This is a genomic window from Mesorhizobium sp. M1217, from assembly GCF_040318275.1.
Taxonomy (GTDB): domain Bacteria; phylum Pseudomonadota; class Alphaproteobacteria; order Rhizobiales; family Rhizobiaceae; genus Mesorhizobium.
Genome location: NZ_JAMYMA010000034.1, coordinates 1 through 40,931 on the forward strand (window position 1 = coordinate 1; position 40,931 = coordinate 40,931).

Here is a 40,931-nt window from a genome sequence, read left to right on the forward strand (position 1 = left end):
AAACAAGACGTCAAATCCCCCGCAAACAAGCGAACAACCGCCGCAACCCCGCCGCCGCAAGCTTTTGCTCATGACTGCGCAACAGGTCCACAAGGGGAGAAGGGGGAAAGGGCAGCTAAATCAAGCGGCGTGGCAGGCCTGGAAGCTTGTCTTCAGCCGCTCGGCGTCGAGTTCGCGGCCGATGAACACCAGCCGGCTCTCGTGCTTCTCGCCGTCCCTCCAGGCGCGTTGGTGGTCGCCTTCGATGATCATGTGCACGCCCTGGATGACATAGCGCTCGTCATCGCCTTTCAGCGCGATGATACCTTTCAGCCGCAGGATGTTCGGGCCTTCCATTTGGGTGACCTTCTCGATCCACGGGAAGAACTTTTTCGGGTCCATCTCGCCGCCGCGCAGCGACACCGACTGCACCGTCACATCATGGATGTCGGAAGGGTGCGCGTAATGATGGTCATGCCCGTCATGATCGTGATGATCATGGCCCTCGTGATCATGGTGATCATGATCATGATGGTCGTGATCGTCATGCGCCTCGAGGAAGTGCGGATCGTTCTCCAGCGCCCGGGACAGGTCGAACGCACCGCGATCGAGCACCTCGGACAGCGCCACGCCGGCGCGTGTGGTGCGATGGATGCGTGCCGCCGGGTTGATGGCGCGGATCGTCGCCTCCACCTTGCTCAGCTCTTCGGGGGTGACCAGGTCGGTCTTGTTGAGCACGACGACATCGGCAAAGGCGATCTGGTCCTCGGCCTCGCGGGAATCCTTGAGGCGCAGCGGCAGGTGCTTGGCGTCGACCAGCGCCACCACCGCATCGAGCCTGGTCTTGGAACGCACGTCGTCGTCCATGAAGAAGGTTTGCGCTACCGGCACGGGATCGGCGAGGCCTGTGGTCTCGACGACGATGGCGTCGAAGCGGCCGGGCCTGCGCATCAGACCTTCGACGACGCGGATCAGGTCGCCGCGCACGGTGCAGCAGATGCAGCCATTGTTCATCTCGTAGATTTCCTCGTCGGATTCCACGATCAACTCGTTGTCGATGCCGATCTCGCCGAACTCATTGACGATGACGGCGTAGCGCTTGCCATGGTTTTCCGAAAGGATGCGGTTGAGCAGTGTCGTCTTGCCGGCGCCGAGATAGCCGGTAAGGACGGTAACGGGGATCTGCGTCTGTGCGTCGCTCATATTGTGCCTCGAATAGGGATTGTCGGCTCCATATAGGATGTGTGCTCGGCTTTTGCACGAGGCAAACCGATGGGCCAAAGAGGCCGGTATTGCCGAACTTTCCCCACATTGCCGTACGTTCATTGGCGCGGGCTGGCGGTGGGGCCTAGATAGGGCGAGGGGTTGTTCGCACTGAGGAGGCGCCAGATGTCCGACAAGTCCTTGCCACTAAGCCGGCGGCAGGCTCTCGGTCTTATAGCGGTCACCACCGGCGGCATATTCCTGCCCGCCGGCGCAAGGGCCGGGCAGGTCTCGCCCTATGCCGGGCTTGCCTTGTTCGAAGCCGGTGCCGGCGTCTGCGCCATCACGCCCGCGGTCACCGAAGGACCGTTCTATTTCGACCCGAAGCTCGAACGCGCCGATATCACCGAGGGCAAGAAGGGCGTCGCCCTCAATGTGCGGCTGCAAATCGTCGACGCCGCCTGCCGGCCGCTTCCCGGCGCACGCGTCGATATCTGGCATTGCGACGCCCAGGGCGCCTATTCCGGCTATCCCGGACAGGGCGACGGGCAGGATATCGACACGTCCGGCCAGAGCTTTCTGCGCGGCTGGCAGAGAACCGATGAAAGCGGCATCGCTTCTTTCGCCACCATCTATCCCGGCTGGTATCGCGGCCGCACCACCCACATCCATTTCAAGATCTTCCCCGACGAACGCTCCGCGATGACCGGCCAGATGTTCTTCCCCGACAGCTTGAGCGAGCAGATATTCGCCACCGTCGCGCCCTATGACGATCGCCCCGGCAAACGCGATACATCGAACACGCGGGACGCCATTGCGCGGCAGGCCGGGCCGCCGTCGCAGGCAGCGCTGCGGGAAATGGCGGACGCCTATCAGGCCTTGATGGTGGTCGCGGTGAGGGTTGGTTGAGAACACCTCGTCACGTCGCCATCCAGCCGTCGCGGAAAGTCGTTTGTCATCTAACTGAAATAAACATCTGGCATTAGCCACGGCGAACACCGCGATGCTTGCCGGCAAAGCTATTTTCCGAGCCGGAATGTTTTCGATCGTCATTGCCAATCGGCGGCCTGCTTCTATGCTGTCCGCACCGGTTCGGCCGAGGAGGGAATGAGCATGGCCAAGGCGGACAAGACTGCAACAATGAGCCGGCTGCATTCGGCGGCGCGGCTGGCGCGCACGGCGCTCGCCGCCCGGCTTCTGGCGCATGGCTTCTATGCCGGCCAGGACCAGATCATGCTGGCGCTCGATCGCGAGGACGGGCAGACGCCCGGCAATCTTGCCGGCCGCCTCGGCGTGCGTCCGCCGACCATCACCAAGACCATCAACCGGCTGCAGGCACAGGGTTTTCTGGAAAAGCGCGCCTCCTCCGCCGATGCCCGCCAGGCTCATATTTTCCTCACCGACACCGGCCGCGAAATCATCCACGCCATCGAGAAATCGGTGAAGAAGACCGAAAAGCAGGCATTGAAGGGCCTCGACAAGAAGGATCAGAAATCGCTGTTCAAGCTGCTTGCACGTGTCGAAGCGAATCTTTCGAACGGCGAAATGGTGCTCCCCGATGACGAACTGGATATCGAGGACAAGATCCTTGAATAGGTCACGCGTTCGCCGCTGACGGCCGCCGCGTCAGTGCCGACCAGCGTCCGGGTGTGACGCCGAACGCCTTCTTGAAATGCCGATTGAAATGGCTTTGGTCACTGAAGCCGGCTGCGATGGCGATTTGCGCCAGCGGCTCGTCGGCTTCGATCATCCGACGGGCTCGCTGAAGCCGGCGCATCAACAAGAACCGGTGCGGGCTGGTCGAGAAGGTGGCGCGGAAATGCCGTGACAGGGCATAACGGTCCAACCCGGTGATCGCCTCCAATTCATCCGAACGTACAATCCGCGCGACATTTTCCTCCAGATAGTCGCGCGCCAGACTGGCGGCACGCCACGCAGTTTTCGCTATCGGTTTCGCCGGCTGACCGGCGTGCCGGGCCAGGCTTTGCATCAGCTGCGTCATGAAATCGACGACAAACAGCTCGTCCAATTCCTGATCCAGCGGCCCGAGCGCCGAAAGCAGCGTCGCGCGGAAATCGCGGTCTGTCATCACGGCATCCCCGACAAACGGCAGTGACCCGCCGCCGAGGCAATCGAGCATCAGGGATGGCTCCAAATACAGCATTCTGTATCGCAAGCCGTCTTCGGTGCCGGCGCCGCCATCGTGCATTTCGTCGGGATGAAGGATAATGATCTGGCCAGGCAGGCTCTGATGCGTCGCGCCGCGATAGCGGAAGCTCTGTATGCCATAAAGCGTCACCCCGATTGCATAGGTGTCGTGGCGATGGAGATCGAAGGCGTTGCCGTGGAACCGGGCCTCGATGCGTTCCATGCCGGCAGTACCGGGTGCCGATACGATGCAGTTCTCGGCTGCATCCACGCACAAACGTCCAAGACCCTGAAAGGCTTCCCCGTCTAGACCGTGCGGCATCGCTTCACTCGCAGCCTCGGATTGGCCCCCTTTCGGATTGGAAACTGTCGCATGTTCGATACGAAATTTGCAATCGTGCTCAGGGACGATCTTCCCGTCTGGCAGAAGCTCAACGTCACCGCCTTTCTGACCAGCGGCATCGTCGCGCAGTTTCCCGACCTCATCGGCGAGCCCTACCGTGACCGCGCCGGCAATATCTACAACCCGCTATCGATCCAGCCGGTCATCGTGCTTTCGGCAGACGGCCAGGCGCTCGGAACGATCCAGCGGCGGGCGCTGGAGCGTGGTGTGACGGTTTCGCTCTATGTCGAGGAAATGTTTTCGACTGGGTACGATCTGGCCAACCGTGCCGTCTTTGCCGAATTTGCGCCGGAGGATGCCAAGGTGGTCGGCATCGCGCTTCGCGCCGAAAAGAAGCTCGTCGACAAGATCACCAAGGGTGCCCGCATGCACACCTGACTCTCCGGCCACCAGGAACAAAACTGAGCCTGTCGTCGCCTGTCGGTGTGCCAGCCTCTTTTGGCTTGCCCGCTGGCGACAATTCCCGCATTGGTGAGGGACTGCCTTGCTTCCCGTCCGGCCTGAAATTGAATGCTCCCCCAAGACAAGACGAAAGCGCGACGTCGCCGGCGGCGATCCTGTGCATGCTTTCCGTCTATGTGTTTTTCACCTTCCTCGACACCAGCAGCAAGTACCTTGTGCTGGCTGGCGTCTCGGCGCTGATCGTCGCCTGGACCCGCTTCGCGGTCCATGTCCTGCTTGTCGGCGTCTTTCTGCGCGGATGGCGTGAGCCGTTGCGTTTTCGTCCCGCCAACCTGCCGGCGCATCTCACGCGCGGTCTGCTCCTGTTCGGATCGACTATGTTCAACATTCTGGCGCTGCGGACGCTGCAGCTGGCGGAAACCACCTCGATCTACTTCTTCGGCCCGATGGTGATCACCGCGCTTGCCGGTCCGTTGCTCGGCGAATGGGCCGGCTGGCGGCGCTGGCTGGCGATCATGAGCGGCTTTGTCGGCGTCCTCATCATCACCCGGCCGGGCATCGGGGTTTTTGGCGTCGGCCATCTCTTTGCGCTCGGCTCGATGCTATCGAATAGTTTCTACGTCATCATGACGCGCCGTATGTCGGCGACGGAAACCTCGGAAAGTCTCATCCTGTTTTCGGCGCTGGCGCCGGCCGTGCTGCTGCTGCCGACACTGCCGTTTTCGCTTTCGCTGCCGCAGGATGGCTGGCACTGGTTCATATTGCTGATGCTTGGCGTCTTCGGCGCCATCGGCCATTGGCTTCTTGTGCAGGCCTATCGCCTTGCCACCACCACGGCCCTGGCTCCCTATCCCTATTCGCAGATGATCTGGATGATCATCTCCGGCCTGATCGTCTTCAACCAGTTTCCCGACCGCTGGACGCTGGTCGGTGCCACCGTCATCGTCGCCAGCGGCCTCTACATCGTCCACCGCGAGCACCGGCTTCGCTTGCACAACCGCGCGACGCTGGACGCGGAGGCGGAAGCGCTGGCAAAAAAACTTTGATTTGCTCGGGATCGATGGCATAAGAGCCGGCCTTTAAACAGTTTAAATTGCTTCGGGAGCGCAGGGCGCTGGCACAGAAGATCAAGCTTTCGACCATCGCGGATGCGCTCGGCGTGTCCACGGCCACGGTCTCGCTGGCCTTGCGCGACAGCCCGCTGGTCGCCGGCGGCACCCGCGACCGTATCAAGGAACATGCACGCGCCATCGGCTATATCTACAACCGCCGCGCCGCCAGCCTTCGCACCTCACGCTCGGGCATTGTCGGCGTCGTCGTCCACGACATCATGAACCCGTTCTTTGCCGAGATACTGCGTTCGATCGAGAGCGAACTCGACCGCAGCCGGCAGACCTTCATCCTGTCGAACCACTACGACCAACTCGAGAAACAGCGCACCTTCATCGACACGCTTCTGCAGCTCGGCGCTGACGGCGTCATCATGTCGCCAGCCATCGGCACGCCGCCCGAAGACATAATCATGGCCGAGGAGAACGGTCTCCCGGCAGTGCTGATTGCACGCACCGTCGAAGGTGCCGACGTGCCGGTGTTTCGCGGCGACGATGCCTATGGCACCGGGCTTGCTACCAATCATCTGATCTCGCTTGGCCACAAGCGCATCGCCATGATCGGCGGTACCGACCAGACGTCGACCGGCCGCGACCGTTATCAGGGATATGTCAACGCCATGGAGGCGGCAGGGCTCGAGGTCAGGCCGTCATGGCGTATCGCCGGCCCGCGCACCAAGCAGGCCGGCTTCGAGGCTGCCGGGCAGTTCTTGGCGCTGAAAGACAGGCCTACCGCGGCCTGCTGCTGGAACGACCTCGTCGCCATCGGCCTGATGAACGGCATTGCGCGCGCGGGGCTGGTGCCGGGCATCGACATCTCCGTTACCGGCTATGACGACCTCGAGGAAGCGGCGATCGCGACGCCGGCACTGACCACGGTCTGGAACGGCCAGCGCGAGGTTGGCCGCCGCGCCGCCAGCGCGCTGCTCGACAAACTCAACGGACAGACGGTGCGGCCGTCGCAGGAACTGATCAAGCCGGAACTGCATGTGCGCCAGTCGACCGGCAAACCGGTGGAACGTGCATGACAAAAACCGAACAGCAAGCTGTCGCCATTCTGGTGCCGGGCCAGTTCAACGACCATGCGGTCGGCCGCATCGACGGGGCGTTCAGCCGCGTCCGGATCGAAGGCGCCGATCCGTCGCTGGTCACCGACGACATGCGCCGTACGGTGCGCGGCATAGCCGCCTTCGGCGGCATAAGCGCCGCGTTGATGGACGCGCTGCCAAAGCTCGAGATCATCGCCAATTTCGGCGTCGGCTATGATTCTGTCGATGTCCGCCACGCCGTACAGCGCGGCATCATGGTCACCAACACCCCGGATGTGCTGACCGAAGAGGTCGCCGATACGGCGCTCGGCTTGCTGATCAACACCATCCGCGAACTGCCGCGCGCCGAGGCCTGGCTGCGCGACGGAAGTTGGCTGCGCAAAGGCAACTATCCGCTGAGCCGGCTGACCCTGCGCGGGCGCCATGTCGGTATCTTTGGCATGGGCCGCATCGGCCTCGCCATTGCCCGCCGGCTCGACGCTTTCGGGCTGCCCATCGCCTACCACAACCGGCGCCGCGTCGAAGGCCTGTCCTATGACTATCACCCGACGCTGAAAGGTCTCGCCGAGGCGGTCGACACACTGATCTCGGTGGCGCCCGGCGGGGCCGCGACGGAAAGGGCAGTCAATGCCGAAATCCTCTCGGCTCTTGGGCCGAACGGCGTCTTCGTCAATATCGGCCGGGGCAGCACGGTCGACGAGCCAGCCCTTGCCGCCGCACTTGCCAGCGGCAGCATCGCCGCTGCCGGGCTAGACGTCTTTGCCGACGAGCCGAATGTGCCAGCGGCGTTGCTTGCCGCGCCCAACACCTCGCTTTTGCCACATGTCGGCTCCGCCTCGCAGCACACCCGCCGCGCCATGGCGGACCTATGCGTCGACAATCTGGTCTCGTGGTTTTCGCAGCGCAAGGCACTGACGCCGGTGCCGGAGACGGCAAATGTCAAGGCAAGGCCGTAAGCGGGCTGCCATATCTATTAACTTCAGCTTAACCCTTCGGAATCATTCTGGTCCCTTCCTAGTGTCTGTCCGCCTGACAGCACATGACAGCAAGATGAAGCGCGCCTCCTGATCTCTTCGAACGCGGCGCGCTTGAAATGCGCGGAGAAACAGGATGAAAACGCTTCCTGCATTGATGGCGGTTGCTGTGCTGTTCGGCAGCGTCCAGCTGTTTTATGCCGGTAGCGGTGAAAGCCGTGCAGCCAGTGAGTCACCACCTTCATCCGGCAACTACCGGCTGGTAGCCCATGGTGACGAGGCGTCTTGTGCGGTCAGCCGTGGCGCCGAGATTTCGCAAGGCTTGTCGCTGTTGACGGTCGCCGCGAATTGCCGCCGGGTGTTGCCCGGTGTCGAGCAGGCGAAGTTCTGGCGAGAGCAGAATGACGGCACGGTCACATTCAGCGCCAACGGCACCGATCCAATCGTCATGTTCTCAGTCGCCGATGGCGACGGTTACGAATCCTACGCGCCGGCGCTGCCGCTGCTATCGCTGGCGTCGGCCGGCAACTGACGAGCGCTATTCTGCCGCTGCGCGCGCGCCCGATTTCGCCGCCTGATGCAGACGTACAGCGTCGCCGAAGGCGCGGAAAATCTTTGCCGAGATGTTGTCAGATTCGACCCAGTACTCTGGATGCCACTGCACGCCAACAGCGAAGGCGCGGGCGTCCTTGACCGAAACCGCCTCGACAGTGCCGTCGGCGGCGACCGCTTCGACCTGCAGCTTCGGGCCAAGCCGATCGATGGCCTGGCGATGCACCGAATTGACCAGGATGTCGCCGGCGCCGAAGACCCCGGCCAGGCAGCTGCCGGGTTTTATCGACACGCTCTGGCGGATGGCGAAGCGTTCGTCCTGATTGTCGCTTGCCGGCGCACGATGGTCGAGCGAACCGACGCGTTCCTGGATTTCGGTCGCCAGCGTGCCGCCCAGTGCCACATTCATCTCCTGGATTCCGCGGCAGATGGCGAGCAGCGGTACCCCGCGCTCCACCGCCCGGCGGATCAGTGGCAACGTCGTCGCGTCGCGGGCGGAGTCGTAAGGACCATTGGCTTCGCTGGCGTCACCGCCATAGAGCGAGGGATGAACGTTGGACTTCGAACCGGTGACCATGACGCCGTCGACGGCGGAAAGCAGTTCATCGAAGTCGAGCCGGTCGCCGAAGGACGGTACCAGCAGCGGGAACACGCCTGCACCCGAAAGCGCCGCTTCAAGATATTGCTGTGGCGCGGCATGCCAGATGTAATTGTCGAACTGGCGGACGTCGGTCGATATGGCGACGAGCGGCTCGTGCATTTGGTCCGGATCCCATCGGGTGCAACGAATTATCTGCCTGCAAAATAGGCGATCCGAAGGCGCATTTCCATGGCAAGTTTCGGCGTGTCGCGTAGGCCAGTTAATCGACCTTAGACTATAGTTGCAAGATCTGCCCCAACGCCGTGAATTTCCCCGAAATGCGCCACTCAAACCGGGCTGCCACGCTGGACTCGACTCCTTGCCTGTGTATTGTCGGGCTCGAAGCCGATCCGGGCCCCGAAGCGTCCCGAATGTCGGTCAGTTGATCCAAAAGGGAGGAACTTCATGGATCGTCGTTCGTTCATCCGCAAGGCCGGCACCACCGGTTTCGGCGCCGCGGCCGCTGCCGCGACACTTGCTGCGCCGGCCATCGCCCAGTCCAACCCGAAAGTGACCTGGCGGCTGGCGTCGTCCTTCCCGAAGTCGCTCGATACGATCTATGGTGGCGCCGAAGTGTTTTCCAAGATGCTGTCGGAGGCGACCGACGGCAACTTCCAGGTCCAGGTCTTCGCCGCCGGCGAACTCGTTCCCGGCCTGCAGGCCGCCGACGCCACCACTGCCGGCACCGTCGAGGCCTGCCATACGGTGGCATACTATTACTGGGGCAAGGACCCGACTTGGGCGCTGGGGGCGGCGGTTCCGTTTTCGCTCAACGCGCGCGGCATAAACGCCTGGCACTATCATGGCGGCGGCATCGATCTGTTCAACGAGTTCCTGGCGACGCAGGGTCTGTTCGGGCTGCCGGGCGGCAATACCGGCGTGCAGATGGGCGGCTGGTTCCGCAAGGAGATCAAAACGGTCGCCGACCTTTCCGGCCTCAAGATGCGTATCGGTGGTTTTGCCGGCAAAGTGGTGCAAAGGCTCGGCGTAGTTCCGCAGCAGATCGCCGGTGGCGACATTTATCCGGCGCTGGAAAAAGGCACGATCGACGCCGCCGAATGGGTTGGCCCCTACGACGACGAGAAGCTCGGCTTCTACAAGGTTGCGCCCTATTACTACTATCCCGGCTGGTGGGAAGGTGGACCGACCGTCCATCTGATGTTCAACAAGGCGAAATACGACGAACTTTCGCCGGCTTACAAGTCGCTGGTGCACACTGCCGCCCAAGCGGCCGACGCCAACATGCTGCAGAAATACGACTACCTCAACCCGGCGGCGGTGAAGCGGCTGGTTGCCGGCGGCGCCAAGTTGAGCCCGTTCAGCCAGGAGATCATGGCCGCCTGTTTCGAAAAGGCCAACGAAGTCTATGCCGAGATGGAAGCCTCGAACGCGCCGTTCAAGAAGATCTGGGACTCGATCAAGGCGTTCCGCAAGGAGCATTATCTCTGGGCGCAGGTGGCCGAGTACAATTACGACACCTTCATGATGGTCCAGCAGCGCAACGGCAAGCTCTAGAATATTCTGCGACGCCGAGTGGCTCCACTCGGCGTCGCAGAAAAGGGCTAAAACAAAGCGGATGTCCCGTTTGGTTTGAATGCATTCCGCTCCAGGCGTTTGATGGATCTCGTCAAAGGACCGCGAGCCACGCCCCGCGGTCCTTCCCTGTCAGCCTTCGGACGCACTGACTTCGACCAGTACTCCACCCGGCGCATGGCAATAGAACGTCGTCGACTGGATGCGGCCGCGCATTAGCTGCTGGACCTCGCCCGGTTGCAGGCCGGCATCGGCAAGCCCGGCTCGCTTTGCATGCACAAACTCCGGCTTGCCGACGAAGAAGCCAACGTGAAAGCCGTCCGGATAGCTGGCGGGCTCGCCTTTCCCCGGCTTCATCAGATTGAGGATGAAGCCATCGATGCCACGCAGAACCGCGAAGGCGTCCTTGCCGCGCACGGCGACAAATTCAAAGCCGAAATGGCTGGTGAAGAAGCGGGCAAGGCCGGCAACTTCGGTGGTGACGAGATTTATGTGGTTCAGTTTCATGATGCGTCTCCTGCCACGGGTTGAATGCGGACAGGCTTCGACCGAAGAGCGCAAACCGGCGGGACCGCTACATCCGAAAATCCGGACGTGACCCGACCGGCTCGCGAGTTTCGCCTCGCTTGCCGGCCGCGGGTTCTCCCACAAGTAATGTGGCGAACAGGCTTCCCCGAGCATCGTGCTCAGGACGGGAAGAGCCGGACTACCGAACCGGCAATGTCTTTTTCGGCGTAGTTTCTGTAACCGGTCGCCCCGCCGGTGGCAACTGGCCCGATCGATCAGCCCTGAGGCACTACCAGGACCTTGACCTCACCTGGTGCCGACGGGTTGGCAATGATCGCCACCGCCTCGTCGAGGTCGACTTGTCGCGATATCAGCCGGTCTACCTCGATCGCACCCGAGGCGATGAGATCGGCGGCCCGGCGATGGGTAAAGGGATTGAGGAAGGAGCCCAGGACCTTCAACTCGCGGAACAGCAGGTCGAACGGTTCGAACGCCGCTTTCATGCCTTGCGGCATGACGCCGACGACGACAATTGTGCCGCCCGCCTTGGCCAGCCGCATCGCCTGCTCGACGGTGTCTTTCACGCCGGCGCATTCGAACACCACGTCGACGCCGCCCGGCATCAAACCCGACCGGCCGACGATCGCGTCGGTGATGTCGGAAGCGCTGGGATCGACCGTCGCCGTTGCGCCAAGTTCCTCGGCAAGGGCGCGCCGCGAGGCCTGGCGCGTCGACAGGATGATGGTCGTCGCACCGGCGAGCTTTGCCAGTTGAACGGTGAGCAGGCCGATCACGCCGCCGCCGAGCACGGCAACCGACGAACCTGGTCTGATCGCGGCAAGGTCCACGCCATGCAGGCAGCAGCCGAGCGGCTCGCAGAACGCACCATGCGTCGGCGTCAGATCGCCTGGCAGGACGAAAGCCTGTTTCTGCGGCAGGGCAAGATATTCGGCAAAGCCGCCATCGCGATGGATGCCGATGGCACGCAGATTGCCGCAGAGGTTGACCCGGCCGGCCTGGCAATGCGCGCACCGGCCGCAGGCGATGTTGGGATCGCCGGTGACGCGGTCGCCGACGGCAAAGCCGGATACGGCAGGTCCGATCGCCTCGACGATGCCGGAGAATTCATGGCCGAGAGTCACCGGCGGCGTGCACGGGAATTCGCCATGGAAAAGATGCCGGTCGGTGCCGCAGACGCCGCACGCCTCGATCCGCACCAGCAGCTCGTCCGGTCCGGCAGTCGGTTTCTCGACCTCGCACACGGCGAGGCCGCCCACTCGCTCCAGTCGCACCGCCTTCATGGCTGCCGGGCCTTCGTCAATTGAAACTCGGTGGTTGCGACAGATCGGTTGCCGGTGCCGCCGGTTTCGCGGGCGGCTTTTCGTCGAAGCTTGGCGGCTGCGACAGGTCCTGCGCGCCGGGCGCAGCGGGTGCCGTGCTGCCACCGGCCGGCGGCGTGCCGAGCGGCGACAGGCTGGGCATCTCCGGCACCTTGATGTCGATCGTCGCTGGATCGACGACGGCGCCTTTGTAGTGCATCACCATCTGCGGGAAGGCGATGGTCAGGCCGATCATGATCACCTGGATACAGACGAACGGCACTGCGCCCCAATAGATCTGCCCGGTGGTGACGGGCGCGATCTGTTTGCCGGTGAGCCGGTCGAGATAGGGCACGCGTGCGGCGACCGAGCGCAGATAAAACAGCGCGAAGCCGAACGGTGGATGCATGAAGCTGGTCTGCATGTTAACCCCGAGCAGCACGCCGAACCAGATCAGGTCGATGCCGAGCTTGTCGGCCGCCGGCGCCAAAAGCGGCACGATGATGAAGGCGAGCTCGAAGAAATCGAGGAAGAAGGCGAGCACGAAGACGAGGATGTTGACGCCAATCAGGAAACCGACTTCACCGCCCGGCAGCGACGTCAACAGGTGCTCGACCCAGATGTGGCCATTGACGCCGTAGAAGGTCAGCGAGAACACCCGCGCGCCGATCAGGATGAACAGCACGAAGGACGACAGCCGCGTCGTTGAGGCCAGCGCCTGCTTGACCACGTCGAGCGACAGCCGCCCCTTCATCGCCGCCATCGCCAGCGCGCCGACGGCGCCCATGGCGCCGCCCTCCGTCGGCGTGGCGATGCCGAGGAAAATGGTACCCAGCACCAGGAAGATCAGCGCCAGCGGCGGGATCAGCACGATGATCACCTGCTGTGCCAACCTCGACATCAGGTTGATCTTCAGGCGCTGGTCGATGATCGCCACGACATAGATGAAGATCACGCCGATGGTGGCGCCGAGGATATCGGCATTGCCGCCATGGTTTGGCGCGAGGTAGCGATACGCGGCATAGGAAACCACCACCGCCGCCAGCAGCGCCGCCAGCAGCGACAGCACACCGTGACCGAGCGTGCGGGCCTCCAGCGGCAGTGCCGGCATCGACTTCGGCCGGACGATCGACATGAGCAGGATGTAGAGCATGTAGATGCCGGTCAAAATGAGCCCGGGGATCAGCGCCCCCTTGTACATATCGCCGACCGAGCGGCCGAGCTGGTCGGCCAGCACGATCAGCACCAGTGACGGCGGGATGATCTGGGCGAGCGTGCCCGATGCTGCGATGACGCCGGATGCCAGCCGCCGGTCGTAGCCGTAGCGCAGCATGATCGGCAGCGAAATCAGCCCCATGGCAATGACGGAAGCCGCCACCACGCCGGTCGTCGCGGCCAGCAGCGCGCCGACGAAAATCACGGCATAGGCCAGGCCACCACGAACCGGTCCGAACAACTGGCCGATCGTGTCGAGCAGGTCTTCGGCCATGCCGGATCGTTCGAGCACGATGCCCATGAAGGTGAAGAACGGGATCGCCAGCAGCGTGTCGTTCGACATCACCCGGCTGCCGTAGAAATTGTCCGGCAACGCGTGCAGCAACGGCCAGGCGAGGTTGATCGAGCCGCCCGAATAGGGCGACAGCAGCACGCCGATGAAGAAGAACATCAGGCCGTTGGCGGCAAGCGAGAAGGCGACGGGGTAGCCGATCAGCAGGAAGAAGATCAGCGAGGCGAACATGATCGGCGCCATGTTCTGGGCGATGAACTCGATCACGAGCGCACCTCTTCGACGAGCGCCTTGGCTTCTAGCTCGGCCTGTTCATGCACCGATATGAATGGAGTGGGATCGTCCATATGACCGCGCATGATGGCGATTTTCTTGATGATTTCGGAAATGCCCTGCAGCGCAAGCAGGAAAAAGCCGACCAGCAGGATCGCCTTCGCCGGCCAGATGATCAGCCCGCCGGAATTGTTCGACATCTCGCCGCTGCGATACGACAGCGACACATAGGGAACGAAATAGACCACCATCAATGTCACGAACGGCATCAGGAAGAAGACGTGACCGAAAAGGTCGATCCAGTGCTGCACGCGGCGCGAGAACATGCCGTAGACGATGTCGATGCGGATATGGTCGTTCTGCTTCAGCGTGTAGGCGGCGGCCAGCATGAAGGCGGCGCCGAACAGATACCACTGCAATTCCAGCCAGGCGTTCGAGGACATGTCGAACAGCTTGCGGATGACGGCGTTAGCGGCGCTTACCAGAATTGCGAGCAGGATCAGCCACGATACCCATTTGCCGATGAATTCGTTCAAACGGTCAATGGTTCTGGAAAGAGCGAGAAGCCCTGCCATGCATTCCTCCCTTGTGTCAGAGCGCGGCGGTTCCCTGTCCGTTGCGCCGCTGTGGACCAACGGTATGCAGTGCGTGGTTCGGCGGGTCAACACGGGCCTGCCCGCATAAACACAGTTGTGAGGTGACGACCGGCAAAAAAGCTGCCGCGTCCTTTGCATGTCCAAGGACATGCGGCTCTTTCACCAACCAAAGTCGGGTGCGGCTCAGGCGATCTTCTGTTGGTCGCGGCCGGCGCCGATCAGCACAAGCATGGCGACGAGGAACAGGTACATCCAGGCATCGCGCCATTCGAGCGGGAAATAGCCGGCCCATAGCGATTCGGCCATGCCGAAAGCGGCGGCGCCCAGTGCCGCCCGCAGCGGCGAAAGATAGCCGCCTACTGCCGTCACGAACAGGATCTTCAACCCGTAGACCAGGCCGGTGCCGAAGCTGATGTTGCCGTAGTAGAAGCCGGCGAGCACGCCGGCCAGCGCAGCGCAAAGGCCGCCGAAAAGCACCGCACGCCGAAACACCGCGCGGACATCGACACCGCACATCGCAGCAGCCTTGGGATCGTCGGAAACGGCGCGCCAACTGCGGCCGAAGCTCGAATGTGTGAAGCCCCACGCAGCCAGCGCAATGGCCGCCAGCACGGCAGCGCAATCGAGCAACTGGATCAGCGTCAACGTCGCCTTGAAGCTGGCACTCTGCGCGAAGACGATGGTCTGGGCCAGCATCGGTGGCAACCACAGATCGTGGGTGTTGGCGGCGATGCGGCTGGCTTCCGACAAGACCAGCAATATACCGAGCGTTGTCACCACGATCGCATTGGGCGAGCGGTCGGCCAAGGGTTCGAAGATGCTTCGTGACAGAACGTGGCTGATCAGCGCCGCGTAGAGAAACGCCGCAACTATGCCGAGCGCGACCGATGCAAGCAGCGTCAGCCACAGTGCCTGATAGCCGAATGCCGCGGTGAGGATCATCGTTTGCCCGCAAAAGGCGAACAGCGCGCCATAGGCAAGATTGGTGCGGTGCAGGATGCCGTTAGTCAGCACATAGCCGAAGGCAAGCAGTGCGTAGAGCGCGCCCGAATGCAGCCCGTTCAGAACCTGCTGGAAGAAATAGAGCATGCAAAATCCTCGGTGCATGGCTCCGAATAATCGGAAATCGACTTTCGCTGGGATCATGCACAAAATCAAAGTGCTACAAGCCGCGGCGCTCGCAGCCGTGAAGAGCGTTGCACTCGGAATCTAACTTGTCAAATGCGATTTATCGGTTAGATTTCATCGCATGACGGTATCCTGGACTCCGCACCGCTTCACCGGCGGCATGCTTGCGCTCGACACGGCGAACACCGTTGTGCTGCGGCACCATCCGGAGAAGACCTTCGACCGTTTCGACGATCCCGCCGAGATTGCCCGCTTTGCCGAAGCCGCCAGCGGCTTTCGCGCCGCCGAGCTCGGCGGCAGGCGGCTGGAGGCCCCGTCGCCGGACAAGATCGCGCCGGTGGTACTGTCGATCCGCGAAACCACCGATCGGCTGTTTCGCCGCGCGGTGTCGAAAGGTGCGATCGCCACCGCCGACATGCCTGAATTCCTGGAAGCCTGCGCCGACGGCCTCGCCCATGGCCGCACCGAAATCGGGACGCTTGGAAAACCGTTCGGCGACCCGGCGACGCCGATCGCCTTTGAGGCGGCATTGGCGGTCTCGGCGCTGTCGCTGCTGCGCGGCGACACCATCGCCAGGCTGAGGATTTGTCCCAACTGCAGCTGGCTGTTTGTCGACCGAAGCCGCAATTCCAGCCGCCTTTGGTGCGACATGGCGGTATGCGGCAACCGCCAGAAGGCAAACCGTCACTATCGCCGCCGGACGGCGGCGAACGAGGTCCACAATGGCGAGGTCCAGAATGGCTAGGCTGTTTTCGCGCTCGATCGTTGTCGGGGTTGCGCTGATTGTGGCTGCAGCGCTCGGCGCCTGTCGCGAGACGGGCACGGACGACAACGGCGATGGCAAATTGTTCGAGATTTCAGGCAAGATATTCGTGTTCAACTATCGCCTCGCCAGGGCGACCTACCTCGTTACGCTGCGGCCGTTGCGGCCGATGGGGGAGGGGCAGGTCGCGGTCGCCAGCTTCCAAAACCCGGCCGGCGGCGAGCCGCTGGCAGTCGAGCAGAAAATCTGGCCGAAGCTCGACAAGGTGACGCTGGAGAGTCCGGCGCTTCAATGCGTCGTCAAGGACAAGCCTTACGCGATCGCGATCAGCATCAAGGACGCTGACGGCACGATCCTCCAGAAGATCGACACCACTCTGATGTCGACGGAGGACCAGTCCGTCCTGCCCGACCGGCCGCTGGTCATCGATCAGCTTTATACGCCCAATCCGGACCTTGCCGGCCACCCGGACGGCAAGTTGCCGAACGAACCTAAGCCCGACTGTTCGAAAGGTCTCTGACGCATTTTTCGACGGCATCGGATGGCGCGGAATTTTATTGCTGTCGAAAACAGCCGACGCGCGGTTTCTTACGCCGGCGGGCGCGGCGTTGATGATTTGTTGCGGACCGCCTGGCGGCTTCGATTTTGTTTGACCTCCCCGGCAAGGGAAGAAAGACTATAGGTACTTGACTCCGACGTTGGCCGCGCACCCTCCAGGTGCGGCTTCCGCACAGGAAATGCCTGATGACGCTGCACAATGTCGCGCTCGACGACAAGTTCGACCTGGCAAAGGAGCGCATCTTCCTGTCGGGTGCCCAAGCAGTCATCCGCATGCTTCTGATGCAACGCGAGCGCGACCGCCGGGCTGGCCTGAACACCGCCGGTTTCGTCTCCGGCTATCGCGGCTCGCCGCTCGGCGGCCTCGACATGCAGCTGTGGAAGGCCCGGGACCAGCTCGCGCAGTCGGACATCGTCTTCCAGCCCGGTCTCAACGAGGAGCTCGCCGCCACCGCCTGCTGGGGCTCGCAGCAGGCCGAATTGCTGGGCGAGGGCACTCGTGACGGCGTTTTTTCGGTCTGGTACGGCAAGGGTCCGGGCGTCGACCGCTCCGGCGACGTGTTCCGTCACGCCAATCTCGCCGGCTCGTCGAAACATGGCGGCGTGCTGGCCCTGATGGGTGACGACCACATGGCCGAATCCTCGACCAACGCGCATGCCACCGAGTTCCTGTTTGTCGACACCATGGTGCCGATCCTCAATCCGGCCGGTGTCCAGGAGATCATCGACTACGGCCTCCACGGCTTTGCCATGTCGCGTTTTGCCGGCACCTGGGCGGCGATCAAATGCGTCAAGGACAACATCGAATCGACGGCCTCGGTCGATGCCGCGCTCGACCGGCTAGATATCGTCATCCCGGACTTCGACATGCCGCCCGGCGGCCTCAACATCCGTAACGAGATCGACATGCTCGGCCAGGAGGAGCGGTTGCATGAATACAAGCGCGCCGCTGCTTCGGCCTTCATCCACGCCAACGGGCTGAACCGGATCGTCTATTCAGGCGGCAGCAGCCCGAAGCTTGGCATCGTCACCATCGGCAAGAGTTATCTCGACGTTCGGCAGGCGCTCGAAGACATAGGCATCGACGAAGTGGCCGCCAATCGTATCGGTATCAGGCTGTTCAAGGTCGGCTGCCCGTGGCCGCTCGACCTGCAGCACATCGCCGACTTTGCTCGCGGCCTAGACACCATCGTTGTCGTCGAGGAGAAACGCTCGCTGATCGAGGTGCAACTGCGCGAGAACCTTTACGGCACCGCCACGCAGCCGGTCATCGTCGGCAAGAAAAACGAACGCGGCGACTGGCTGTTCCCGGCCAAGGGCGCGCTCGACCCCAACGACATTGCCATCGCACTCGGCGAGCGGATCTTGCTAACGATCGGCCCGTCGGAAGAAATTGCCGCGCGGGTGGCGAAATTGCGCCAGTTCCAGGCGATGCTGGCCGACACGTCAGACATCGCCTCGCGCACGCCCTTCTTCTGCTCCGGCTGCCCACACAATTCCTCGACCAAGGTGCCGGACGGCTCGCTCGCCGCCGCCGGAATCGGGTGTCATTTCATGGCGCTGTGGATGGACCGCAACACCGTCGGCTTCACTGCCATGGGCGGCGAGGGCGCGCAGTGGGTCGGCCAGGCGCCGTTCTCGAAGCGCGAGCACATCTTCCAGAATCTGGGCGATGGGACCTACAACCACTCGGGTGTGCTGGCGATCCGCTTCGCGCTGTCGACCGACGCCAACATCACCTACAAAATCCTCTACAATGACGCCGTCGCGATGACCGGCGGGCAGCCGCACGAGGGCGGCCTGACGGTGGACATGATCGCCAGGCAGGTGCGCGCCGAGGGCGTCGAGCGCATCGCCATCGTCACCGACGAGCCGGACAAATATACCGGCAAGGTGGAATTTCCCGCCGGCGCCACCATCCACCACCGCGACGACCTCGATCTCGTCCAGCGCGAGTTGCGTTCGGTCAAGGGCGTCTCGGTGCTGCTCTACGACCAGACCTGCGCCGCCGAGAAGCGCCGCCGCCGCAAACGCGGCACCTTCCCCGATCCCGACAAGCGCATCTTCATCAACGAGCTGGTCTGCGAAGGTTGCGGCGATTGCGGCGTGCAGTCGAATTGCGTCTCGATCCAGCCGGTCGAGACCGAATTCGGCCGCAAGCGCAAGATCGACCAGTCGAGCTGCAACAAGGACTTCTCTTGCGTCAATGGTTTCTGCCCGTCCTTCGTCACCATCCACGGCCCCAAAATCAGGAAAGCCGAAGGCATAGCCGGCGCGGCCGACCCGCTCGCGGGGGTGCCGGCGCCGGCGCAATTTACGCTCGGTGAACAAGGCTGGGCGGCAATCATAGACGGTGTCGGCGGCACCGGCGTCGTCACCATTGGCGCAGTGCTCGGCATGGCAGCCCACCTCGAAGGCAAGGGCTGCGGCATGATCGACATGGCCGGCCTCGCACAAAAGGGCGGCTCCGTGTTCACCCATGTCCGTATTGCCCGCACGCCGGACGACATCCACGCCATTCGCGTATCGGCCGGCAAGGCCGATCTCGTGCTTGGCTGCGATCTCGTCGTTTCGGGTGCAAAGAAGGTGCTGGCCGCGGTGCGCGAAGGCTATACCATCTTCCTCGCCAACACCGCCGAGATCATGCCGGGCGAGTTCGCCCGTTCGGCCGATTTCTCGCTGCCTATCGAGCGGCTGAAGAAAGCGATAAGAACTGCCGCGGGCGACGACAAGGCGCATTTCTTCGACGCCACCCGCACCGCCACCGCGCTGTTCGGCAGTTCGCTCGGCGCCAACATGTTTATGCTCGGCTTTGCCTTCCAGCATGGCGGCTTGCCGCTGTCGGACGAGGCGGTCGAGAAGGCAATCGAGCTCAACGGCGAGGCGGTGGCGATGAATATCGCGGCATTTCGCTGGGGTCGCCGCGCCGCCCACCAGCCGGATTTCGTGCGCGGCCTTCTCACCCAGCCGGGCAAGGCCACGCAGCCTGCCGCGATTGCCGAGACGCTGGCCGACATCATTGCCCGCCGCGTCGCCTTCCTGACCGCCTATCAGAACGCCGCCTATGGCAAGCGCTATGCCGACAGACTGGCAGCGCTGCGTAAGGCCGAAACCAAGGTCGTGCCCGGTTCGACCGTGGTGACCGAAGCTGCCGCAAAGAACCTGTTCAAGCTGATGGCTATCAAGGACGAATACGAGGTGGCGCGGCTCTATACCGACGGCTCCTTTGCCGCAGATCTCGCAAAGCAGTTCCAGAGTTACGACAGGCTCGAATTCCATCTCGCACCGCCGATCATGGGCAGGCGCGGCAGTGACGGCAAGCCGAAGAAATCGAGCTTTGGTCCGTGGATGATGAACGGGTTCCGCCTGCTGGCGGCGATGAAGGGCCTGCGCGGCACCGCTTTCGACCTGTTCGGCTACAGCGCCGAGAGGCGTATGGAGCGGCAGCTTCTTGCCATCTATGAAGCCGACCTGGAGCTTGTCGCCGGCGCGCTGGCACCGGGCAAGATCGAGGCCGCTGCCGCGCTTGTCTCGGTGCCGGCGCTCATCCGCGGCTATGGCCACGTCAAGCGGGCCAGTGCCGAAAAAGCCGCCGGCGAACGCCAGCGTCTGCTCGACCGCCTTTCGACGGCGCCACTGCGGCCGCAGCTTCAAGCCGCCGAATGATTCCGCACCGTGATACGCCTTGTTTACCTGAACGGTAGTTTCCCTGTTTCCGCAGCGTCAGCGGGGGATCCCGGCAGGTCTCTAACCGCCTCTCTAAACCTTTCTTAAGGCCAATGTGACACTGCTGGGTTCCCAAGGGTTGGGATCCAGGCGTGAATCTGAAAAGACAAAACGAGATTCCGGTCGACGTTTACATTCCGTTCGTGGAAACTCTGTTTCGCGACGGCGTTACGCTTTCGATCGGCATTGTCGCGCAGACCTTCCTGATCGGCCTTGTCTGGTGGAAAAGCGGCGACCCGCTTTATCTGCTTGTCGCGATCGCGATGGTTCTCGTCGGCATCTTCCGTATGAGAAACTTCCGCAAATACAACAGCTTGCCCCCGCCGGCGACCTGGGAAGAGGCGCACAAGCGCGAGAACGACTACATCCTCTATGGCTCCTTGCACGGGCTCACGCTTGGCGCCTTCTGCCTGCTTGGCATCTATTTTGCGCGCGACAATTTCGCTGAGATCGCCTCCGTCTGCCTGACGCTGGCCACGGCCACCTCCATTGCCGGGCGCAACTATGGCTCCCCGCGCATGGTCACCATCCTGACGCTTGCCTTGACGTGGCCGATCTCGTTGGGGTTCCTTTTACGTGGCGATATCTACCACATCCTTCTCGGGCTCCTGTCCGCCCCATTCCTGTTTGCTATTCGCAAATTCGCCGACACGGTCCGCGACGTGCTTTTTGCCGCCGTCTCGGAGGAAAAAAAGGCGAACCGCATCGCACAGCGTTTCAACCGCGCCCTCAACACCATGTCGCATGGTCTTGTCATGCTCGGTCCGGACGGCCGGGTAGCGGTGGCCAATGCCGAAGCCGCGCACCTGATGTCGCTCAAATCGCCGGATGCCTTGCTCGGACGGTCGATCCACGGTCTGCTGATGCGCGGCGTTGCCGGCGGCATGCTGGCGCCGAAGGATTGCCGCTACATCGAAGCCCAACTGACGCGCGCCCTGCGCGAGGGCCGCGACCGCAAGGTTCTGGTCTCGCTCGCCAACGGCCAGCACTATGAATTTTCTGCCCGGGAAGGCAGCCAGGAACTGGGCGTCATCACTTTCGAGGATGTGACCGCCCGCGTCGAGGCGGAGGACAAGATCCGCTTCATGGCGCGCTACGACAGTCTCACCGGTCTGCCCAATCGCGCCTATTTCCATGAGCTGGTCGTGGAGGCCATGGCCTCGGGCGATCCGGACCGTCTCTGCGGGCTGGTCGTGCTCGACCTCGACGATTTCAAGAGCGTAAATGATACGCTCGGCCATCCGGTCGGTGACGGTTTGATCTACGCCGTCGCTGAGCGGCTGGCCGCGATCGCCGGGCCAGGTATCACCGTCAGCCGCTTCGGCGGCGACGAGTTCATGATCTTCTTCGAACGCATCGAAGATGAAAGCCATCTGACCGGCCAGGTTGATGAGATCTTTGTCAATCTACAGGGCGAGGTCGATGTCGCCGGCCACGGATTGCGCATCCAGGCCAGCGGAGGTGCGGCGCTCTCGCGGGTCAGGGATACCGACGTCGATGCCATGATCGTCAAGGCCGACCTTGCACTCTACAAGGCAAAGGAGCTTGGCAAGAACGGCTGGCGGCTGTTCGAGGCCTCCATGGACGCTGCCTTCCGCAGCCGCCAGCTGATGAAGGCGGATCTGCGCAGTGCGGTGGAAAACAAGGAGCTGCGAGTCGTCTACCAGCCGATCGTCGCGATGAACACGATGCGGATCGCCAGTTGCGAGGCGCTGTGCCGCTGGGATCATCCCGACCTCGGGCCGATCTCCCCCGGTATCTTCATTCCTCTTGCGGAGGAAATGGGCATCATTTCCGACATCAGCACTTTCGTCCTGCATGCGGCCTGCACGGAATGCGCCAAATGGCCGGCCCAGACCAGCGTGTCGGTCAATCTCTCGGCCAAGGATTTCCGCAATCGTGATGTCATCCAGAAGGTTCGCGATGCGCTGGCCGGTTCCGGTCTGCCGGCCGACCGCCTCGAGATCGAGGTCACCGAGACGGCGCTGCTCGATGACAAGTCGCTGACACGCCAATATATCGAGGAATTGAAGCGGCTCGGCGTTCGCATCGCGCTCGACGATTTCGGTACCGGTTATTCGAGCCTCAGCTATCTCCACAAACTGCCGCTCGACAAGATCAAGATCGATCGCTCGTTCCTGATCGACGTTACCCAGAACAGCCGGTCGCTCGAATTGCTCAAGGGCATCGTCAACCTGTCACGGCCGCTGGGACTTTCGGTTACCGTCGAAGGTGTCGAGACCTTCGAACAGCTCAAGATCCTGGCGTTGCAGGTCAAGCCGGACCTGGTCCAGGGCTTTCTGTTCGGGTCGGCACTCAGCGCGTCCGGCATCGAGACGATGTCAAGCACCGTCTGGCCATTCGCCAAAGACATCCAGACCGCAAGGAAGGCGCCGCGGCGCTGATTTGCGCTGAAAACCGCGTATTTTAGTGTAATTTTATTAATTGTTAACCTTAACGAGCGGTAAACGAGCTCGTACTTATTTTCATCTTTACATCTCATGACCCGTCCGTAGTGTCGGCTGGTGGCGGTAATCGCGGGGAATAGAGTTCATGTGTGCCCAGTTGAGTTCGCTCGGCCATGCGGCGAGCGCGGGCGGTGAAAATTCGTCCGAAACTATGTCTAGTTTCGCCAGGAATGTTTCGGCGATGCTGGAGCGGACGGAATACCGCCGTTGCGACAAGGGCGAGGATCTCGAGGACATCTATCGCCTGCGCTACAAGTCGTACCGTTCCAACGATATGGTTCCCGATAACGAGAACCACACCATTCACGACGAACTCGACGAGGTGCCTAACGTCTTCCGGTTCGGTGTCTACATCGACCAGGAACTCGTCAGCACACTGCGTATTCATCACGTAACGCTGTCGACGCCAAGATCGCCTTCCACCAAAGCTTTCGGTGACATCGTCATGCCGATGCTCGAGGAGGGCATGAGCTTCGTCTGCCCCAGTCGGTTCGCCTCCGACCCGGAATGGTCGCGCGTCTATCCGCAAATACCCTATCTCACGCTGCGGCTCGCCGGCATGGCATGTTTTCACTTCAACGCGCCCTATTGCCTTTCGACCATCCGCGAGGATCACGCCGGCTTCTACAAGCGGATCTACTACGCCGAGAAGATCAGTGAGCCTCGTGCCTATCCTGGCGTCTATAACAAGGTCGTGCTCTACCGTGCTGATGTTGGCGCTATTCGCGAACGGTCGCTGTCGCGCTTTCCATTCTTCCGTTCGACGCCAATGGAGCAGCGTATGTTATTCAATGCGCCCGGTGCCGGCGAACTCGCTCCGCTGACCATCCTGCCTACCGCCAAGTATTTTCGCGAAGCCGCCTGAACGAGCCCATGGAGCCTTCCGGTAGCTTCGGCGTTCTGGGCAAGGTGCTGGTGGTAGGCTGGCATCCGCCAAGCATCGCTTCGATAGCGATCCGATCCAAGGAACCGATATGACCATTTCGACACTCGCCCTTACCCCGCTTATCTCGCTGATTGCAGGCGTGCTGATCCTGGTGATGCCGCGGCTGCTCAATTATATCGTCGCCCTTTATCTGATCGTTGTCGGCCTGCTCGGGCTGTTCCCGCATCTCGCCAGCTAACGACATCGGCAATAGCGGACCTGCCATCCATTGTGATTGGTATCGCCGCGCTCCGACCCGCCTCGTTTCAGGGGTTGGGTCAGTCATAGCCGCTGCGCACGTTGCGGCACATCATTGACGCAGCGATTTCAAGTTTCGCTTGAGACTGTTGGCTGCGGCGATGCGGCAATAGCGCCATTGCCCTTAACGCGGCTTTTCGCTATGTGCCTGAAAGATGTCTTCGAAGGGGTATTCCTATGGCTGAACACACGCCGACCGGTCCTGTCGAACTGGGCGCGAAGATGGACTATGCCGAGCACGACCGCACCTATGCCGGCTTCCTGATGCTGGCCAAATACGGGTCGCTGTTTTGCGCCGCAGTGCTTCTGGCCATGGCGTTCGGCTTCTTTGTGGGCGGCTTCTTCTCGGGGACCATCCTGTTCGTTCTGATCCTGGCCGTCGGCGCCTTTATTCTCCGATAACTCCTCCAATTTTTGTCGAGGACGCCGCCGGGGGCCGGCCGGCGTCTTGCGGTAACGGGTTGCGGCCGAAAGGATCATGCGGTGGGACAGACGGTTTTCATCCCTCGTGAGCTCGACGCGAACGAGCCGCGCGTCGCGGCCTCGCCCGACACGGTGAAGCGGCTGGCGGCGCTGGGTTTCGACGTGGTCGTCGAAGCTGGCGCCGGCGCGGCGTCGCGCATTCCCGACGAGGAGTTTGCCAAGGCCGGCGCCGCGATCGGCAAGGCCGGCGATGTTTCCAGGGCTGATGTCGTGCTGAAGGTGCGCCGGCCGAGCGATGCCGAGCTGAAAGTCTATCGGCCGGGCACTGCCGTGATCGCCATCATGGATCCCTATGGCAACGATGCCGGCGTCGCCGCGTTGGCCAGGGCCGGTGCTACTGCTTTTTCCATGGAGTTCATGCCGCGCATCACCCGCGCCCAGTCGATGGACGTTCTATCCAGCCAGGCGAACCTCGCCGGCTATCAGGCGGTGATCGACGCGGCTGCCGAATATGACCGGGCGTTGCCGATGATGATGACGGCGGCTGGCACGGTACCGGCGGCGAAGGCCTTCATCATGGGCGTCGGCGTCGCCGGTCTGCAGGCCATCGCCACCGCGCGCCGCCTCGGCGCCGTGGTCACCGCCACCGATGTGCGCCCGGCTGCCAAGGAGCAGGTTGCTTCGCTCGGCGCAAAGTTCCTGGCGGTCGAGGACGAGGAATTCAAGGCGGCCGAGACGGCCGGCGGCTACGCCAAGGAAATGTCCAGGGAGTATCAGGCCAAGCAGGCGGCGCTGACCGCCGAGCACATCGCCAAGCAGGACATCGTCGTCACCACCGCGCTGATACCGGGCCGGCCGGCGCCGAAGCTGGTTTCTGCGGCAATGGTCGCCTCGATGAAACCCGGCTCGGTGATCGTCGACCTTGCGGTCGAGCGTGGCGGCAACGTCGAGGGCGCCGTTCCGGGGCAGGTGGTGACCACCGCCAACGGGGTAAAGATCGTCGGCCATCTCAACGTTCCCGGTCGCGTCGCCGCCTCCGCCTCGCTGCTCTATGCGAGAAACCTCTATGCCTTCCTCGAGACGCTGGTTGACAAGGCGACGAAGACGCTTGCCATCAACCGCGACGACGAGCTGGTCAAGGCAACCATGCTGACCGATGCCGGCAAGGTCGTGCATCCCGCCTTCGTCAGGGCTGAGCAGGAGCCGCCAAAGGGCCAACATGTCGAACCGCCGGCCATTCCGGCCAAGACGATGGTTGCCGAGGCTTCGGCGAAGCCGGCTGCGAAGAGGCCGGCCGCTTCGAGGAAGCCCAAGACCACCGGAGGGATCGCGTGATGGATCAGACCCTGCAGAAAGCCCTCGACCAGCTCGACCAGGCCACAGCTGCCGTCCGCCTTGCGGTACAGAACCTGGCCACCGCGCCCGGCACCGAGGCCGCTGGTGACGCCGCGCACGCGCTGTCCGGCGGCGCGATCGATCCCTTCGTCTTCCGCTTCGCCATCTTCGTGCTGGCGATCTTCGTCGGCTACTACGTCGTCTGGTCGGTCACGCCGGCGCTGCACACGCCATTAATGGCGGTCACCAACGCCATTTCCTCCGTCATCGTCGTCGGCGCGTTGCTTGCCGTCGGCATCTCGGCCTCGGGCATCGCCACCGGCTTCGGCTTTGTTGCGCTGATGCTGGTGTCGGTCAACATCTTCGGCGGCTTCCTCGTCACCCAGCGCATGCTGGCCATGTACAAGAAGAAGGAAAAGTAGGCCGCTATGAACGCCAACTTCGCCTCCTTCCTCTATCTGGTCTCCGGCATCCTGTTCATCCTGGCATTGCGCGGCCTGTCGCATCCGACCACCAGCCGCCAGGGCAACATGTACGGCATGATCGGCATGGGCATCGCCATCGTCACGACGCTGGCGCTGGCCACCCCTTCCGCCGGCCGCTTTGCGCTGATCGTGCTCGGCCTCGCCATCGGCGGCTCGGTCGGTGCGGTCACGGCACGGCGCATTGCCATGACCTCGATGCCGCAGCTGGTCGCCGCCTTCCACTCGCTGGTCGGTCTTGCCGCGGTCATGGTGGCGGCCGCCGCCATCTATGCGCCGGAAAGTTTCGGCATCGGCACCGTCGCCGATATCCATGCCCAGGCGCTGATCGAGATGAGCCTCGGCGTTGCCATCGGCGCCATCACCTTCACCGGCTCGGTCATCGCCTTCTTGAAGCTCGACGGCCGCATGTCGGGCAAGCCGATCATGATCGGCGGCCGTCACTTCATCAACGCAGCCCTGGGCATAGCGCTCATTGTGCTGATCATGCTGCTCGTCACCACCGAGTCCAAGCTGGTGTTCTGGCTGATCGTTGCCGCCTCGCTCGTGCTCGGCGTCCTTCTCATCATCCCGATCGGCGGCGCCGACATGCCGGTGGTCGTATCGATGCTCAATTCCTATTCGGGCTGGGCAGCGGCGGCACTCGGTTTCACGCTCGGCAATCTGGCGCTGATCATCACCGGCGCGCTGGTCGGCTCATCGGGCGCCATCCTGTCCTACATCATGTGCAAAGGCATGAACCGAAGCTTCATCTCGGTCATCCTCGGCGGCTTCGGCGGCGAGACATCAGCCACTGCCGACGACGGCATCGAGCGCACCGTCAAGCAGGGCTCTGCCGAGGATGCCGCCTATCTGATGATGAATGCGCAAAAGGTCATCATCGTGCCGGGTTACGGCATGGCCGTCGCCCAGGCGCAGCACGCGCTGCGCGAAATGGCCGACAAGCTCAAGGCCAACGGCGTCGACGTCAAATACGCCATCCATCCGGTGGCCGGCCGCATGCCCGGCCACATGAATGTGCTCTTGGCGGAAGCCAACGTGCCTTACGACGAAGTGTTCGAGCTGGAGGACATCAACTCTGAGTTCGCGCAGGCCGATGTCGCCTATGTCATCGGCGCCAACGACGTCACCAATCCGTCCGCCCGCGACGACAAATCGTCGCCGATCTATGGCATGCCGATCCTCGACGTCGACAAGGCGCGCACCTGCCTGTTCGTCAAGCGCTCGCTCGGGTCCGGCTATGCCGGCATCGACAACACGCTGTTCTACAACGACGGCACCATGATGCTGCTCGGCGACGCCAAGAAGATGACCGAGGAGATCGTCAAGGCGATTGATCACTGAAACGGCGTCGTTGCCAACTCACTGCCGGTCGTCGAAATACAGCCCTGGCTCCGCGCCGGGCTTTTTCTTGGCTGTTACCGGTTCTGAAGCTACGATAGCGACCCGTCGTCTTGTTTAACGGCGTCATCGGTGGAGGTGCTGGTGCCCGACCTTGGTTCTGCCGCGTCGCCGGCCGCCGATCTGACCGCAGCAGAGAAGGTGCCGCGCAAGCGCAGCCAGGCGGTGGTGGTCGTGCACGGTATGGGCGAACAGCGGCCCATGGACACGTTGAGGGGATTTGTCCAGGCCGTTTGGAGCCACGATCCGGCCCGTGCTCCGTTCTATGCCCATGTCGCTGATCCGGCCGACCCAATGGGTGCGAAGATCAACCAGAGCTGGATCACGCCCGACAGCCGGACCAATTCGCACGAGCTTCGCCGGATCACCACACCGTATGATGTCGATGGCCGCCGCACCGATTTCTACGAGCTTTACTGGGCCGACATCACCCAGGGCACGACCCGGAGCCGCCTTGCTGCCTGGGTGACGACCCTGCTCTGGCGCAAGCCCGCCGATATTCCGCGCGATGTGCGCAAACTCTATGTCGTCACGCTTTTGGCCACCATCGTCGTCCTTGGCGCGGCGCTGGCGCTCGCAACGTCGGCCTGGCAAGGCTATATCTCCTGGACGACCGGCGTGCTTGTCACCGTCCTGGCGTCGTTCGTTATCTGGTCGGTGGACCAGTTTGGCCTGCCCTATTTCGGCGATGTCGCCGCCTATGTGCGGGCCGAAGCGGCGACGGTCGAGAAGCGCGCGCTGGTCCGCGAGCGTGGCCTCAAGCTGCTGAAGCGCCTTATGGTGGACGACGCCTACGACCGCATCGTGCTGGTCTCGCACAGCCTGGGGTCGATCATAGCCTATGATCTGTTGCAGATATTATGGGCCGATTTCAGGCCTCGAAAGCTGGAAGCCATTCGCGACAGAGCGAGGCTGAAGGCGATCCACGCCGTCGATAAGGCGACGCTGGCCGCCGATGCTTCCGCCTGGCCCGACCGCCTCGATGACCTCCCCGCATTCCGGCGCGGCCAATGGGAACTCTACCGGCAGCTTCGCGACAGTGACGCCGATCATCCGCTGCCGTGGAAGATCAGCGATTTCGTCACGCTGGGCAGTCCGCTGACCCACAGCGAGTTTCTGGTGACCTACAATCTTGCCGAGTTCAGGCGCGGCATCGCCGAGCGGCTGTTCTCGGCATGCCCGCCGATCGCCGACAGGGCGGCGGGCGGGACTATGCTCTATCAGGAAGGCCGCAGCCATTCGGGCAAGCCACAGCGGGCGGTGCATCATGGCGCGATGTTTGCCGCGATGCGCTGGACCAACATTTTCGACAGAGGCAATGGCTGGTTGACCGGCGACCCGATCTCCGGGCCGATGACGGAGAACTTTGGTCCGGGCGTGGAAAACATCCAGGTCGAGCTGCGCGGCTCGCTCGGCCGCGTCTTCACGCACACTCTCTACTGGTCGTTGACGGCGAGCGGCGTCGAGGCCAACGCACCGTCCGGCGTGCCGCGCTCGCACCTTGCCGTGCTGCGCGATGCGGTCGATCTCGGCCGCAAGCTGGGTGACTGAGCTGTCGGTGGCGAGCAACGCACGACAATGCTGCGCCGACAGCTCAAAGCAAGGTCCGCTTCGGGGTAATCTTCGAAGCGGACCGAGTTCGCTTAGGCGCCGATCAACGATTGGTCAGGAAAATCGCTTCCTCGTCGTCGCGCTGCCTGCCGCCAAGTGCTGCAGCCGCACTGGCAATGAAAGCCCCGACGACCAGCGACAGCGCGCCAATCAGTGAGAAGGTGGCGCCTGCCTTTCTGGCGGTGTCGGCCGCCTGCTGGGCCTTGACCTTGGCCTCCTGCGCTTTGGCGATTACCGCATCGACGCGAGCGGTGGCATCGGCTTCGGACAGGCCTGTGCGGGCGGCCACCAGCCGCGACAGATAGGTCTTGTCGTCGGCCGATATTTCGCCTGCTGCGGCACTCGCGATCAGAATGCGCGATGCCTGCGCCGTTGCCGCGGCGTCGCTCTCCGGATTGGCGGCAGCGAGCCTTGCCGGATCGGCCGGGCGGAACAGCGTATCGACGAAATACGATGTGGCGTTGTCAGTCGAGGCGCCACCAGCGTTTGCAGCAGCACCTGCCGAAGCGCCCATTGCCGCGCCGGATGCCACAGTCGAAGCGGCCTGGACACCGGTACCTATCGCGGCCGAAAGCGCCGTGCCGAGCACGCCGGCGACGAGCAGCGTCGCCAGCGCCCAGGCCAGGAAGCCGTGAGCGGTATCGCGGAAGAAGACTTCATCGGTGTGGATGCCGACCCATTTGGTGCGCAGGCGTCCGGCGAGGTAGCCGCCGAGGGCCGACGACAGCCACTGCACGACGATCAGCCAGACGGCGGTGGAAACGGCGAAAGTTGTGACTGACGCACCCGAGCCGGACCATGGCGACACCATGCTAAGTCCAAGCCCGGAGCCGAGCAGCATCAAGATGAAGGTAAGCGTCGACGCAGCAAAGGCGCCGGCGACGATTGGTCCCCAGCTGACGGCGGGGGATGAGGATTCCGTCGGTGCGGAAACCTCGGTAGTCGTTAGGGTGGACGGCATGGAAGCCTCCTACCTTGCAAAAAGCAGAATCAGAATAATGATCGGAATCGGGACTCCGAGAAGCCAGAGCAAAATGCCACGTCCCATGAATGCCTCCTGCGGCGATTGTGATCAACTACAATGCCTTGAAAGACTTTCCGTTCCGGGAGATCCTCGGTGATCTTTGTTGCGGTGCAGCAGTCGGCGTCGGTGCGCCAAGATGCACCAATGCACTTCATGCCTGCAGGCTGGGTATTCTGGATGGCGGCTCAGATGTCCAGATTGGCGACCGACAGCGCGTTTTCCTGGATGAATTCGCGCCTTGGCTCAACCTCGTCGCCCATCAGTCGCGAAAACAGTGAGTCCGCGTCAGTCGCGTCATTGACCTTGACCTGTAAGAGCGAGCGCACATTCGGGTCGAGCGTCGTTTCCCAGAGCTGCTCGGCGTTCATTTCGCCAAGGCCCTTGTAGCGCTGCATGGTCAGACCCTTGCGGCCGGTGGCAAACACGGCATTAAGCAGTGCCAGCGGCCCCGAAATTGTTTCGGAGACATCCTTGCGGCGCAGCACCGGCGGCTCGCCATAGATTTCTGCCAGGCGCGGCGCATAGCGGTCGAGCTGGCGTGCGTCGGCGGAATTGATCAGCGCCAGGTCGAGATGCGCGAACTCCTTGACGCTGCGCACCGTGCGCTCGAATACATAGCCGCCGACGCCCTCGTTGGAGGTCGACATGCGGCCTGTCCAGCCGCGCTCGGTGTCCTCGGCGATAATGTCGAGACGGCGGGCAACGCGCTCGGCCATCTCGTTGGCGCGACCGAGGTCGGTGAAGATTTCGGGGTTGAGCGCGCCGGCAATCGCTGCCTGCTCCACCACGCCCCTGTTATAGCGGGTATGCAATCCGTTGATGAGTTGGCGGACAGCCAGGGCATCGTCGATGGCGCTGCGCAGATCCTGTCCGGCCCGCACCTCGCCCGTGCTGAGCGCAAGCGACGCTTCTTCCAGCCCCGAGCCGATCAGGAATTCCTCGAAGGCGGCTTCATCCTTGATATATTGCGAGCTCTTCCCTCGTGTCACCTTATAGAGCGGCGGCTGCGCGATATAGAGATGACCGCGTTCGATCAGTTCCGGCATCTGGCGGAAGAAGAAGGTCAGCAGCAAGGTGCGGATATGGGCGCCATCGACATCGGCGTCGGTCATCAGGATAATCTTGTGGTAGCGCAGCTTGTCGGCATTGAACTCGTCCTTGCCGATCGAGGTGCCGAGCGCAGTGATCAGCGTGCCGATCATGTCGGAGCCGAGCATGCGGTCGAAGCGGGCGCGCTCGACATTGAGGATCTTGCCGCGCAGCGGAAGAATGGCCTGGTTCTGGCGCGAACGGCCGCCCTTGGCCGAGCCGCCGGCGCTGTCGCCCTCGACGATGAAGATCTCGGATTTCGCCGGATCGCGCTCCTGGCAATCGGCCAGCTTGCCGGGCAGCGAGGTGACGCCGAGCGAGCTCTTGCGGGTGATGTCGCGTGCCTTGCGCGCGGCTTCACGCGCGGCAGCGGCCTGGATGACCTTCTCGATGACCGCCTTGCCCTCGGTCGGGTGCTCCTCGAGCCAGGTGCCGAGCGCCTCGTTGACGAGCCCTTCGACCACCGGGCGAACCTCGGACGACACCAGCTTGTCCTTGGTCTGCGAGGAGAATTTCGGGTCGGGAACCTTGACCGACAGCACCGCGGTCAGGCCTTCGCGGCAATCGTCGCCGATCAGCGCCACTTTTTCCTTCTTGGTCAGGCCCGAGGAGTCGCCATAGCCGGTTATCTGGCGTGTCAGCGCACCCCGGAAACCGGCGAGATGCGTGCCGCCGTCACGTTGCGGGATGTTGTTGGTGAAGGCCAGCACGTTCTCGTGGTAGCTGTCGTTCCACCACATGGCGACTTCGACGGTGATGCCGTCGCGCTCGGCGCGGATCGAAATCGGCTTGTCGAGCAACGGCTTCTTCGTTCGGTCGAGATATCGGACGAACTCTTCCAGCCCGCCATCATAGTGCAGTTCATGGCGCACGATGTCGGCATGGCGGGCATCGGTCAAAACGATGCGCACGCCGGAGTTCAGGAAGGCGAGCTCGCGCAGCCGGTGCTCCAGCGTACCATAGTCGAACTCGACCATGGTGAAGGTCTCGGACGACGGCAAGAACGTGATTTCGCTGCCGCTGCGCCCTTCATAGGTGCCGGGGACCTTGTCTTGTTCATAACTGCCGGTGATGCGCAGCGGCGCGTCGGCATCGCCATGCGTGAAGCTCATCTCGTAGATCTGGCCGTTGCGACGGATCTTCAGTTTCAGCCAGGCCGACAGTGCGTTGACGACCGACACGCCGACGCCGTGCAGGCCGCCCGACACCTTGTAGGAGTTCTGGTCGAACTTGCCGCCGGCATGCAGCTGCGTCATGATCACTTCGGCCGCCGAAATGCCTTCGCCGGTGTGGATATCGGTCGGAATGCCGCGGCCATTGTCGATGACCGTCACCGAGCCGTCCGGATTGAGCGTCACCGTCACCAGGTCGGCATGGCCCGCCAGTGCTTCGTCGATGGCGTTGTCGACCACCTCATAAACCATGTGGTGCAGGCCCGAGCCGTCGTCGGTGTCGCCGATATACATGCCCGGCCGCTTGCGAACGGCGTCCAAGCCCTTCAAAACCTTGATGGAATCGGCGCCGTATTCGGCTTCAACGCCGTTGGCGATGTCGGTGTGGTCGCTCATGAAAACCTGTCTGATTGGTGCCGTGTGCAGAGCGCGAAAAATCGGCGTCGAATCGCGCATTCCTAATGTCGTAGATATAGGCGCAAAAGGCGGTTTTTCCAAGGTTTGCAGGCATTTCCGAACGGAATGACCGTCGCGTGAACCCGCTACCGGCGCCTGGCTTCGATCCTGGCCAGCCGCTCACGCAAAAACTTGATCATGAACTTGTATCGCGGCGCCAGCCGACCGGTCCGGTCGAGCTCCAGCGTCATGTCGAGTGCCTTGGAAAGGACGGCTTTCGGGTCCTTTGCGACTTGGGCGTAGTCGATATAGGCAACCACCAGGTCGCGCTGCCAGGTGGCGTTGTCCGGATCTGACTGGGCAAGTTTCTCGCGAATGGCAAGGCTGTCCTGAAGGGCTTGCCGGGCTCCCCTGACGTCGCGCTGCCTGAGGCGGAGCGTGGCGACTTCGGACAGCGTTATCGACAAGTCCCGCTGCCAGTCGGAATTGGCGGAATCGAGCTTGGCCAGCCTCTCCGCAATCGCGTAGCTGTCCAGATAGGCTTTCAGTGCGCCTTTGTGGTCGCCCTGTATCGCCAGGACGCCGGCGACCTTCTCGAGGCACACGGACAGGTCGCGCTGCCAATCGGTGTTGTTCGGGTCGCCGGCGGCGAGCGCGCTGGCTTGCGAGAGTGCCTGACGATAAGCCGAAAGTGCCGCCGGCCAATTCTGCTGGTCGCTCAGCGCGTTGCCGACCTTGGCGTTGCCGACGGACAGGTCGCGTTTCAGCTCGGTGTCGTCCGGATCGCGTTTCGCCAGTTGCTTGACGATCGCCAGGCCTTCCTTGTAGGCCGTCAGCGCCCCAGCGGCGTCGCCGCGTTCGCGCAGCAGGTCGCCTATCGTATCGTGGCTGACCGAGACGTCACGCTGCCGATCGGCGTCTCCCGGTCTGTCCGCCGCCAGCGCCAGCCGCACCTTCAGGCTCTCTTGATAGGCCGCCTGTGCGTTGTCCAGTTGACTTGCGACATGGGCAAGGTGGCCGATCTCATCATAGGTGATGGTCAGGTCGCGCTGCAGTTCGGCACGGTCGGGCTCTCCGGCAGCGAGCTGTTTCTTGATCGACAGGCTTTCCTGATAGACCTGTGCGGCGCCGGCCAGATCACCTTGCGTCGCCAGCACGTTACCGATCTTGTCGTCGGTCATGGCGAGGTCGCCGAACCACTCCAGATTGTCCGGCTCTGCCTCGGTCAGGTCCTGCAGAATGGTCTTGGCCGTTTCATAGTTTTGCAGCGCTGCCGGCAGATTGCCTTGCGCCATCCGCACGTTGCCGAGCTTGACGTGGCTGACGGCGAAGTCGCGCTTCACGTTGGGATCGGTTTCGTGGCGCGACCGCCGCTCGAGATCGGCTTGCAGCGCCTCGAAGGCGCGGCCAGCAGCATCGATGTTGCCGACCGTGGTATAGAGCTTGCCGAGCTCGTCCAGCGTGCGGATCAAGCGGTCGGCGTCGTCGAGCGACAGCACCACCTGTCCGGCTTCGCCATAAAGCGTGAGCACGGATTCATAATCCTTGATGGCTGTGGCGTAGTCGAGGTCGGCGCGCGCTGCCCCGCCGGACAAATAGCGCGTCGCGGCTTCGGAAAGCGTGCGACTGACGAAATTGGCCTTCAGCGCGTTGCGCGAGATATTGTCGATCTCGGCTGCTTCGGCAAGCTTTTTCCGCGCGGCATCGAACGCTCCCAGCGAAAGCTGCTCTTCCGCCTGCCGGCGCAACGCTGCCACTCTGAGATCGTCGGAGGAAAGCGTCTGCATTTCGCTCCGCACCTTGACGAAGGCGTCGGCTGCCTCACGCAGCCTGGCGTTCAGACTGTCCGCGGAGAGGCGGCCGGCATCGGAACTGATCAACGCGCCATAGAGCGGTGCCAGCGGCATGTCGGCGTCGCTGGCGATCTTTTCCACCTCGCCACGCATCGCGGGCGTCACCTCGGCCATGGCCAGCAACAAGCGTTCGCGCTCCGGCAGTTTCTCCTTGGCTGTCGTGGCAAAGAACAACTGCGGCAGGCCGCTCTCGACATAGGGCAATTGCCTGCCGCGCGAGAGATCGTAGACCTCCTGCTGCACGAGCGTCAGCACGGAGCGGATCTCAAGACCCTCGGTGCCGAGGTATTTCGTCAGCGCCGCGGTGAACGGCGAATTCTGGCCGGTCCCATCCGAGGCGGTCTCGCCGGGCGCCGCCGAGAAGGCAAACAGGATGTTTTCTGCCCGCCCGATGCGGCCAAGACCCGGCCGGACCTTGTCGCTGACCTCTTTTACCAGCGCCGTTGCGCCGCGGCCTTCGCCGCCCGTGGCAGCAAACGGATCGCTGCGGCAGGCATCGAGCACGATCAGTCCGACCTTGCTGGTGGCGGCGACGGCCGCGCGGATCTCCTCCAGCGGCAGGCTGGTCCCTTCCAGCGTAGCGAGCGACGACGCGTCTGCATCCACCGGCAGGAGCCGATTCTCGCCGGCGATCTCGACGCCGTGGCCGGAGAAGAACACCAGTGCCACGTCGGCGCCTTTAGCATCCTCGCGGAAATCGTCGAGCGCCCGGCGCATGCGCCGCAGGTCGCGGTTGGTTTCGAGGAAGACCTCGAAACCGAGCTTCCTCAGCACCGTTTCCATGACCTCGCCGTCATTGACGGGATTGGCGAGCGGCCGGATCAGCCGGTAGTCGTTCTCGGCGATGACCAGCGCAACGCGCCGCTCCGCCATGGCACCGGAGGCCGTCGAGAGGATCAGCAGCACAGCAAACAGAAGACGCAAATCGAACCGCCCCGGCCCGGTCATTTCCCGGAGCATTCCATCTCTTTATGGCATGAGCAAGTTATGGCATCGGCAAGCCCGGCCGTTCGCGTTGTTAGCTGGCGCGCATCGGCCTCAGCGCTTCGCTCCAGCGGGACAGCTCGTCCAGCATGGTCTTGGCTCCGCCGAGCACCTGCTCGCTGGGCAGGAAGGCGCCGGTCTCGTCGAGCAGCTTCTGGTACATCGGGAGCGCCACGCCTTCCGGAATCGGCATGACGCCGACCGCGGTCAGCAACGGTTTGACCGCCTGCGCCGCTCGTAAGCCACCGGAGACACCGCCGTAGCTGAGGATGGCGGCCGGCTTGTATCGCCATTCCCTGAGCAGGTAGTCGACCGCGTTGACGATCGCGGGGGCTGCGAAATAATTGTATTCCGGCGCTACGAAGACGAACGCGTCGGCGGCGTCGATTGCTTTCGACCAGGCTTTCGTGTGGCTGTTTTCGTATCTGCCGAGTCTAGGATGATGCGGCTCGTCCAGCACCGGCAGGTTGAAGGCGGCGATATCGGTGAGCAATGGCTCGAATTTGCCGTGTTCGCGCGCAAAACTTTCCAACCACCTTGCGAAAACGGGTCCGGCGCGGCCCGGCCGCGTGCTGCCGATGATGACGTTCAACTGGTGCTTCAAGGCAGGCTCCCGCCGGTTAGTGGCATCTGTGGTGCTGCCACCTAAGACACACAGCCGGACACAGCAAGCAGGCACTTTCCGGTGCCCCGGTCACATTCCAGAGAGCGGATGCTTCGCCTTGTCGTCCGGCCACATGGACGCTTGCCTTGCCAGCCACTACATTGAGGGGTCAGCGGAGCAAGCCATGGACAGTCAGCCCGTCCCCTTCGTCCCGCCGGCGCCGAAGCCGCGCACCGCGCCGCCTTCGACGCTGGAGATGATCCGCATCGTCTATCGCAATCCGCTCGAACTGTGGGGCGAGGCGACCTACAACGAGCCCTGGATTTCGGTGAACGGCGTCGGTGGACCGCTGGTCATCGCCAACGATCCCGGCCTCATCCGCCATGTGCTGGTCGACAACGCCAAGAACTACAAGATGGCGACGGTGCGCCAGAAGATCCTGCGGCCGATCCTGCGCGACGGGCTGCTGACCGCCGAAGGCGAGGTGTGGCGGCGTTCGCGCAAGGCGATGGCGCCGGTATTCACGCCGCGTCACATTTTCGGCTTCGCCGAGCCGATGCTGAAACGCACGCTCGAATTCGTCACCCGTTACGAGCAAGGTGGCACGTCGGATATCGCCCACGACATGACGCTGCTCACCTTCGACATCCTGGCTGAGACGCTGTTTTCGGGCGAGATATCGGGCGAGCCGGGCAGCTTCGCCAAGGAGATCGACCGCCTGTTCGAGACGATGGGCCGGGTCGATCCGCTCGACCTTTTGCGTGCGCCCGATTGGCTGCCGCGCCTGACCCGCATCCGCGGCCGCAAGACCATGGCCTACTTCCGCAAGATCGTCACCGACACGGTGCAGATGCGCGAGGCGCGGCTGAGGCGCGCTCCGGACACGGTGCCGCAGGATTTTCTCACGCTGCTGTTGAAGGCGGAAGGACCGGGCGGGCTGACCCGGGCCGAGGTCGAGGACAACATCATCACCTTCATCGGCGCCGGCCACGAGACTACAGCCAGGGCGCTCGGCTGGACGCTCTACTGTCTCGCCGAAGCGCCATGGGAGCGCGAAAAGATCGAGCACGAGATCGATGCTGTGCTGGCGCGTGAGCCCGACCCGACGAAATGGCTCGACGCCATGCCGCTGACCCGTGCCGCCTTCGACGAGGCGCTCAGGCTCTATCCGCCGGCGCCCTCGATCAACCGCGAACCGATCGAACCCGAAACCTGGAACGGCCTCTATATACCGCGACGCGCCGCGGTGCTGGTGATGCCGTGGGTCGTCCATCGCCACAGGAAATTATGGGACCGGCCGGACGCTTTCATGCCGGAGCGCTTTCATCCGGGGAATCGCGAAAAGATCGACCGTTTCCAGTATTTGCCGTTCGGCGCCGGCCCCCGCGTCTGCATCGGTGCCAGCTTCGCCATGCAGGAGGCGATCATTGCGTTGGCGATCATGCTGTCGCGCTACCGTTTCGACACCACCGCGGAGACCCGCCCCTGGCCGGTGCAGAAGCTGACGACGCAACCGCAAGGCGGGCTGCCGATGCAAGTCACCCGGCGCGCCTCGTAAGCGGCTGAACGTCCATTCGCGCCGGTATTATGCGGCGGACTTGCGTTGGAACTGGCCCGCGGCGCGGTAGCGCCAGAGATAGCTGGGCAGGATGGTTCCGATCGACCGTGGCTGGATTCCGAGGCCGGCGAGCGTCCTGTTGTCCTTGACGGCGGCATCCGACACGACATTGTGCTGGCGCAACAGCAGGACCTGGTCCTTGGTCAACAACGGATTGGGCAGCAGCCCGAGAATTGATGCCTGGAGGTTCGCCAGCCACCACGGCATAGGCAGCAAAAACCGCTTGCGTTCGATGATAACAAGCAATTCTTGCATGCATTCCTTGAAAGTGAGCACCTGCGGCCCGCCGAGCTCATAGATATGGCCGCCCTGGACCTTGCCGTCGACCGAGTGCGCCACCGCTTCGGCGACGTCGCCGACATAGACCGGCTGGAATTTCGTCTGACCGCCGCCGATCAGCGGCAGGACTGGGGAAAAGCGGGCCATGTTGGCAAAGCGGTTGAAGAAACCGTCCTCCGGCCCGAAATTGATCGATGGCCGCAGGATCACAGCGTCCTGGACCGTCTCAAGAACGGCCTTTTCGCCAAGCGCCTTGGTGCGCGCATAGTCCGATTGTGCGTGGAGATCCGCGCCCAGAGCCGAGATGTGGGTGAGGCCGGCGCCGACGGCGCGCGCCGCTTCAGCGACAGCGCGCGCGCCGAACTCGTGGACGGCAGTGAATTTCTGCCGGCCGGCCTCATGCGCGATCGCCACCAGATTGACGACATGGTCCGCGCCTTGCACGGCGCGGTCGACCGACCAGCGCACCCGGACATTGGCCTGCACCGGCTGGATCTGCCCGACATTGCCGAGCGGCTGCAGGTGGCCGGCGAGATCGGGCCGACGGCAGGCGACCCGGATGCGGTAGCCGCGCCTGGCCAGCGCCCGCACGACATGACGACCGACAAAGCCGGAGCCGCCGAACACGACGACGAGCTTTGGGGTCTGCAGGATTTCGGTCATGGCTGGCTCCGGCGGGCTATCCAGATGGCTTGGTTGAAGCCGTTTCATAGTCCGTTTCGCGCCAAAGGCAAAGGGCGACCATAGGTCGCCCGGCATTGTTGAAGCATGATTTTCCGGATCCGCTCGAAACGGCAGAAAACTCCGCCGAGGCCCGGCTTTGCGGTAACTCCATTCGAAACAGGAACCTTTGTTCGGTCGGCGATTTTAGATGTATGGTTTGATTCCGAATGAAGGATATTGCCAATGACAAAACGCGTTGCGATCTTCGCTCTGGCATTAGCAGCAGGCTGCAGCATTGGCGCCTCGGCATTCGCCGGAAACCGGCATCACCACCAAGCTCAACCCGAACGCTATGTTCCCGCCAACGGCGACATCATCGAGTTCCTGTTCGGTGGCCCGCGCTACTATGACAACCACCTGTTCACGACAGCCGCCGAACCCTGCTCCTACAACAGGGTAGGACCGGACGCGAATGCGGCGAACGTCATCAACGATCATTATTGCGGGAAGTAGGCTCGCGCTGCCGGATCGGCCGGCCTCCTCAGCCGCTCATCGGACAAACGAATTTCCTCAGGACGAATAGCGCGCGGCGAATTCGGAAATGCGTTGCACCACAGCTTTCGGCGCGCTTATGCCGCGCGCCGCCGCCTTCTCCGCGGCCTCGGCCCGGGCACGCCCCGGCACATGCACGCCATAGCGCCGCCGCAACCGGTCGAGCTGGTCCTTCATCCGTTTCTCGAAGTCCGGATCGAGCAGCTTGGGCTCGACGGCGAGCACGAACAGGCCGGTCCCCGGACTGTCCTGCCCGCCGTCGAACCATGGCGCATCGAGCGACCAGTTGGCGCCCGACAGGCCGGCAGCCAGCACCTCGACCATCAGCGCGATGTTGGCGCCGCGCTGGCCGCCGAAGGCAAGCATGGCGCCTTTCATGGCGGCTGCCGGGTCCGTGGTTGGATTGCCGCTGGCGTCCAGTGCCCAGCCTTCGGGGATCTTCTTGCCGTCCTCGGCCGCCTTGCGGATGTTGACGAAGGCGGTGGCGCTCGACGACTGGTCGATGACCAGCGGCGCCCCGTCCGCGGCCGGTGCGGCAAAGGACATCGGGTTGGTGCAGTAGACCGGCTTGACCGAGCCCGAGCCGGCAAGCACGGCCGGGCCGTTGGTCGCGGCGAACGATACCAATCCCTGCGAGGCCAGCCGTCCGGTGAAATAGCCGAGCGCGCCGCACGTATAGGCATTCTTCTGCGAAAAGATGGCAACGCCGAACAGCCGCGCCGCCTTGGCGAGGTCATCGATCGTGCGGTCGAAACCGGTATGCGCCAGTCCGCCGCGGGCATCGGAGAGATAAACCGCGAGCGCTGGCCTGGTGATGACAGGATCGGCATTGCCGTCGATACGGCCGGCTTCCAGCGCTTCGAGATAATCAATGAAATGCGACAGCCCGACGGTCGATAGTCCTTCAGCCTCGGCCGCGACGATCGAGGCAGCCAGCGACTGCGCCGCCTCTTCGTTGGCGCCGGCGCCAAGTGCGGCCATCCGGCACAGCCCTGTCGCCTGGTCGAGACTGAGTTGCATGGTAGCTGCCCTGAATTCGCGACTTTAACAGCTTTAGCCTAGCTTGCTCGGGATCCGTGCCTCGAGCCGGCGGAAGCCGAACACCAGGATACCGGTGATGGACATATAGACCAACGCCAGAAGCAGCAAGGGTTCGTAGGTGACGAAGAGATCCTGGCGCACCCGCGAGGCTACGGCATAGATGTCGACCATGGTTATCGTTGCCACCAGCGGTGTTGCTTTCAGCTGGAGAACGGTTTCACCCGCCAGCGTCGGCAGCGCCCGGCTGATCGCCTGCGGGAGCCATATTCGCCCGAAGATTTTCCAACGGCTCATGCCGAAAGCGCGGGCCGCCTCGAGTTGGCCGTGCGGTACACCGGCGAAGGCGCCACGCATCACTTCAACTTCATAGCCGGCATACGAGAT

The 40,931-nt window shown here is 63.0% G+C and carries 36 protein-coding genes; 21 read left to right on the forward strand and 15 right to left on the reverse strand.

The window, feature by feature from the left end:
* Positions 1-120 precede the first annotated feature (120 nt).
* On the reverse strand, positions 121-1,182 hold the full coding sequence (locus NKH37_RS32695; RefSeq protein ID WP_353007001.1) for a CobW family GTP-binding protein: 1,062 nt from the start codon (positions 1,180-1,182) through the stop codon (positions 121-123).
* Between the two features lie 186 nt (positions 1,183-1,368).
* On the opposite strand from NKH37_RS32695, the gene NKH37_RS32700 reads away from it, so the two are divergent.
* Both NKH37_RS32700 and NKH37_RS32705 read left to right on the forward strand, forming a co-directional pair.
* Positions 1,369-2,091 carry an intradiol ring-cleavage dioxygenase gene (locus NKH37_RS32700; protein ID WP_353007003.1) on the forward strand — a complete coding sequence of 241 codons (723 nt, stop codon included), beginning with the start codon at positions 1,369-1,371 and terminating at the stop codon, positions 2,089-2,091.
* A 204-nt stretch (positions 2,092-2,295) separates the two neighbouring features.
* Positions 2,296-2,778 carry a MarR family winged helix-turn-helix transcriptional regulator gene (locus NKH37_RS32705; RefSeq protein WP_023718061.1) on the forward strand — a complete coding sequence of 161 codons (483 nt, stop codon included), beginning with the start codon at positions 2,296-2,298 and terminating at the stop codon, positions 2,776-2,778.
* Between the two features lies 1 nt (position 2,779).
* Here NKH37_RS32705 and NKH37_RS32710 read toward each other — a convergent pair whose 3' ends face one another.
* Positions 2,780-3,652, reverse strand: coding sequence for an AraC family transcriptional regulator (locus tag NKH37_RS32710; protein ID WP_352918833.1), 873 nt, complete (start codon positions 3,650-3,652; stop codon positions 2,780-2,782).
* A gap of 51 nt (positions 3,653-3,703) precedes the next feature.
* Between NKH37_RS32710 and NKH37_RS32715 the strand changes: the two genes are divergently transcribed.
* The 5 genes from NKH37_RS32715 to NKH37_RS32735 all read left to right on the forward strand — a co-directional run bounded on the left by NKH37_RS32715 (position 3,704) and on the right by NKH37_RS32735 (position 7,799).
* On the forward strand, positions 3,704-4,111 hold the full coding sequence (locus NKH37_RS32715) for a DUF2000 family protein (RefSeq protein WP_023718059.1): 408 nt from the start codon (positions 3,704-3,706) through the stop codon (positions 4,109-4,111).
* Between the two features lie 185 nt (positions 4,112-4,296).
* Positions 4,297-5,181 carry a DMT family transporter gene (locus NKH37_RS32720; protein ID WP_352484377.1) on the forward strand — a complete coding sequence of 295 codons (885 nt, stop codon included), beginning with the start codon at positions 4,297-4,299 and terminating at the stop codon, positions 5,179-5,181.
* Positions 5,182-5,249: 68 nt separating this feature from the next.
* Entirely contained in the window at positions 5,250-6,272 is a 1,023-nt protein-coding gene (locus tag NKH37_RS32725; RefSeq protein ID WP_023676245.1) for a LacI family DNA-binding transcriptional regulator, read from the forward strand.
* Positions 6,269-7,249, forward strand: a complete 981-nt coding sequence (locus NKH37_RS32730) for a 2-hydroxyacid dehydrogenase (protein ID WP_023718057.1) — start codon at positions 6,269-6,271, stop codon at positions 7,247-7,249. The genes NKH37_RS32725 and NKH37_RS32730 overlap by 4 nt, the downstream gene beginning before the upstream one ends.
* 154 nt (positions 7,250-7,403) lie before the next feature.
* Positions 7,404-7,799, forward strand: a complete 396-nt coding sequence (locus NKH37_RS32735; protein WP_352484378.1) for a hypothetical protein — start codon at positions 7,404-7,406, stop codon at positions 7,797-7,799.
* A 6-nt stretch (positions 7,800-7,805) separates the two neighbouring features.
* Here NKH37_RS32735 and NKH37_RS32740 read toward each other — a convergent pair whose 3' ends face one another.
* Positions 7,806-8,579: a gamma-glutamyl-gamma-aminobutyrate hydrolase family protein gene (locus NKH37_RS32740; protein WP_353042412.1), complete on the reverse strand. Its 774-nt coding sequence runs from the start codon at positions 8,577-8,579 to the stop codon at positions 7,806-7,808.
* A 285-nt stretch (positions 8,580-8,864) separates the two neighbouring features.
* Between NKH37_RS32740 and NKH37_RS32745 the strand changes: the two genes are divergently transcribed.
* Positions 8,865-9,974 carry a TRAP transporter substrate-binding protein gene (locus NKH37_RS32745; RefSeq protein ID WP_023718055.1) on the forward strand — a complete coding sequence of 370 codons (1,110 nt, stop codon included), beginning with the start codon at positions 8,865-8,867 and terminating at the stop codon, positions 9,972-9,974.
* 150 nt (positions 9,975-10,124) lie between these two features.
* Here the strand turns inward: NKH37_RS32745 and NKH37_RS32750 are convergent, their stop codons facing one another.
* From NKH37_RS32750 to NKH37_RS32770, 5 genes are all read right to left on the reverse strand, one after another.
* Positions 10,125-10,499 (reverse strand): VOC family protein, encoded by a 375-nt coding sequence (locus NKH37_RS32750; protein WP_352484380.1) that lies wholly within the window; start codon positions 10,497-10,499, stop codon positions 10,125-10,127.
* A 275-nt stretch (positions 10,500-10,774) separates the two neighbouring features.
* Positions 10,775-11,800: a zinc-dependent alcohol dehydrogenase family protein gene (locus NKH37_RS32755; RefSeq protein WP_023718053.1), complete on the reverse strand. Its 1,026-nt coding sequence runs from the start codon at positions 11,798-11,800 to the stop codon at positions 10,775-10,777.
* Between the two features lie 16 nt (positions 11,801-11,816).
* Positions 11,817-13,589, reverse strand: a complete 1,773-nt coding sequence (locus tag NKH37_RS32760; RefSeq protein WP_031193698.1) for a TRAP transporter large permease — start codon at positions 13,587-13,589, stop codon at positions 11,817-11,819.
* Complete coding sequence (locus NKH37_RS32765) at positions 13,589-14,173, reverse strand: TRAP transporter small permease subunit (RefSeq protein ID WP_023718051.1); 585 nt, start codon at positions 14,171-14,173, stop codon at positions 13,589-13,591. Before NKH37_RS32765 ends, NKH37_RS32760 begins: the two co-directional genes overlap by 1 nt.
* A gap of 204 nt (positions 14,174-14,377) precedes the next feature.
* A complete protein-coding gene (locus tag NKH37_RS32770) occupies positions 14,378-15,283 on the reverse strand; it encodes a branched-chain amino acid ABC transporter permease (protein ID WP_023718050.1) in 906 nt (301 codons plus the stop codon).
* Positions 15,284-15,443: 160 nt separating this feature from the next.
* On the opposite strand from NKH37_RS32770, the gene NKH37_RS32775 reads away from it, so the two are divergent.
* From NKH37_RS32775 to NKH37_RS32825, 11 genes are all read left to right on the forward strand, one after another.
* The gene (locus NKH37_RS32775; protein WP_023718049.1) at positions 15,444-16,067 is read left to right on the forward strand and encodes a CGNR zinc finger domain-containing protein; all 624 of its coding nucleotides are present in this window, start codon (positions 15,444-15,446) and stop codon (positions 16,065-16,067) included.
* Positions 16,060-16,605 carry a hypothetical protein gene (locus tag NKH37_RS32780; protein WP_023718048.1) on the forward strand — a complete coding sequence of 182 codons (546 nt, stop codon included), beginning with the start codon at positions 16,060-16,062 and terminating at the stop codon, positions 16,603-16,605. The genes NKH37_RS32775 and NKH37_RS32780 overlap by 8 nt, the downstream gene beginning before the upstream one ends.
* A 224-nt stretch (positions 16,606-16,829) precedes the next feature.
* A complete protein-coding gene (locus NKH37_RS32785; protein ID WP_353007008.1) occupies positions 16,830-20,309 on the forward strand; it encodes an indolepyruvate ferredoxin oxidoreductase family protein in 3,480 nt (1,159 codons plus the stop codon).
* Positions 20,310-20,461: 152 nt separating this feature from the next.
* The gene (locus tag NKH37_RS32790) at positions 20,462-22,774 is read left to right on the forward strand and encodes a putative bifunctional diguanylate cyclase/phosphodiesterase (protein WP_023718046.1); all 2,313 of its coding nucleotides are present in this window, start codon (positions 20,462-20,464) and stop codon (positions 22,772-22,774) included.
* A 148-nt stretch (positions 22,775-22,922) separates the two neighbouring features.
* Positions 22,923-23,702: an N-acyl amino acid synthase FeeM domain-containing protein gene (locus NKH37_RS32795; protein ID WP_023718045.1), complete on the forward strand. Its 780-nt coding sequence runs from the start codon at positions 22,923-22,925 to the stop codon at positions 23,700-23,702.
* A gap of 109 nt (positions 23,703-23,811) precedes the next feature.
* Positions 23,812-23,961: a DUF3096 domain-containing protein gene (locus NKH37_RS32800; RefSeq protein WP_023718043.1), complete on the forward strand. Its 150-nt coding sequence runs from the start codon at positions 23,812-23,814 to the stop codon at positions 23,959-23,961.
* 236 nt (positions 23,962-24,197) lie between these two features.
* Positions 24,198-24,422, forward strand: coding sequence for an aa3-type cytochrome c oxidase subunit IV (locus tag NKH37_RS32805; protein ID WP_023718042.1), 225 nt, complete (start codon positions 24,198-24,200; stop codon positions 24,420-24,422).
* A gap of 81 nt (positions 24,423-24,503) precedes the next feature.
* On the forward strand, positions 24,504-25,778 hold the full coding sequence (locus tag NKH37_RS32810) for a Re/Si-specific NAD(P)(+) transhydrogenase subunit alpha (RefSeq protein ID WP_353007011.1): 1,275 nt from the start codon (positions 24,504-24,506) through the stop codon (positions 25,776-25,778).
* Positions 25,778-26,200: an NAD(P) transhydrogenase subunit alpha part 2 gene (locus NKH37_RS32815; protein WP_036244434.1), complete on the forward strand. Its 423-nt coding sequence runs from the start codon at positions 25,778-25,780 to the stop codon at positions 26,198-26,200. The genes NKH37_RS32810 and NKH37_RS32815 overlap by 1 nt, the downstream gene beginning before the upstream one ends.
* A gap of 6 nt (positions 26,201-26,206) precedes the next feature.
* Entirely contained in the window at positions 26,207-27,604 is a 1,398-nt protein-coding gene (locus tag NKH37_RS32820; protein ID WP_353007013.1) for an NAD(P)(+) transhydrogenase (Re/Si-specific) subunit beta, read from the forward strand.
* Between the two features lie 141 nt (positions 27,605-27,745).
* On the forward strand, positions 27,746-29,212 hold the full coding sequence (locus NKH37_RS32825) for a hypothetical protein (RefSeq protein ID WP_352849163.1): 1,467 nt from the start codon (positions 27,746-27,748) through the stop codon (positions 29,210-29,212).
* 103 nt (positions 29,213-29,315) lie between these two features.
* Here NKH37_RS32825 and NKH37_RS32830 read toward each other — a convergent pair whose 3' ends face one another.
* The 4 genes from NKH37_RS32830 to NKH37_RS32845 form a co-directional block, all read right to left on the reverse strand.
* A complete protein-coding gene (locus NKH37_RS32830; protein WP_023718037.1) occupies positions 29,316-30,233 on the reverse strand; it encodes a hypothetical protein in 918 nt (305 codons plus the stop codon).
* Between the two features lie 248 nt (positions 30,234-30,481).
* Positions 30,482-32,953: a DNA topoisomerase (ATP-hydrolyzing) subunit B gene (gene gyrB / locus NKH37_RS32835; protein WP_352495206.1), complete on the reverse strand. Its 2,472-nt coding sequence runs from the start codon at positions 32,951-32,953 to the stop codon at positions 30,482-30,484.
* Positions 32,954-33,099: 146 nt separating this feature from the next.
* Positions 33,100-35,766: a caspase family protein gene (locus NKH37_RS32840; RefSeq protein ID WP_353007015.1), complete on the reverse strand. Its 2,667-nt coding sequence runs from the start codon at positions 35,764-35,766 to the stop codon at positions 33,100-33,102.
* A 58-nt stretch (positions 35,767-35,824) separates the two neighbouring features.
* The gene (locus NKH37_RS32845; RefSeq protein ID WP_023718034.1) at positions 35,825-36,394 is read right to left on the reverse strand and encodes an NADPH-dependent FMN reductase; all 570 of its coding nucleotides are present in this window, start codon (positions 36,392-36,394) and stop codon (positions 35,825-35,827) included.
* A gap of 184 nt (positions 36,395-36,578) precedes the next feature.
* Here NKH37_RS32845 and NKH37_RS32850 point away from each other — a divergent pair, with 184 nt between their 5' ends.
* A complete protein-coding gene (locus tag NKH37_RS32850; RefSeq protein ID WP_023718033.1) occupies positions 36,579-37,952 on the forward strand; it encodes a cytochrome P450 in 1,374 nt (457 codons plus the stop codon).
* Between the two features lie 27 nt (positions 37,953-37,979).
* Here NKH37_RS32850 and NKH37_RS32855 read toward each other — a convergent pair whose 3' ends face one another.
* On the reverse strand, positions 37,980-38,954 hold the full coding sequence (locus NKH37_RS32855) for a complex I NDUFA9 subunit family protein (protein WP_023718032.1): 975 nt from the start codon (positions 38,952-38,954) through the stop codon (positions 37,980-37,982).
* Positions 38,955-39,197: 243 nt separating this feature from the next.
* On the opposite strand from NKH37_RS32855, the gene NKH37_RS32860 reads away from it, so the two are divergent.
* Positions 39,198-39,467: a hypothetical protein gene (locus tag NKH37_RS32860; RefSeq protein ID WP_352484389.1), complete on the forward strand. Its 270-nt coding sequence runs from the start codon at positions 39,198-39,200 to the stop codon at positions 39,465-39,467.
* A gap of 57 nt (positions 39,468-39,524) precedes the next feature.
* Here the strand turns inward: NKH37_RS32860 and NKH37_RS32865 are convergent, their stop codons facing one another.
* Positions 39,525-40,526 (reverse strand): Ldh family oxidoreductase, encoded by a 1,002-nt coding sequence (locus NKH37_RS32865; RefSeq protein WP_023718030.1) that lies wholly within the window; start codon positions 40,524-40,526, stop codon positions 39,525-39,527.
* Between the two features lie 33 nt (positions 40,527-40,559).
* The coding region (locus NKH37_RS32870) for an ABC transporter permease subunit (RefSeq protein ID WP_353042414.1) at positions 40,560-40,931 on the reverse strand (372 nt) is incomplete at its 5' end.

What these genes read in the sequence shown, in the direction of transcription:
- NKH37_RS32695 (WP_353007001.1), bottom strand. Translation starts at nt 1,182, where the DNA reads ATGAGCGACGCACAGACGCAGATCCCCGTTACCGTCCTTACCGGCTAT.
- NKH37_RS32700 (WP_353007003.1), top strand. Translation starts at nt 1,369, where the DNA reads ATGTCCGACAAGTCCTTGCCACTAAGCCGGCGGCAGGCTCTCGGTCTT.
- NKH37_RS32705 (WP_023718061.1), top strand. Translation starts at nt 2,296, where the DNA reads ATGGCCAAGGCGGACAAGACTGCAACAATGAGCCGGCTGCATTCGGCG.
- NKH37_RS32710 (WP_352918833.1), bottom strand. Translation starts at nt 3,652, where the DNA reads ATGCCGCACGGTCTAGACGGGGAAGCCTTTCAGGGTCTTGGACGTTTG.
- NKH37_RS32715 (WP_023718059.1), top strand. Translation starts at nt 3,704, where the DNA reads ATGTTCGATACGAAATTTGCAATCGTGCTCAGGGACGATCTTCCCGTC.
- NKH37_RS32720 (WP_352484377.1), top strand. Translation starts at nt 4,297, where the DNA reads ATGCTTTCCGTCTATGTGTTTTTCACCTTCCTCGACACCAGCAGCAAG.
- NKH37_RS32730 (WP_023718057.1), top strand. Translation starts at nt 6,269, where the DNA reads ATGACAAAAACCGAACAGCAAGCTGTCGCCATTCTGGTGCCGGGCCAG.
- NKH37_RS32735 (WP_352484378.1), top strand. Translation starts at nt 7,404, where the DNA reads ATGAAAACGCTTCCTGCATTGATGGCGGTTGCTGTGCTGTTCGGCAGC.
- NKH37_RS32740 (WP_353042412.1), bottom strand. Translation starts at nt 8,579, where the DNA reads ATGCACGAGCCGCTCGTCGCCATATCGACCGACGTCCGCCAGTTCGAC.
- NKH37_RS32745 (WP_023718055.1), top strand. Translation starts at nt 8,865, where the DNA reads ATGGATCGTCGTTCGTTCATCCGCAAGGCCGGCACCACCGGTTTCGGC.
- NKH37_RS32750 (WP_352484380.1), bottom strand. Translation starts at nt 10,499, where the DNA reads ATGAAACTGAACCACATAAATCTCGTCACCACCGAAGTTGCCGGCCTT.
- NKH37_RS32755 (WP_023718053.1), bottom strand. Translation starts at nt 11,800, where the DNA reads ATGAAGGCGGTGCGACTGGAGCGAGTGGGCGGCCTCGCCGTGTGCGAG.
- NKH37_RS32765 (WP_023718051.1), bottom strand. Translation starts at nt 14,173, where the DNA reads ATGGCAGGGCTTCTCGCTCTTTCCAGAACCATTGACCGTTTGAACGAA.
- NKH37_RS32770 (WP_023718050.1), bottom strand. Translation starts at nt 15,283, where the DNA reads ATGCTCTATTTCTTCCAGCAGGTTCTGAACGGGCTGCATTCGGGCGCG.
- NKH37_RS32775 (WP_023718049.1), top strand. Translation starts at nt 15,444, where the DNA reads ATGACGGTATCCTGGACTCCGCACCGCTTCACCGGCGGCATGCTTGCG.
- NKH37_RS32780 (WP_023718048.1), top strand. Translation starts at nt 16,060, where the DNA reads ATGGCTAGGCTGTTTTCGCGCTCGATCGTTGTCGGGGTTGCGCTGATT.
- NKH37_RS32785 (WP_353007008.1), top strand. Translation starts at nt 16,830, where the DNA reads ATGACGCTGCACAATGTCGCGCTCGACGACAAGTTCGACCTGGCAAAG.
- NKH37_RS32795 (WP_023718045.1), top strand. Translation starts at nt 22,923, where the DNA reads ATGTGTGCCCAGTTGAGTTCGCTCGGCCATGCGGCGAGCGCGGGCGGT.
- NKH37_RS32800 (WP_023718043.1), top strand. Translation starts at nt 23,812, where the DNA reads ATGACCATTTCGACACTCGCCCTTACCCCGCTTATCTCGCTGATTGCA.
- NKH37_RS32805 (WP_023718042.1), top strand. Translation starts at nt 24,198, where the DNA reads ATGGCTGAACACACGCCGACCGGTCCTGTCGAACTGGGCGCGAAGATG.
- NKH37_RS32815 (WP_036244434.1), top strand. Translation starts at nt 25,778, where the DNA reads ATGGATCAGACCCTGCAGAAAGCCCTCGACCAGCTCGACCAGGCCACA.
- NKH37_RS32820 (WP_353007013.1), top strand. Translation starts at nt 26,207, where the DNA reads ATGAACGCCAACTTCGCCTCCTTCCTCTATCTGGTCTCCGGCATCCTG.
- NKH37_RS32830 (WP_023718037.1), bottom strand. Translation starts at nt 30,233, where the DNA reads ATGCCGTCCACCCTAACGACTACCGAGGTTTCCGCACCGACGGAATCC.
- gyrB (WP_352495206.1), bottom strand. Translation starts at nt 32,953, where the DNA reads ATGAGCGACCACACCGACATCGCCAACGGCGTTGAAGCCGAATACGGC.
- NKH37_RS32840 (WP_353007015.1), bottom strand. Translation starts at nt 35,766, where the DNA reads ATGCTCCGGGAAATGACCGGGCCGGGGCGGTTCGATTTGCGTCTTCTG.
- NKH37_RS32850 (WP_023718033.1), top strand. Translation starts at nt 36,579, where the DNA reads ATGGACAGTCAGCCCGTCCCCTTCGTCCCGCCGGCGCCGAAGCCGCGC.
- NKH37_RS32855 (WP_023718032.1), bottom strand. Translation starts at nt 38,954, where the DNA reads ATGACCGAAATCCTGCAGACCCCAAAGCTCGTCGTCGTGTTCGGCGGC.
- NKH37_RS32860 (WP_352484389.1), top strand. Translation starts at nt 39,198, where the DNA reads ATGACAAAACGCGTTGCGATCTTCGCTCTGGCATTAGCAGCAGGCTGC.
- NKH37_RS32865 (WP_023718030.1), bottom strand. Translation starts at nt 40,526, where the DNA reads ATGCAACTCAGTCTCGACCAGGCGACAGGGCTGTGCCGGATGGCCGCA.